This window comes from Clostridium sp. BSD2780061688st1 H5, from assembly GCF_005845155.1.
GTDB lineage: Bacteria > Bacillota > Clostridia > Lachnospirales > Lachnospiraceae > Claveliimonas > Claveliimonas intestinigallinarum.
In genome coordinates this window covers 57672-115342 of record NZ_SPGT01000003.1, presented here as the reverse complement: position 1 = coordinate 115342, position 57671 = coordinate 57672, and the positions used below count along the sequence as shown (strand labels likewise).

Below are 57671 nucleotides of genomic sequence, written 5' to 3'. Positions count from 1 at the left end.
ATAATTTTGGTCTATCAAAAGAATTGGATACTATTGTTTTTATTGGCATTACTATTGGCGGGATTATACTTTTTATGGATTGACCGGCAGAAAGAATATCAGAGTGAGTTGGGAGAAATATCGGTTTATCTGGATGATTTGCTGCAGAAAAAAGATATTTCTTATTATTCTGTTCAGAATGATACTCTTACATCCAAAATCTTTTCGCAGATTCAGAGAGTGCAGAAAATGTATGGAGGAATCACTGCGCTTGTAGAGAGTGAACGTGATGGGATTAAGAAATTATTGGCGGAAATTGCTCATCAATTACGAACACCGTTATCCAATATGGAAACATATCTGACACTGCTTGACGATAACAGAATTGAAGAGTCAGAAAAAGAGACATATATTAAAGCTGTGGAGAAATCAGAGAATAAGCTTCATTTTCTGATTGAAAAATTCATTGTAGCGGCACGATTGGAGAACCAGATCATCCAAATTCACAAATGTGACAGAAATCTGAAAGAAACGGTAGCACAGGCTGTATTTCAGGTACGGAAAAAGGCAGAAGAGAAAAATATCAACATCATTGTACAAGGGGAAGATGCGGATAAAAAAGTAATACATGACAGGAATTGGCTCTGTGAAGCGATATGCAATTTGCTGGACAACAGCATAAAATACTCCCCGGTATCCACCGATATTGTAGTGACGTTGATCTCCAACGAGATGTTTTCGGAAATTCGTATTGAAGACAGCGGAACAGGGATTGAAAAGGGAGAGGAAAATAAAATATTTCAGCTTTACTATCGGGGAAAGAATATTTCTAATGAAGAAGGTTATGGCATGGGTCTGTTTATAACAAGAGAAATTGTGCAGAAGCATGATGGATTTATGAAAGTAAAACGAAAGGACTCTGGCTTAATTATGTCGATTATATTGCCAAAAGCGGGAACTTGAAAATAGTTCCCGCTTTGTTACTAATTTGAGAGATTTATCTGTTATTCTGTGCGTAAAGGAGGTATTACGTGATGAATATTATTATGACGAAGAACTTACGGAAGATATACCGGATGGGGGAAAATAATGTTTATGCCTTGAATGGAGTGGATTTCACTGTAAAAGAAGGTGAGTTTGTTGCCATTGCAGGGGCGTCAGGCAGTGGAAAAACAACATTACTTAATTTACTTGGGGCAATGGATTCGCCCACAGAAGGAGAAATATTTGTGCGAGGAATACCACTGGCGCAGATGTCGCAGAATGAGCAAACAATATTCAGACGTCGTAATATCGGCTTTATTTTTCAGGATTTTAAATTACTTCCTGTTTTGAATGTCTATGACAACATGGTCCTGCCGCTGAAATTAGATGGACGTAAAATAGATCGGGAATTCGCTGAGATGCTTCTAAAGTCACTGGGGTTGCAGAGTAAAAGAGAGCAGACGCCATATACTCTGTCCGGGGGCGAACAACAGCGGGTGGCTATAGCCAGAGCGCTGATTACCCGTCCTGCTGTCGTACTAGCTGATGAACCTACAGGAAATCTTGATTCCCGTACCGGTATGGAGGTAATTGGATTAATGAAAGTACTTGCACAGAAATTTTATCAGACATTAGTGGTTGTCACACATGATGAAGAAGTCGCACAGATGGCAGACCGTATCGTCCGTATAGAAGATGGGGAAATCTGTCAAGAGGGAGAAAACATATGAGTACTCGCAACAATAATCAGTTGGTTATTAAAGAACTGGCACAGGCTTATTATAAAGATAATAAAAGGCAGAACAAAGTTTTGATACTTGCGATCGCTATGTCAGTGCTTCTACTTTATTCTGCTTTTTCCATTGCATATGGTAAAATACGTTCTGATTATCTGATTGATATACGGGGAATGGGAACAGTCGCTACGGTATCATTGGAAAACGGAAGCGAGACACAATATGAGCAGATGAAAAGCCTTCCATATATTATAGATGCCGGGATTAAAAAGACTGTAGGATCAGCCACATTCCAAGATTATTGGGAAGGCCAACTTATTTATCTCGATGATAGCGCATATGAAAAAATGATGATGCCGGCATATACAGATATAATTGGAAGTTATCCTCAAAAAGCCGATGAGATCATGTTATCGGCTTCCAGCCTACAGCAAATGGAGATCAATCATCCGGTAATTGGAATGGAGATTGAGCTTAGAACAATACTGTCAGAAGGAGCAGAAGAAACGAATTTATTTTCATTAAGCGGATATTACACAGATTATGTTGACTTCTCGGTAACGGAGCCAGAAGCATATGTTTCAAAAGCCTTTCTGGATCAACAGGAGATCCCCGTCTTTCCAGCAGATAAGATCATGGCAGTAACAGGTTCCTTACAGGATGAAAGAGGCATTGAAACAAAACTGTATTCAGATCTGACAATGGAATATGCCGCACAGCAGGTATTCGCTGAAAATCCAATGGTAAAACAAAGTGTGGAAGGCGTATTCGGGAGTGTCTCTATTGCAGTTGGATGCGGAATCGTGGTAATCCTCTGTGCTTTCATGCTGATCTTTAATGTAGTGTCTATTACAATGGGGAAAGAAATCCGTCAGTATGGAATGATGAAAGTACTTGGTACGACAGAGCAGCAGTTAAAAAGAATTGTATATTATCAAAACATATGGAATATCCTCAAAGGCATCGGCATAGGGGCTGTGGCGGGTATTGTTATCGTAAAACTATTCCTTCCGACCGTTTTACAGAAATTGTTCATGCAGGGTCTGGGCGAGAGCGATGTTACAGGTTTCTATCCAGTATTTATGGCAGGAGCAGGAGTCCTTATGTTTGTAACGTCATTCTTTGCAACTGGACTTGCACTTCGACAGGTCATAAAATGGAATGCGATTGATTCCATCCGCTATATCGAAACAGGGAATAGAACAAAAAAGAAACAAAATTTAGCAACCAGATTCCTGATATTAGAAATGGCCTGGCGGAATATTACAAGATCCAAAAAGAGATTGATTATTAGTGTGGGATCTCTGCTAATTGGATGTATTACTGCTTTAGGTGCAGAAGTTATTATGACAGGAACAGACATTACGAATCGGATCGAACAAAATCCTGACTTCAGGATTGGAATATTAACCGGGATTTTCCGGTTTCCTGAAATGGTGCCTGATCAGATAAACGATGATACGCCCGTACTTTCAGCGGAAATGCTGGATACGATTTACAAGATGGAAGGAATAAATCAGACTACGATAAAAACTGCTAAAGGCAGTTACGCAGTTATTGACTTCCTTACTGATAGAGCTCTGCAACCCAGAAGACAGTCGCTGGATGATCCGGATAAAGCACTGGCGTTTGCAACACTTCAGATTGTAGATGAGTCATATGTTACTGAACTGGAACGCTACGCTGCGGACAGAGATTTGGTTGTTGATATGGATCGGTTTGCATCAGGGGAAGGGTGTATTTTACTGCATTATAATGAACTGTCTCAGGAGTTGGTAGATCAGACGGAAAAGACATTGGGCGAACCCATAACATTCTACTCGCTTGACGCTTATGGGGATCAGGAGAGCAATACCACGAATTATGAAAAAGGTAGTCTTGCTTGCGCAGGATACATGGATATGACCGAGAAATACTTTCCTGAACTGCAGACTACTTCGTTTGGAAATAACATCAACTATTTCATTATGACGAAAAAAGCGTTTGAAAAACTGGGGCTCCCGGAAAAGACATTTGACATTTCTTTTGACATTGAGGAGGGCGAAGACGATGCAGTGATAAATCAAAAATTAGCACAGCTCGTACAAAAAGAAAATCAAAAAATCGGGGTAATGGATACATTCTATCTAGAGGCAAATTATACATTACTAGAATTGGAACAAAACAGGATTGATACGGCAAACATTATTCTAGGCGGATTATCCTTGGTTATTTTAGTTATTGGAATCATGAATTACGGAAATATGCTGTCTGCGACACTATCGGTCAGAAGAAAAGAGATTGCTGTGATGCAGAGCCTTGGGTTGACAAAAAGTCAACTGTGGAGAATGATTTTCTATGAGGGAATAGGATACTGGGGAATTCTCATATTGGCGACACTATTAATAGGTAGCACAATTATATGGTTTTTAGGGAAAGCAGTAAAGAGTAAATTATTGTATTTTAAGTTTATATACCCATGGCAATCACTTCTTATATTATCAGTGGTTATGCTTATAATATGTTTTATGTTTTCAAGTGTAACCTATTTGAAAAATAGAAACCTTACAGACGAATTAAGAAGAACTGATGACTAAGTGAAAGTGATATAGAAAGCAGTGGTGAATTGAGTCCGAGAGTAATTATTGACTTCCAAGAAAGGGATTATGATAAGATTGAATATTTTGTTCAGCACATTAAAGAAATCCTCGATGCCGATTGCCGTTTAGATAAATCAAGTATTATTAAGTCTTCCGGTATAGAAATCCAAATACTCAAAAGACGGGCAATATTATGTGGCTATGAACTTCAACTTACACCTCACGAATTTGATCTCCTTTGCCTATTGGTTAGCAATCCGGGGCAGGTATTTACAAAATATCAGATATATGATGCTGTTTGGAATGAGGCATCAGAATCCGTTGATAATATAGTTATATGTACTATTTATGGTATTCGGAGAAAAATACGGAATATAACAAATCGTCAGTTTATTCATACAGTGCGTGGTGTGGGATATAAATTTGAAGAATAATATGATAAGGAGCCCTGAGAATATCAGGGCTTCAATTTGCGTAAAACATTTGAAATGAAGATATTATTTTCAAACGTGCGAATAGAAAAAGCCTGTAGGCAATGCTGTCCTAACCGGGCAGACTATGGTATGATAAGGATATCAAGAGCCAAAGGAGCGTGATTTCATGAAAGAGCAGGAGTGTATGACAGAAGATACTCCAGTAACAGAAGATACGCCAGAAAAAGGTCTAATTAAATGGATTAAAGAACATAAGGTGCAGCTTGTATTTGCTGGAGTAAGTGTTACTGCTGTTATTGTGACCATATTAGGTTTGAAAAATAAAGATGCTTTAACAGAAATATGGAAATCACTGCAAAAAGAAATTAAAAAAGGCTCTCTATATAGTGAAAAATGGTTTAAAACCGCCGATTTAGAGGAGCTTGAAGAAGCAAGAGCTAGGATACAGCAGGATTACAGAAATCCGGAATTGGACATGGAGTATAGAGGCGAGTGCTGGGATTTGCTTTCAAAGTTTGACAAGATCATAGGTGAGAGAAAATGGAAGGGAAAAGATTATGGATATCCAGCTCATAGCGAACATGGCTGGTATTTATCTGGTGATGATTAACAGGGCAATATGCGATATAACGAAGGTGAAGTTCTATGTGGATTAATTATACCGCAATGGCTGGTTGGAAACTTGTCAAGGAGTTTGTCGTTAGTGGACTGGAATGGGTAGGCTTTTCAAAAATAAATTCAGGTAAATTATTGTGTATTTCATCTCAAAAATCTACTCTTACTGATTGTGATTCGGGGGAAACTCTCAGGTGCAATTGCGAATATGACGAACAAAGCCTAATCGCTTATTGCGATGAACTACCGGATGAAGAAATCAGTATAGCGGGATATTATGGAGGAAACTTACCTGGTTGTTCTATACAAGGTGATCGGGTTAAAGTGAATAAAGAAGATTCCAAAACAACAGTTATATTTTCTTCGGCTCTAGGTAAAGAACGTGTTATTTTTTATGACTATGGATTTTATACTTGTGGCTTTAGTCATGATGGTAAATATTTTGTATTTGCTCAAGATGCAGGAGTCACTCTGCTAAAGAAAAAGTTTTGAGTGTTTTGACAATTTAGAAATCGTAGGGGAGGATAAACATCAATGGATAAATGGATAGAATTATTGTTTAACGGTGGTGGAATTGCCACAGGAGTAATTGCAGGTATTGTTGCTGCATTTGTTCAATTTTTGATTTCCCATTTGGAGCATATTTTTATAATTAAAACTAAAAAAGCGGAGCAGACTTATGGGTTTATCAAATGGCAGAGGGATGAAATTGGAAAATTGATAAAAGAAGTTAGTGAGATAAGAATCCCTGCGATTACAGAAACAAATGAAGATATCATTGAAAATGCTTATCATCTAATAATTGCAGATTTCGAAAGGGCAAAGCCGTTATTGTATAAAAAAAATGATCCTGTCACAATCAAAGGTTTTTTTAACACCCTTAATAACCGTTATAATCAAATGCAAGATATTAAATTGGGACTTGAAAAAGAATTAAAGCTTGAGGATTCAAAGAGGGTTCTTATAGGTGAGATCAAAGAATGCAAAAAAAGGCTCTTAAACGTGTTACAGGACAAAGAAAAAGAGCTTATGTCAAAAATGATATAGTATAGAGAAATTTCCATTTAGCCGGGAGTTAAATAAAGCGACAAATCTTTATTTGGGAGGAAAAATGACAGGACAGCATAACAAAATAATAAATGCAGCAGCCAGGAAAATACTTGCCCCCGAAGGACTTTTTAGAGTGGGATCTTCCAGAATATGGATTGATGATAATGGGTATTTTGTGGTACCGGTAGAATTTCGATCTGAGGCATACGAAAAGGGTTCTGCTTTGAATGTTGGTATCAGTTTTTTATGGGAAACAAGTCAAGGCGTAAATGAAACATTAGCATATATGTTTGGCAGCTCTGTAGATGAAGTGGGCTATGTATCATATACAGGTGATGATGATATCTTTGCGGAGAAAATGGAACATTTTGCAGAGGTTGCTCTGGAGAAAGTAAGGGAGTACCGTCTGTTTCGTGATATGGATTATGCGAAAGAACAAATGGAAAGTCAGCTTAATAACATACCGAAAGTAAGAAAAGGTTTTTGGGAAGTATATAACTTGGCGATGATCTGCTTTCTAAAAAGAGATTTTGAAGAAGGAAAAGAATACTTTTATCGTTTCCTTCAGATACTCAAGGACTCCTTTTATGCAGGAGAACTGTATATCGAATGGCGTGAAGAATTATATAATCATTGTATTAAACAGCTTTGTCCTGCACTGGAATACGAAGAAACAGCATATAAAATGGTATGCGATATGATTGAACGCAGGCGAAATTTCTTTTCCAGTAAACCTTCATATAAGAAATTAAAGAAAGAGTTTACCTTGTGAGATAACATTAAAAAACATTGTCTAATTGAAAATATAAATTGTCTCTGCAACGATGCATTGCGCTGATTCCTGCGAGAGTTGGTAGATAAACTGCGATGTGTTTGCTATGATTTTTCATAATCTAATAGCAGGAGGAAACACTATGACGCTTGGCGAGAAAATACAAAAACTAAGAAAAGAAAAAGGACTTTCACAAGAAGCACTTGCGGAAAAAGTTACTGTAACAAGGCAAACCATTTCTAAATGGGAATTAGGGCAATCAACACCAGACTTAGATTTTATTGCTCAACTCAGTGATATTTTTAATGTGTCATCTGATTACCTTATTAAAGATGAATTGACAGAGCCTGATGAGTTACCTTATAAAAAGAGGACATACCGTCTATCCAACAAAGCAAAACACATACTTTTAATGGCAGAATCAATTGCGGCGCTGATTGCCGCTTGTGTATGCCTGATCTGCGACTATTTTACTGCTGATAAGCTGTCGTGGTCAATGATTGCTATTGTATCAATTATAGCAGTGTGGTCTGTGACAATTCCATTGTTGACAGCAAAATCAAAAAAAATTCTGAAAACATTATTAATGGTTAGTTTTATACCGATTCCATTTCTAGCAGTCCTTGCATTTCTTTTAGACGAGTTGATTGTTTTTACACTGGGAGCTTGTATCTCACTCATCTCGATTGCTGCTGTTTGGATAATATATAGAATTTTCAGCGTGTATCGTAAACAATTATGGAAGGCTTTTGGCTTTTCTCTGCTGGTCATGATACCAGTTCCGATTGCTATTACATTTATCACTGCCTGTTTCATACCAGAAGCACAATTTGATTTTACTTCTTGCATATTTAACAGTGGAATTACTCTTGCACTGTCACTTATTTGTTTCGGGTTAGATTATTCGTTTCGTAAGAGTAAGGAGGCGCTGTATAAAGAATGAAAACCGTTTTTTTGCATGGTTTAGGTCAAACAACACATGACTGGAAGGACATAATTGATAAAACTTCTTTGTCAGATACGGACTGCCCAGATCTTTTTTCGCTTCAAGAAGGAAGTATTTCTTATTCCGGGATATTAACAGAACTTGAAAAACGATATGCAAATATGACAGAACCTTTTCGGATATGTGGTCTTTCTTTAGGAGCACTTCTTTCTCTTGATTATACAATCCGTCATGGTGACAAAGTAGATTCACTGATTTTAATGGGTGTACAGTATAGAGTTCCAACGCTGCTTATTGACTTCCAGAATCTTATCTTTCGATGTATGCCGAAGAAAACATTTGAAAATATGGGAATGTCAAAGCAAGATACAATCAGACTATGCCATTCTATGCGTTCACTAGATTTTAGCCCTAGATTGGATAAAATTGTTTGTCCAGTGACAATTATTTGTGGGGAGAAGGACGGTGCTAATATAAAAGCAGCCAAACAGTTAAAAAATCTCTTGCCGCAAGCAGAATTGCATATCATTCCCGGTGCAGGACACGAAATTAATAAGTGTAAACCAGAAGCCGTCGCCGCCATAATTAAATCTCTATAAGCTGAAATAAATTTTTCATAGAAAATTATTTTGAACAGTATCCTTCTTTCAATAGAATAGGATGCTGTTCTATTATGCCTGCATATTTTCCCTACTCTTACAGATACTATCACCAAAACGAGGTGATGATATGGCGGTTGCACATAAGGGCAGCATTTCTATGGGGCTGGTGTTAATCCCGGTGGGGTTATATAAAACGACTGTGGATAATGATATCCATTTTAATCAGCTTTGCAAGGACAGCAAGGAGCGGATACAGTACAAGAAATACTGCAGGCACTGTAATAAAGAAGTGACCAGCGACGATATTATCAAGGGCTATGAGTACGAAAAGGGAAAATATGTAGTCATGACCAATGAGGAGCTGGAGAAGATCAAGACGAAAAAGGATAAGACCATCCACATCATTCAATTTGTCCGGATGTCAGAGATCAATATGATCTATTACGAGAAAGATTATTATGCAGTGCCGGAGGCTGGAGCGGAAAAAGCATACGAACTTCTGCGGCAGGCGCTTCTTTCACAGCGGAAGGTGGCTATAGCCAAAACCGTAATAGGAACTAATGAAAAGCTGCTGGTTCTGTATCCGACAAAAGACGGGATTATCGTAAAAACACTTTTCTATCAGGATGAGATTGTAGCTGTACCGAAGAACGTGCCGAAAATGAAGCTGGATGAAAATGAATTGAATATGGCGAAAATGCTGATTGAGAACATGACAAAACCTTTTGAACCGGCGGCATTTCAGGATGAGTACCAGGCAAGACTGCGGGCGGCGATTCATAAGAAGATACAGGGGCAGGAAATTGTTGCAGTAGATACGAACGGACCGTCTAATGTGATTGACTTGATGGAAGCGCTGCAGAAAAGCCTGGAGCTTTCCGGCGGACAGCACCAGATTGGAACCGCCTGATGGATCTGTTTGATACCAGAAGTGCCAGTCCTATGCTGATTGCCCGGCAGGAAGAGGCATTTGACCATCCGGACTGGATCTACGAACTGAAAATGGACGGATTTCGCTGTCTGGCTTACTTGGACAAGAAGGAAGTGGACTTCCGGAACAAACGGAATATGGAGATGACTTTCCGGTTCCCAGAGCTGTCTGAGATATACCGGAATGTATCTGGGAAATGTATCTTGGACGGGGAGATCATGGTGATGAAAAATGGAGTTCCGGATTTTTATGCGTTACAGAAAAGAACCTTATTAACAGACCGCTTCAAAATTGAGCTGGAAGCTGCCCGTTTTCCAGCGTCATTTGTGGCATTTGACTGTATCTATGCTGATGGCAGGGAGCTGGTGTGGGAGACGCTGATGCAGCGGAAGGTCATTTTACAGAGGATGGTAACAGAGAATAACCGGATTGCAGTTTCACGCTATATTGAAGGAAATGGGATTGCGTTGTATCAGGCTGCAGAACAAAGAGAACTGGAAGGCATTGTTGCCAAGAGAAAAGACAGCGCATATCTGATGGGAAAACGGAGTCGGGATTGGATCAAATGTAAACGGATGGCTGATGAGGAATTCGTTGTCACAGGCTACATCCCGAAAGGAAGGCATATTTTTAGCCTTATTTTAGCTAAATACAGGCAAGGCACACTTGTCTATAAAGGGCATGTGACTTCTGGTGTGACAAAAGAAGTTATTTCGTCGCTGATGGCAAACGCAACAAACCCCTTTCATCTTTTGCCCAGTGGGAATGATGGAGCGATATGGGTAAAACCGGATCATGTATGTGTGGTGGAGTATATGCCCAATGCAAGACAGTCTTTGCGTCAGCCAGTGTTTAAAGGGTTCCGGGATGATGTATCTCCGGAAGAGGTTTGTACAATATAATAACAAGAAAATAGCACTCAACTATTGACAGTGCTGATAACATGTGCTATATTATCAATACCAAGAGCGCTGTTGTTAATATATAGCAGCCAAATATGTATTGAACCTTTACAACTGCATAGAGTTCGTAAAGAAATGTGAATTTCTTTCATAGCGTATTCTAGGCATCCAGGTAGGGTGCCTTTTTTGAACAGAAAAAAGGTGCGATGCAGGTATTTGGCAAAAGAATTTTTAGGGAGGTAACTGCATATGGATAACGCAGTTATTAGAGCCCAAGGATATGCTGTGAGCTTAGAACATGAAATAAGGCGGGTCTTCCAATGTGATAGATCCGGCTTTGCAGGAATAGCAGATAGTGATTTTATCAGAAAAAATCCGCTTGCAGCAGTTTTAGCAACCTGTGGGTTCTTATATGCAAAAGCAGATGACGTAGGAAGAAAACAGATTGAAAATTTTATAGTAGATACTAGATTTTACTGGGAAATGTCATTGGATGAACTTTTATCCTTTGAAACAAATATCAAAGATACTGAAAGAGGAACAATAGAGCTCGACTATGAGAATGGTGAAAAGGCTCTGGAAGATATTATGGATAAATTCAGCGAAATATGTGACCGAATTCAATGAACTAGAAAGTTAAGTTATCTTGACGAAAGATATTGAGGACTTGAAATATTCAAGTCCTCAGTGTATAATCTGGGTAGAAAGGTAATCAGATGCAAGATCTGATGCCCTCAGTTATATCTATCAAAAAAGCGATAGCATCTCGAACTTTAGGCGGTTATGGGATGCTATTTCTTTTTGTCGTTATGATGATCTATGTAAGTTAAAGCCGCAAAGATTACAAGCACTAATGTCATTACTTCCATAGCGTTCATTGGCATCACCCTCCTTTGTATCTTAGAGGGCTGACAGAAATCGCATCCGTTTCTCTCCCAGATTATACCAGACAAATATACCATGGCCGGCTTCTATTAGCAATAAGATCGGGGTCTAAGGCGATACCTTATTCTGCCACCTTATTCATAGGGAAATATTGAAATTCTGAGCTTTCTAAGCGGATGCCAGCTACATTTTGCAAAGGTAAAACAAGGTGGCACAGTGAAATGTTGAGTGCTATAATTTTTATAAAAACGGTGTAGATAAAGAGGTTAAAATGACAAGAATAAAATATGGCTATTTGCATTGGACTGATACTGATATATTTATACAGAAGATAGAAAATATTAGTCAAGCGGTTTCACAAGAAAATGTAAACGATTTTTCTATTAATGATGTCCTTGAAATATATAATATACTTCGTTGGATGCAATCTGATAAAATGATATATCAGAAACAAGAAGAATTAAATCAGCTTTCGTTACAATATGAAAAAATATTAGAAAAGTACCTTGGCAGATATATGAATCATATCATTGATGAGAATTTTCAAAACCTATATGATGAAATAGAGTGGGAATATAAAGAAGATTTTTGGACACTATTTGAAAGGTATAAAATATATAAAAAAGTAAGCAGTGGCACATTTAAAAAAGTTATATATAAGTCTAGAGTGCTGATAACGCAGATATTGGAGCATTCCCAGATAGTAAAATTTTATACTGAAGTTTTAAGAGAATGGTTTTTAAACACCCCCGACGCAGCGAAAATACTATTAGATAAATATGAAATTCATCCTTTAAATACGAAACACTCTATCTGCTTACCAGAGCTCTCAGAGGATGATATTAATGAGATATTTATGAATTATATTAATTCACCTTTAGCTCATATCAATTATTTGGAAATTATATATGGTGTACGCAGTAATGCTCAACTGCCAATTAGTGATAAGGTGAAATTGAATGCTGCAAGAAAACGAAAAGAAATTATTACTGACATGGAGAGAGAAAACAAGGGAGTAAAAATAGATCATGAGATTTGTGTATCTTTTCGCGACTGTACAATCCCATTAGAGGAGGAACAGGAGAGACAATGCCAGTATTATATATATGATCGCAAGTGGATTGCCAATAATAAAGATTATCCCACATTACTAAATAATTTTATTTATTTGTTTGGGTTTGCCGATCGTGAGATGCGGATACCGCTCGTAAGTAAGAAATCTGAGATACCAATCTTAATGGAAAAAATAATTATTAGATCTCAAAATGATTATTTAGCTGGAAGTATATTTTATATGAAAATGGCATTGGCGTTACTTCAGGTAAAAGGGTATTATCAGGAGTTGGCAAGGCAAGGTGTATTATTAGAAGATGTCATACAGTGGTTCTTTAACGAGTATCTTAGAGATGAATTTGGTATCTCTGGATTTACGATTAAATTGCCATCGGCAAGTAGTTCATATTTAGAAAAATGTAGGCATATGTTACCAGAAATGGAGTCCGTGTTAAAGCAATTTAAATTATATGTTGAAGATGGTGAGATAGATCATGAATTATTGCAAATGACATCAGGTACAGTGGGGGTATCACAAATCCCCAGTCTACTTAAAAATAAATATATTTATGGTACAGGTTCAGAATTTGAACATATACAATATTTGCTTTTTTCAGATCAATGTTTGTTACACTGGGTTTCCCGGATAAATAAAAACTATAAAAGTTTTTCCGAGTTAATAACACATGAAAATGTTAAAAAGGAAGATTTTAGCGAGGCGTCTTTAGATGATTTGGAATGGCTCGCGAAAAATGGTTGGATTCTGTATGACAAAGATGGATATGTGAAAATAAAAGATTGGTATCTGTTTTCTATTATGTTGGATTTGCATAAAAATGAAGTGATAAATTCCTATTATTATTCCCCAAAGTTTAGGAGATTATTTGACTTACTTTATGATAAAAGAATAATTAAGATGGAAAGCACACTTTTTTCACTTCCAGAGCAGAATTGGATAGACTATTTACTCAATAAATCAAAATATAATAATGGGCTTGATATCCGAAATAAATATATGCATGGTACACAATCAGACAGTAATGATGAAGGAGTACATTATCAATACTATTTTTACATATTGCTATTACTCATCGAGTATATGATAAAAATAAATGATGAGTTTTGCACATTTTTTGATAATAATAATGAATTAAAATAGGAAAGGGGGGCAAAGTTGCCCCCTAGATTGTTATAGATTTTGCCGGATAATCCTTGTAATAATCCCAAGTGCCACATTACGCTCAGAGTCTATGTGAGTAACAACAAAAGAAACATCATCCTTTTTTCCTACAGTCCGGCTGTCATAGCAGGTATGGGCAATGGCATTGACACCGATCTGAAGCCTGACGAATACTGTTCCGTTATGGATATCTTCAACCGTGCCGGCATATTTTCCCTGTACCTTACAAAGTGCCAGATTTGCCTTGCTGGTATCCCCTTCTACACTTTTTACATCTGCCCGGACGGAAATGTGCTCCGGATCTTCTGCTTTTACTTCCTGAATCCGGATAAGGATATGATCCCCGACGTGAAAACGCTCTCTGGCATCACCCAGCCAGTCAAATGATAGATCCTTTGCGGGAATGGATGTCTCCACACCGAATATCTCCGCGCGAACGACCTTTTCCGCAACAGAGATCACCCGGGCCTGCACCACCCGATCCGGATAGACTTTCGGAGTTCCGGATGAATCCTGATCAAAATAGAAGATCTGCCGTTTCTTGAGCATGGCATCTTTCCGGCTTGCGACAATGCTTCGTTCTTTACTGTCCAGACCCTTGATGATGAAGTCAATCTCGCAGCCGAGCATTGTGTTTACGATCTTATTCTGCCGCAGAGACAGCTCCCCATAATTGTGCGTCTCATCTTCAATCAGATTGATCATCATTTCTGTTATGGGGATGACAACACGGAAGTTTTTGTAGTAAACGATCGTGATTGTAGCTCCGCCCTCCAGCTTTTCAATTCCGCCAAGCATCCCGGTCAGTATCCGGCGGGTGCGGTAAGCGTTGGTTATCTCGTGCCATATCAGATCTTCCTTAGATTTTTGTGTTTCAACTGCAGCGTCATTTTCCAGAGTTAAAATATTGTTCATTTCATTTGGCATAGTTTGTATCCTTTCTTTAAGACATAATTGAATTTTTATCTATGGGTGTCAGAAAATCATCCTCTTCAGAAAGCAGGTCATCAAACTCTGTTTCTTGAGAAAAATAGGGTTCCGGCTCCTGCACATTCATATCTTCTGAAGGTACAGGAGGGAAATCCGGGCGCTTCTTTTTCCGGCCGGGGCGCTTAGGCTTTGGTACAGCCGGAGCATAGTCGGATTCTTCCGTCTGCAGCTCCCGCCATTTGGGAATATGACTGGCGGCTTTCCGTTTCACTAGCTTCTTTGATTCGGGATGCCTTGTATAATCATATTTCTTCGCTTTCAGCACTTTCTGCCCTCGCAGGATAATGAGTTCTTCATCCAGAGACAGCCTCAGCACTTCATCCGGAGTCAGTACAGCTCTCTTGCCGATAGACTCCGTGCGGCGATATTCCGGAGTATAATCAGAAACACGCCAGCTATTGAGCTGTTTGGCCTCCGAAGAAACATTGACGGAGGCAATGCCCGTGCGCTCGGATATAAAAGTGGCAGTAATTGGATCTGTACAGCCTAAAAAGACTGTGGAATCGCAATTTCCTAAAATTTCCTGCCATGCATTATACGGATAGCGGTTTTGCATCTGGGGCAGATTTTGGAAGATGCAGCTAATGCTGATACGGCGGCTGCGGATCACAGAGATCTTCGTCTGAAGATCCAGGATTGTTCCGGAAGCCGCGCCCAGTTCATCTGCAAGGATATGGACCGGCACAGGGAGCTGCCCATTTTCACCGTGGATATCCGCAAAGCGTACTAATTTGATGAAAATAAAGGATAAAAAAAGTGAGGACAGGAAATCAAAACTATGATCCTGATCGCTCACAATACAAAAATAAGCGCATTTTTTCTGGCCGGGCAGCGTAAGGTCAATCTCATCATATGAGGTGATCTGCCGGATAATTTTGTTCTGGAAGATCTGGAGTCGTGATCCAAGACCGATGATTACGCCGCTTCGCACGGTTTCGGATGCCTGCTTATAAATACAGTATGGCACCTTTGCCGGATGACTGACCGGAAGGAGGTCAAAAAGAGCATTCAGCTCCTTTTCGGAACTCATGGTCAGAAGTTTGTATACCTGCCCGATATTTTTTGCTTCAGGCGGGTAGCCCTGCTCCACATAAAGGATCAGCGCCTTTAAAAGATTGAGCTCCGCGTTATCCCAGAATCGATCCCCTTTGCCGGTTCCGGTATTTTGGATGACCACATCCGCAAATATCTGGGCCATTGTTTCAGAACCATCAATTTCCATGAGACAGTTCCAACTGTCGGAGTTTTCAGGGCTTACCAGGTTAAAGACTTTTACGATATATCCCTTATTTTCCAGATAGACTGCAAGATCCTCATAAAGTTCTGATTTTGGATCGGTGCATATCAGGCTTTCTCCGCGGGCAACGCATTGAAAGGCTGCATTTCGTACATAGGCGCGGGATTTCATTGATCCGGATGCGCCGTATACCGCAACATTGCGGTTCATTCTGGTTTCTTCCGGAAGACAGACTGCTTTGTTCCCGAGCCTGCCGAGAATCTGTCCTTTCGTATGCTTTACATTGTCAACAAGTTCCAGAACCTGGTGCATCTCCTGCGGTGTCATAAAGCCGGAGGTGCCATAGGTCCCCTTATTGGAATAGCTTAGATTCCGTTCTCGGTCTGATACGCCTCCGTTTCTGTCAAGGCCCATCCGCATAAGCAGGAAAGCCAGCAGAGCAAAGGCTGCCAGACAAATAAAAATCCCATACAGATTGTACGGGAAGTCAGTTAAGGCTGCGAAACATTCTGTCGGAGCGATGGAGGGAAGAAGGGGATTTGTGCCATCCCCTGCAAAATGCCCTTCCCGTTCCCAGAGCTGATAGTTGCGTATAAACTGAGCGACATATCCTCCGGCATAAAGAGTGCAGCCGATAATTGGCAGAAGAAAAATTGATTTCCACCATTTATGGTCCATGTAAAAAACCCCTTTTAAACTTCAGAAGGTCAATACTGGAATACTGCAGGTCTTCCCCCAGGAAAGCCTTCAGCACAGGAAGCTGAAAGTCGAAAGCGATGAGAACACCGCGGCGGCCAAACAGCTTTAAGGCAGTATTGAATTTGTTGATGCGCAGCATGTCAAAATCATACGCAAACAGCACAACATCTTTCTCAGAAGTAAGGGCATCATGCTCAATGGCAAGCTGTCGATCCGGCGGCAGCAAGTCTGATCTGAGCAGTTGATTTAATTTTTTCTGGAGCGGAGGACTGCACAATACTTTTAACAGCAGATCTCCCTCTGGTGTGTTTGGAACATAGTGAAAGTGCTCATAGGAAGTGTCCAATGAGAAGAATGCTTTCTTGTGGCCGCCCGTGCTGGTCAACAGTCGGTACGCCATGTCCATATCCCGGCCCAGCATAATCGCGCGGACCTTTGGAATGCCGGGATAGGGATTCCCGGATAAATACTGTTGCAAAAATGCGTTGACGCGAATTTCCGTCCGATATTCCCATTTCATCAGGGCGTTTCCGGTATTATAGATTGCAAAGACGCATTCTGACGTGAGCACGATTCCCATGCACCGTGAATTACGGATCTTTGTTGTATCATCTCCCAGTCGTTTGATTTCCCTTGCGGAATAAAACAATGGATAGCTTCGCGCATTCCAGATACCAGCTTTATAGCCGGGGAGGAACAGATCTGGCTTCTCATCAGGAAAAACAGGGATTCCCGCATGAAACAATGTAAGATATCCTTCTGCCCTGAGATGGAGCCGGAGACGCCGACTCTTTTCTGACCGGATCTGATTTGTGTCTGCATTACCGGTGAGATACAGGGCGAAGCGCTTTGGAGCTTCCTGTAAGAGATACTCCTTGGAGCGCTTAGTGAGACGGTATCCTCTTAGTTTATCCCGGTAGTGAACCCGCAGCAGTTTTTCCGATTTAAGCTGAGTAATTACTTTTTCAGCATAGGATGAACTGGGAATCAGCCGATATAACTGATCTGCAGGAAACTCTCCGCAAAGTGCCGTCAGCTCCAGAAGATGATAACGTGTTGAGTCTTTTAGAATAAGCATCACTCCTAAAAAAATACCCATCAGACTCCCGACTTGGGTAAATCCGGCGGGCCAATATCAGGCAGCGAAGCAGAAAATTCAGCGGTTATCTGGCGTAATTACCTATGTCGGTAAAAAATCGGCTGAAATCAGGAAAATTCCGACAGGTCAGATATCTGCTCATTCATACTTCGAAGCCATGCGGGAAATACGGATTTCTCCATAATGTTGACAGAAGTATAGTCCTCATTCCCTAATTCCGTTGTATGGTAGGAGTCGCAGTAAAGCCCGCTATCATCCTTTAGAACAAACGGTGAAATAGTATCCAGGATCTGTTTAAATTCCATATTGTCGTAGTCACGGATACGTCTAAGGGGCAGTTTGCGGTCATATACCTGGATAAAGCAAACGACACAGTTTACAAAAACGGGAACCGGATTCTCAGCCAGGTAAGACTTGAGGCTATAATACAAAGGATCGTTGATGTAACCTATGTTTGTGCGCACTTTCCGCTTGGGAAGCAGCCCGGGCAGACGAATTCTCAGGATACTACCGTCCGTATCAAACTGGATTCCCTGGACTTTGGCAGCACGATCCATATATTCCGGCTTCGGAAGGATATCTGTGGCAAAAATAATATTCCGTAGCTGACATGCCAGCCGTTCTGCCCGCAGTGCAGCGTCAGTACTGAGTTCTTCATAATTGGCCGGATATTTTCGGATGTCGGTCATTTTCATTGCGAAAACTGTATTTTTGAGCTTATCCATTCCATTCTCAATCGTCTCTATCCGCTGTAGAAGTTCTGTAGAGTCTATGAGTGATCTCCTCCTTTCTGGTAGTAGCTGACCGTTCCATCTGATGCCACCGTACAGAAAGCAAGTACATGGGGAATATGAAGTTCCCGAGCCTGATCCGGAGTCGAAACAATAATCAGCCGGTTCGCATCGGTCTTCTGTTTGGCGAGAATACGGTTTAAAAGGAATTCTTTCCCTTCTGGAACATAAATGATCTCATATTCCTCTGCATTGGAGAAAAAATTAATCGTAACGGGAAATTCTCCGCTGGTGTGATACACGACTGCCTTCTCAAAGTCCAGCATAACCCAATATGCTGCAATAATCCCAGCATTGGCTTCGTCAGCAGCTTCCGGACGATCTAAAAGCAGATTCTTGTCAGGATCGTAGTAAATGCGCCCCTGTTTCAAAAGATTTTGAATCAGGTGACTTATTGTATCCGGCTTTTTTCGGAAACTGCGGATAACCTGTTCATAGGTCAATGCATGGTATGTGGTGATAATGTGCAGGAGGGAAGCACCTTCCTGGCTGTATATTTCTTCTCTCGTCTTCATTTCTGAATCTCCTTGTTATTCTGTCTGTACGTGCAGATAAACGTAATCAGTACGTGATACTCTGCACGTATTATTCACGTACAAGTCTACGTGTAAGATTGGCAGTTTTCGGGATAGTCAGTGGTTTACAGGTACAAAAAAAGCACCTTCTGAGGGTGCTGACAAAATTTGAAAACTATAAGCATGACTATTGTAGCACTGCCGGATTACCCCATCAATCGCATCTCTGTGCCAATGTACTGCCATTTTGTGACGCTCCCTCTTCCGGGAAAAACTGCTCCAGCAGATGAATGGTTTCTTTGGCAGTAAATCCCCATAAGATTGCACTGAGCGCTTCTATGGCAGCGTGTCGTCTCCGGTAAAAGGTGCGGTAAGAAAGCCTGTCTATATGCGGTGCAAGACGGTCTATGATCTCGTCGGTGTTCCTCAGCTCCTGCGGGGAGAGAAAGGAGTAGTAGAGAATCCAGTAGTATTGCTCCCCGTACTTATGATTGCTCCGCAGCAGATCAACAGCAGAGTCAAGGAGTTTGAGCATTTTGTTGCTCCTCTCGATACTTTTTGCCCGTTCTTCGATATCCGAACCGTTCAAATCCGCCCCTGCAGCATAGATGGAATCCAGGAAATGATCTATGGATGTTCCATAGTCAATCTGGAATTGCGTTTCAAGCTGGTGCACCACCACCTTCAGACTGTACGTGGCGTCGCGATAGTGCTTTAAAAACTGATAGGTATTATGGAATCTTGGATCTTCATTTTGGACGATATGATTTTTCTTTGTTCTAGGCATGAGCAGAGCCTCCTTTCAATGCTACAGCAGGAATTTCGGTGAACAGTGTGGGTGGATCTTCCCGTGGTGTCATGGATAGTTCAAACCGATAGGCCATGTTCCCGTAGGGGCAGATAATCTCAAGACTATAGATACTGTTTAACCCTCCCCTGCTGTCTGATAACCGAGATAATTGGTAACGGGCTTTCCTGCACTGACAGCAGGGAAGCCCCTGTGTTTGCAGTAAATCTGCCACTTTTCCAACGACGTAACGAATCACCGGTTTTGGAACGCTATCGGACTCATCTGAAATGCTGATCTGCTCTGTAATGTCTGGTTCTGAAACGCTATCCGGATCATCCGGCACCTGAATGGGCAGGCTTAAGGCAAGCGCAACCTCTTCTTTGTCAATGAGAACATCACTGATGGAGAACATAGTAGACAGATAGTTGTTCAAGTAGATGATGCTGCCGTGTGAGCCGGTAAAAGGGATTAAGGTCAGCAGATCTAACGAATCCATTTTCTTCAGAATACGGCAGACCGTTGCCCGGGAGCGCCCCCAGCGTTCAGCCAGTTCCGTATAATTTGTTACCGGACTTCCGGTATGGTTCCGAAAATACACCACCGGCCCCAAATCTGATCCCTGCACCTGAACATCGTTGTAGACAGCGTGTATCCAGAGATCCAGCAGGATATCCATTTCCGAGCATTTTCCAATGCTGATCAGTTCATGGACTTTGGTAATCGGAAAGAAATAGAATCCGCTGTCTTTCTGGCAGGGGTAACTGTATCCAAGAATCGTATTCTCTGTTTTCCAGTCCAGGATTGAGAACTTGACCAGCCGATTCTTTCCGAGGATGGAATAGGAAACATAATGTTGTTCTTCCAGAAATTGCAACACTGAGATTACCTGGTGATGGAAGCGGAAACGAAACGCTTCCTGTAATTCTGTAATCGGACAAATCCATTCACCTGCCTGCAGAGTATATGACATACCTTCAAGTCTCCGTCTGGACATTCGGTAATTCGCATATGAGCAGAGAACGATATAATAAAAAAGATAGGAGCCTCCGTTGGTACGGATGTTCCTATCTTCCATAAGATTTCGGATAAATGACCGGTAGATCCGGCAGCGTGGATAATCCACAAGCTGTTTGATTTCTAATTGATATTTCATATGTTTAGTCCTCCAATGGATTAATATGTAATGTAAAATATTAAAAGTTTCAAAACAACGTAGACGAAAGGCAGACTTATAGCTTATAATGAGTGCGTAACGATTGAGGCACAGAAACAGCAGTATAATGGCAGTCTTTGGACATTTGGAATACCTTAGTTGGCACGACTGCTCGGTTTGAATTTAGTGGAATAGGGTGGAAATAAGGTGGACACATTTGAAATTCCCCAGAGTTTTAGCGGGTTCCGAGGATTTTTTTGCTGGTCTGCAACACCTCGATTCACCGGTTCAAATCCGGTCTGCGCCTCTTATAGAGAAGTGAGAGAAATATCAGCCAAGAGCTGGTATTTTTCTTTTTCATATACAAATATTTACTTAAAGGCTCATGCTGCGAAACAAAGAAGAGCTTCTGTGGTACTTCCTTGGCCGGGCCGCGGAGTATCTCTACAGCAGGACGGGAAAAGGCAGAAGGCTTATATTTAAATTATATTTAAATATGTAAGGAACTGGATTAAGGAAAAGCACAGACAAAGCATGCCCCAAAAAACACAGACAAAGCATGCCCCAAAAAACAGGCTTGACTTCCAACGCTATACTATGGTATATTATTGTGGCGATGGAAGCAGGTCTTTTTTTTATGCCTAAATTTAAGGCGCCCGGTTCAAGACCGCCGGGGCAACACGTCAACATTAAGAAAATGAAGCGAGGTGGAAGTTGTGCGTACAAGAATTACATTAGAGTGTACAGAGTGCAAGCATCGTAACTACAACATGACGAAGGATAAGAAAACTCATCCGGAGCGCATGGAAACAAAGAAATACTGCAGATTCTGTAAATCACACACATTGCACAAAGAAACAAAATAGTCGCTGGCAAAAGGAGTGAATGTCGTGAGTAAGGAAAAAACTCAGAAGAAAAGCTGGTTCAAGGGTCTTAGCTCAGAATTCAAAAAGATCATCTGGCCAGACAAGGTGACACTTGCTAAACAGACAGCAGCGGTTGTTTCCGTATCCGTCGTGCTGGGGATCATCATCGCGATCATCGATTTCCTTGCGCAGAACGGAGTAGATTTTTTAGTAGGACTGTAAGACTGTAAGCAAGAAAGGTGATTATATGTCAGAGGCAAAATGGTACGTTGTTCATACCTATTCCGGGTATGAGAACAAAGTGAAGGCCAACATTGACAAGACAGTGGAGAACAGACATCTGGAGGCGCAGATCCTGGAGGTGCGGGTTCCACTGGAGGATGTTGTGGAGACGAAGAACGGGGTGCAGAAGGTAACACAGAAAAAGATGTTCCCCGGCTATGTGCTCATTCACATGATCATGAATGACGACACATGGTATGTGGTCCGCAACACAAGAGGTGTGACAGGGTTTGTGGGACCTGGCTCCAAGCCGGTACCCCTGACAGACGAGGAGATGGCGCCCCTTGGCATCCGGCGCGAGAATTACGTGGTGGATTACGAGGTGGGCGACAGCGTCAAGGTCATCGCCGGTGCATGGGCGGATACAGTGGGTGTTGTGCAGTCCATCAATGCCGCTAAGCAGAGCCTGACCATCAATGTTGAGCTGTTTGGCCGCGAAACGCCAGTAGAAATAAGTTTCGCTGAAGTGAAAAAATTGTAGTCAGTAGTGGGAGGGACGTCCGTCCCGACAATACCACAAGGAGGTAATGAAAATGGCAAAAAAAGTAGAAGGTTATATCAAATTACAGATTCCTGCCGGCAAGGCAACTCCGGCTCCTCCGGTCGGACCTGCACTTGGACAGCACGGAGTTAACATTGTTGAGTTCACAAAGCAGTTCAACGCAAAGACAGCTGACCAGGGAGATCTGATTATCCCTGTAGTAATCACCGTTTACAACGACAGAAGCTTCAGCTTCGTTACAAAGACACCTCCGGCAGCAGTCCTGATCAAGAAGGCCTGCAATCTGAAATCCGGTTCCGGTGTGCCGAACAAACAGAAAGTTGCAAAGATCACAAAGGCTCAGCTTCAGGAGATCGCTGAGACAAAGATGCCTGACCTGAACGCAGCAAGCCTTGAGGCAGCTATGAGCATGATCGCAGGTACATGCAGGAGCATGGGTGTTACAGTAGAAGAGTAAGAGCGATTTGAGTCAACAGGAACAGTAAGTGGGAGGGTTATCCCGACATTACCACAAGGAGGTATTTTTTAAAATGAAAAGAGGAAAGAAATATACAGAAGCTGCAAAAGCTATCGAGAGAGGAACACTCTACGACAAAGAAGAGGCAATTTCTTTAGTAAAGAAGACAGCAGTGGCAAAATTCGATGAGACTATTGAGGCTCACATCAGAACAGGCTGTGACGGACGTCACGCTGATCAGCAGATCCGCGGCGCCGTTGTACTGCCCCACGGAACTGGTAAGAAGGTGCGCATCCTCGTGTTTGCGAAAGACGCAAAGGCTGAGGAGGCAAAGGCAGCAGGCGCTGACTACGTAGGCGGCGATGAGCTGATCCCGAAGATCCAGAACGAGAACTGGTTTGAGTTCGACGTAGTAGTTGCTACACCAGACATGATGGGCGTTGTTGGACGTCTCGGACGTGTACTTGGACCCAAGGGCCTGATGCCGAACCCGAAGGCTGGAACAGTAACCATGGATGTTACAAAGGCAATCCAGGACATCAAAGCTGGTAAGATCGAATACAGACTTGACAAGACAAACATTATCCACGTGCCGATCGGTAAGGCTTCCTTTACCGAGGAGCAGCTTGCAGACAACTTCCAGACGCTTATTGATGCGATCAACAAGGCCAGACCGGCAGCTGTAAAGGGTCAGTTCTTAAAGAGCGTGACACTTACATCTACAATGGGACCTGGCGTGAAGCTTAATCCGGTTAAGCTGGCTTAATCAGAGAGCAGAGATTGACGCATATACACACCCCGGAGACATTGTTTTGAGAACAGTGCCCGGGGTGTTTTTCTGTTGCACTGCCAGAGAGTGTGGTGGCAGGAGCTGTGGCGGTCTGCGCGGCAGTCAGAAGCAGGCGCAGAAAAACCGAGTAATACCCGGTGTAGAGCTATAAAAAACCGGAAAAAGTTGAAAAATACATTGACAAGTATAAACAAGTGTGCTAAATTACAGTAGTAACTGCCGAAGACAGCAGGTGCTGAAAAGCGTAAGTATGAAAACGCCTGCCGAGGAAGAATAGATTTAGTACGTTGTGTATGAATTTCTACCCCTCTGTGTCTTTGGGCGCAGAGGGGATTTTTATTCAGCCATCAATCTGTCGGCGGTGCAAGAACCAAAATCTAACAAGGAGGTGCACCATTCGTGGCAAAAGTTGAGTTAAAACAGCCTATCGTTCAGGCGATTGTTGATGACATCACAGGCGCTGAGTCAGTCGTGCTGGTTGACTACCGCGGATTAACTGTTGCTCAGGACACAGAGCTCCGTAAGCAGTTAAGAGAAGCTGGTATCATCTACAAAGTCTGCAAGAACACAATGATGAAGAGAGCTTTTGAGGGAACAGAGTTCGCTGCTCTGGAAGAGCATCTGGAAGGCCCCAGCGCTATCGCCATCTCTAAGGATGACGCTACAGCTCCGGCAAGGATCCTGTGCAAATTCGCTAAGGATGCAAAGGCTCTTGAGTTAAAGGGCGGTGTTGTCGAAGGAACAGTTTACGACGTTGCTGGACTGACTGAACTGGCTAAGATCCCGTCAAGAGAAGAGCTTCTCTCCAGACTGCTTGGAAGCATGCAGTCACCGATCACAAACTTTGCTCGCGTTATCAAGCAGATCGCAGAGCAGGGTGGAGAGGCCGCTCCTGCAGAGGAGAGCGCAGAGGCTCCGGCTGAGGAAGCTCCCGCAGCAGAGGCAGCAGAGACACCGGCTGAGTAATCAGCGGTTTGAGTCTGACAGGAAAAGCAGACGACTGGCAGCTGCCTGACAGCAGCCAGCAGAGACACCAAACAGGGTTTGGAAGATTAAAAAATCAAAAAGAAATTAATGGAGGACAATGAAATGGCTAAGTTAACAACAGCTGAAATGATCGATGCGATCAAAGAGTTATCAGTATTAGAATTAAACGAGTTAGTTAAAGCATGCGAAGAAGAGTTCGGCGTATCTGCAGCAGCAGGCGTTGTAGTTGCGGCAGCAGCCGGAGACGGAGCTGCAGCAGCAGAGGAGAAGGACGAGTTTGATGTAGAGCTTGTAGCAGCAGGCGCTTCCAAGGTTAAGGTTATCAAGGTTGTTCGTGAGATCACAGGTCTTGGCCTGAAAGAGGCTAAAGAGCTTGTTGACGGCGCACCGAAGGTTGTTAAAGAGGGCGCTTCCAAGGCTGAGGCTGAGGAGATCAAGGCTAAACTCGAGGCTGAGGGCGCAGAGGTTAACCTTAAATAATTCAAGTGTTCAGAGCAAAGCATATAAATTTGAACATGACAAATTGTTTATAAAAAACAGAGAGGACCGCTTGAGGGTTTTACAACAGAAGACCCGCAAGCGGCCTTTTTTCGCGCTTTTGTTGGAAGCGGAAATGCGGCGGGATCGGGAATTGTGTCTGATGGGACACAATTCCCCGGGGGTATATGCACAACGATGCACCGGTTGACTTAATTTCAGACGTAATACTTTTCAAAAGTATTACGTCTGAAATTAAAAAAGTCCTTGACACCCCTCCAGGGCTTGTTGTATTATATAGGGTGCATCATTATGAAAAACTGTGTCATTATCGATGGCACAATGTGCGAGAGTGTAATAAAAACAGGGGGTTTGCTCGGTTAAACCTCACAAAAAATAAACGAGGAGTGAAACGTCATATGGAGAAAAACAGAATTCGTCCTATTAAAAGTGGAAAAAATTCCCGCATGAGCTATTCCAGGCAAAAAGAAGTGCTTCAGATGCCCAACCTGATCGAAGTCCAGAAAGACTCCTATCAGTGGTTCCTTGACGAGGGATTAAAAGAAGTATTTGATGACATTTCTCCGATCACAGACTACAGCGGCAAGCTCAGCCTGGAGTTTGTGGATTTCACCTTGTGCGAGAAAGACGTAAAGTACTCGATCGAGGAGTGTAAGGAGCGCGATGCCACCTATGCGGCCCCGCTGAAGGTGCGCGTAAGGCTTCACAACAAGGAGACAGACGAGATCAATGAGCATGAGATCTTCATGGGAGACCTGCCGCTGATGACAGCGACGGGAACTTTTGTGATCAATGGTGCAGAGCGAGTTATCGTAAGCCAGCTCGTGCGTTCGCCCGGTATCTACTACGGCATCGCGCATGACAAGCTGGGTAAAAGACTGTTTTCCTCCACTGTCATTCCAAACCGGGGAGCATGGCTGGAATATGAGACAGATTCAAATGACGTTTTCTATGTGCGTGTAGACAGAACAAGGAAGGTGCCGATCACTGTGCTGATCCGCGCCCTCGGCATTGGGACCAATCCCGAGATCATTGACCTGTTCGGCGAGGAGCCCAAGATCCTGGCCAGCTTTGAGAAGGATGCTGCTACAAACTACCAGGAAGGTCTTCTCGAGCTGTACAAGAAGATCCGTCCCGGCGAGCCGCTCGCGGTGGACAGCGCGGAGAGCCTGATCACAAGCATGTTCTTTGATCCGAGACGCTACGACCTTGCCAAAGTCGGACGCTATAAATTCAACAAGAAGCTGATGCTGAGAAACCGCATCGCAGGTCACGTGCTGGCCGAGGACGCGGTGAGCCCCATCACCGGAGAGGTGATTGCCGAGGCGGGCACCAAGCTGACAAGAGAGATGGCGGACGACATCCAGAACGCGGCCATTCCCTACGTGTGGATCGACAGGCCGGAGGAGGAGAGAAAGGTAAAAGTCCTCTCCAACATGATGGTGGACTTGCAGTCCATCGTGGACATTGATCCCAAGGAAGTGGGCGTGACAGAGCTGGTATACTATCCTGTGCTGTCCGGGCTTCTGGAGGAGACGGCAGGGGATATCGACGAGCTCAAGAGCGCCATCAAGCGGGATATCCACGACCTGATCCCGAAGCATATTACAAAGGAAGATATTCTTGCTTCCATTAACTATAATATCCATCTGGAGTACGGCCTTGGAAATGACGATGACATCGACCACCTGGGCAACCGTCGTATCCGCGCCGTGGGCGAGCTGCTCCAGAAGCAGTACAGGATCGGTCTGTCCCGTCTGGAGAGAGTGGTTCGAGAGAGGATGACCACACAGGATCTGGAGGGCATTTCACCCCAGTCCCTGATCAATATCAAGCCTGTGACCGCTGCTGTGAAGGAGTTCTTCGGATCCTCCCAGCTGTCCCAGTTCATGGATCAGAACAACCCTCTGGGCGAGCTGACTCACAAGAGACGTCTGTCCGCCCTCGGACCTGGCGGTCTGTCCAGAGACCGTGCCGGATTTGAGGTCCGCGACGTACATTATTCCCACTACGGAAGAATGTGCCCCATCGAGACGCCTGAGGGACCCAACATCGGTCTGATCAACTCCCTCGCATGCTACGCGAGGATCAACCAGTACGGATTTGTTGAGGCTCCGTACAGAAAAATAGATAAATCTGACCCGAAAAATCCGAGAGTCACAGACGAAGTTGTCTACATGACAGCAGATGAAGAGGACAACTATCATGTGGCGCAGGCGAACACGCCTCTGGATGAGGAAGGTCATTTCGTACACAAAAATGTGTCCGGTCGTTACCGGGAGGAGACACAGGAGTATGAGCGCTCCATGTTCGACTACATGGACGTGTCCCCGAAGATGGTGTTCTCCGTGGCGACAGCCCTGATCCCCTTCCTGCAGAACGACGACGCCAACCGTGCGCTGATGGGATCCAACATGCAGCGCCAGGCAGTGCCGCTTCTCATGACCGAGGCCCCTGTGGTTGGTACAGGTATGGAGGAGAAGGCAGCTGTTGACTCCGGCGTGTGCGTGCTGGCAGAGGAGGGCGGCGTTGTAGAGCGCTCCACCTCTAATGAGATCACCATCCGTCAGGATGACGGCATGCTTAAGAAATACAAGCTGACCAAGTTCCAGCGAAGCAACCAGAGCAACTGCTACAACCAGAGACCTATCGTCTTCAAGGGCGACCGGGTGGAGAAGGGTGAAGTCATCGCGGACGGACCTTCCACATCCAACGGCGAGATGGCCCTTGGAAAGAACCCCCTCATCGGCTTCATGACATGGGAGGGCTACAACTACGAGGACGCGGTTCTCTTAAGCGAGAGGCTGGTACAGGACGACGTTTACACATCCATTCATATAGAAGAGTACGAGGCGGAGGCCCGCGACACCAAGCTGGGACCTGAGGAGATCACAAGGGACATCCCCGGCGTGGGTGATGACGCCCTGAAGAACCTGGATGAGAGAGGAATCATCCGCATCGGCGCTGAGGTCCGCGCAGGCGATATCCTTGTCGGAAAAGTAACTCCCAAGGGAGAGACAGAGCTGACAGCGGAGGAGAGACTTCTGCGCGCCATCTTTGGCGAGAAGGCCAGAGAGGTGAGAGACACCTCCCTGAAGGTACCCCACGGCGAGTACGGTATCGTGGTGGATGCCAAAGTGTTTACAAGGGAGAACGGCGACGAGCTGTCACCCGGCGTGAACCAGGCGGTCCGCATCTACATTGCCCAGAAGAGAAAGATCTCCGTGGGTGACAAGATGGCCGGACGTCACGGAAACAAGGGTGTCGTTTCCCGTGTGCTTCCCGTGGAGGATATGCCCTTCCTGCCAAACGGACGTCCTCTGGACATCGTGCTGAACCCGCTGGGCGTGCCTTCCCGTATGAACATCGGACAGGTGCTGGAGATCCATCTGTCGCTGGCTGCCAAGGCCCTGGGCTTCAACATTGCCACACCGGTATTTGACGGAGCTGACGAGAACGATATCATGGACACTCTGGATCTGGCCAACGACTACGTGAACTTGAGCTGGGAAGAGTTTGAGGCAAAACACAAAGAGGAGCTGCTCCCGGAGGTACTCCAGTATCTCTCTGACAACAGAGACCACAGAGAGCTGTGGAAGGGGGTTCCCATCTCCAGAGACGGTAAGGTGCGTCTGCGGGACGGCCGTACCGGCGAGTTCTTCGACAGCCCGGTTACCATCGGGCACATGCACTATCTGAAGCTGCACCACCTGGTAGACGACAAGATCCATGCCCGCTCTACCGGCCCCTACTCACTGGTAACACAGCAGCCTCTGGGAGGAAAAGCCCAGTTCGGCGGACAGCGTTTCGGAGAGATGGAGGTTTGGGCTCTGGAGGCCTACGGTGCATCCTACACACTGCAGGAGATCCTGACAGTGAAATCCGACGATGTGGTGGGGCGTGTGAAGACATACGAGGCCATCATCAAAGGGGAGAACATTCCGGAGCCAGGTATTCCCGAGGCCTTCAAGGTACTGCTCAAGGAGCTGCAGTCACTGGCGCTGGATGTCCGCGTGCTGCAGGGCGGCGAAGAGGTGGAGATCCTGGAGACCGTGGATATGGGAGAGACAGATTTCCGCTCACTGATGAACGAGGACAGAAAATACCACAGTGACGACGAGAACCTGGGAGACCACGGCTACACTGCGCAGGAATTCCAGGGCGAGGAGCTTGTGGACGTGGAAGAGCCTGACAGCGATGCCGAGGACGACGATCTGGGTATCGAGTTTAACGAAATATCAGACGATGAATTTTAGGAAGGGGTGCCAGTATGCCGGAAACAAAAAAGGAACAAACCTATCAGACAATGACCTTTGACGCCATCAAGATCGGGTTGGCGTCACCGGAGAAGATCCTTGAGTGGTCCAGAGGCGAGGTCACAAAGCCGGAGACCATCAACTACAGGACGCTGAAGCCGGAAAAGGACGGCCTGTTCTGTGAGCGCATCTTCGGACCCAGCAAGGACTGGGAGTGTCATTGTGGTAAATATAAAAAGATCCGTTACAAAGGCGTTGTCTGCGACCGCTGCGGCGTCGAAGTGACGAAATCCAGCGTGCGCCGCGAGCGTATGGGCCATATCGCCCTGGCCGCTCCGGTGTCACATATCTGGTACTTTAAGGGGATCCCGAGCCGCATGGGACTGATCCTGGATCTGTCCCCCAGGACTCTGGAGAAGGTGCTCTACTTTGCCTCCTACATCGTGCTGGACAAGGGCGAGACAGACCTGATGTACAAACAGGTGCTGTCTGAGCAGGAGTACCAGGAAGCGAGAGAGAAATGGGGCAGCGCCTTCCGTGTGGGAATGGGTGCTGAGGCCATCAAGGAGCTTCTGGAGACCATCGACCTGGACAAAGAGTACGAGGAGCTGACAGCCGGCCTGGAAGGGGCCAGCGGCCAGAAGAGGGCAAGGATCGTGAAGCGCCTGGAGGTAGTGGAAGCCTTCCGGGAGTCCGGAAACAAGCCGGAGTGGATGATCCTGACAGCCATCCCGGTGATCCCGCCGGATCTCCGTCCTATGGTACAGCTGGACGGCGGACGTTTCGCCACCAGCGACTTAAATGACCTTTACAGAAGGATCATCAACAGAAACAACCGTCTGAAACGCCTGCTCGAGCTGGGCGCGCCGGACATTATCGTTAGAAACGAGAAGAGAATGCTCCAGGAGGCGGTGGACGCCCTTATCGACAACGGAAGAAGGGGCCGTCCGGTCACAGGACCCGGAAACCGCGCCCTGAAGTCACTCTCTGATATGATGAAAGGAAAATCCGGACGTTTCCGTCAGAACCTTCTTGGAAAGCGTGTAGACTACTCCGGACGTTCCGTTATCGTCGTGGGACCTGAGCTGAAGATCTACCAGTGCGGCCTCCCCAAGGAGATGGCCATCGAGCTGTTCAAGCCCTTCGTTATGAAAGAGCTGGTACAGAACGGCACAGCCCACAACATCAAGAACGCAAAGAAGATGGTGGAAAGGCTCCAGCCCGAGGTATGGGATGTGCTGGAGGATGTCATCAAGGAGCACCCGGTCATGCTGAACCGTGCTCCTACGCTGCACAGGCTTGGTATCCAGGCATTTGAACCTATCCTGGTAGAGGGTAAAGCCATCAAGCTTCATCCCCTTGTATGTACCGCCTACAACGCGGACTTCGACGGAGACCAGATGGCTGTCCATCTGCCCCTGTCCGTTGAGGCCCAGGCAGAGTGCCGTTTCCTTCTGCTCTCACCGAACAACCTTCTGAAGCCTTCAGACGGCGGACCGGTGGCCGTTCCCTCACAGGATATGGTCCTCGGTATCTACTATCTGACACAGGAGAGACCGGGAGCGCTGGGAGAGGGCAAGTTCTTCAAGAGCGTAAACGAGGCTATCCTGGCCTACGAGAACCAGGCGCTGACACTCCACTCCAAGATCAGGGTGCGTGTGTCCAGGACTATGCCTGACGGAACCGTGAAGACAGGTACCATCGCCTCCACTCTTGGAAGGATGCTCTTCAACGAGATCATCCCCCAGGACCTTGGCTTTGTAGACCGCGAGGTGGAGGGAAATGAGCTCCTTCCGGAGATCGACTTCCATGTGGGCAAGAAGCAGCTCAAGCAGATCCTGGAGAAGGTCATCAACACCCACGGCGCCACAGCCACCGCAGAGGTGCTGGACAATGTAAAGGCCATCGGCTACAAATACTCCACAAGAGCGGCCATGACCGTGTCTATTTCCGACATGACCGTGCCGCCGCAGAAGCCGGAGATGATCGAGCAGGCGCAGGAGACTGTGGACCGGATCACAAAGAACTTCAAGCGTGGTCTGATCACAGAGGAGGAGCGATACAAAGAAGTCGTAGAAACATGGAAGGCAACTGACGACGCCCTGACAGAGGCGCTGCTTTCCGGTCTGGATAAATACAACAACATCTTCATGATGGCTGACTCAGGAGCCCGTGGTTCTGACAAGCAGATCAAACAGCTTGCCGGCATGCGTGGACTGATGGCAGATACGACAGGACGTACCATCGAGCTGCCTATCAAGTCCAACTTCCGTGAGGGTCTGGACGTACTGGAGTACTTCATGTCAGCCCACGGAGCGCGTAAGGGTCTGTCCGATACAGCTCTTCGAACAGCCGACTCCGGTTACCTGACAAGACGTCTGGTAGACGTCTCCCAGGAGCTCATCATCCGTGAGGTGGACTGCCGCCAGGAGGGTGAGGAGATCCCCGGCATGTACGTCCATGCATTTATGGAGGGCAACGAGGAAATCGAGAGCCTGCAGGAGCGTATCACAGGGCGCTACCTGTGCGAGAGCATCAAAGATAAAGACGGCAATGTGCTCGTGAAGGCCAACCATATGGTGACCCCGAAGAGGGCAGAGCTGATCATGAAGAAGGGCGTGGACGAGAACGGCGAGACGCCCAAGAAGATCAAGATCCGCACCATCCTGACCTGCCGCTGCCACAACGGCGTGTGCGCAAAGTGTTACGGCGCCAACATGGCAACAGGCGAGCCTGTTCAGGTAGGTGAGGCAGTCGGCATCATCGCGGCTCAGTCCATCGGTGAGCCGGGTACACAGCTGACCATGCGTACCTTCCACACCGGCGGTGTGGCCGGAGACGACATCACACAGGGTCTTCCTCGTGTGGAGGAGCTTTTCGAGGCCAGAAAGCCGAAGGGTCTTGCCATCATCACAGAGTTTGCAGGAAAAGCGACGATCAACGATACAAAGAAAAAGCGCGAGGTCATCGTTACCAACGACGAGACAGGCGAGTCCAAGGCCTACCTCATCCCCTACGGATCACGCATCAAGATCCAGGACGGACAGGTGCTGGAGGCCGGCGACGAGCTCACTGAAGGTAGCGTGAACCCCCACGATATCCTGAAGATCAAGGGACTTCGGGCTGTGCAGGATTACATGATCCAGGAGGTACAGCGCGTATACCGTCTCCAGGGTGTTGATATCAACGACAAGCACATTGAGGTTATCGTGCGCCAGATGCTGAAGAAGATCCGCGTGGAAGAGAGCGGAGACACAGGCTATCTGCCGGGCACCATGGTGGATGCGCTGGAGTTCGAGGACAAGAACAAAGAGCTCATGGCAGAGGGCAAGGAGCCGGCCACAGGCGAGCAGATCATGCTGGGTATCACCAAGGCCTCCCTTGCAACAAACTCCTTCCTGTCAGCTGCCTCCTTCCAGGAGACAACCAAGGTGCTGACAGAGGCTGCCATCAAGGGCAAGGTTGACCCGCTGGTAGGTCTGAAGGAGAACGTCATCATTGGTAAGCACATTCCGGCCGGTACAGGTATGAGAAAGTACCGGGATGTCAAGCTCAGCACAGATCTGGCCGTGGAGGAAGAGGACGATGAGATCCTGGCGGATGACATGGTATCCGCCGATGAGCTGCCGGATGCTCAGCTGACAGAGGAGACAGAGGCCTCCGCGTCAGAGGAGCAGGAGACAGAGGCGCTAGATGCTGAGACAGAGGCTGCGGCTGACGAATCAGACATCATCCTTCAGTAGAATGCTTAAACAAAATAAAAAAGCAGACAATCATAAATGCAATGGGGCGGAAGATGCGCAGACATCTTCCGCTCTTTGCCATTTCTCCGCGGATATGTTAAGATAGAACACAGGGAAAAAATCCATATCAGAAAATCAAGAAAAAATCCATAAGGGAGGAAGCGACAATGAGCAGAGAGCAGGCACATGACATTCTGATGAAATACATGAAGGGAGAAAACTACATCACCCACTCCTATGCGGTGGAGGCCATCATGAAAGGGCTGGCTAAGCGGCTGGCTCCAGACCAGGTAGAGTACTGGGGCATCGTGGGACTTCTCCACGACCTGGACGAGGAGCAGTGCGACTGGGAGCACGACATGAGCGTCCACGGTCCCACATCTGTCGAGATACTGAAAAAGGAGGGCATCGACGACCCGGTGCTCTTTGACGCCATCAAGGCACACAATCCGAAATGCGGCATGAAGGCAAAGACCAACCTCCAGTACGCTGTCCTGGCGGCAGACCCCATGAGCGGATTTATCAAGGCTGTAGCCCAGATCTATCCTGACAAAAAGATTGCCAGTGTAAAGCACAAGTCCGTACTGAAGCGCTTTAACGAGGCACGCTTTGCCAAGGGAGCCAACAGGGACTACATGGAGATGATCGAATTTACCGGTCTTTCTCTGGACGATCTGATCGACATTGCCCTGGAGGAGATGGGCGCCATCGCGGATGTGCTGGGGTTGTAATGTAGCATATGATTTTCCGAAAGATGTGACATACGGTGATATCATGTCCGGAAAAGTATGACGTCCGGAAAATGATGCATACTATCAGAAGAAATAACACAAAGGAGATTTGAGTAATGAGATACAACCGCGGATACCACGAGCCCTACAGGAGGGACAGGCTAGTTAACAAAAAAGAGAAAAAGAGAGTGCATTCTGTGGGCATTGCCATTGCCGGAATTCAGTTGATAATCTCGGTCCTTTTCCTTGCCCTTCTCTGGAGGGGCGGGCTGATCCCGGCTGCCTATATAGTGGCCCTGGGACTAGTCCTCCTGGTGTTGGAGGCCGTGACAATGGGCCTTCAGTTTGTAAAAGGCAGGATCCATCTGGCAGGAATCGTCTTGTCCCTGCTGATCAGCGCCGTCCTGGTGTTCGGCGCGGTCTACCTGTACAGGGCAGACCGCCTGCTGGCGGACGTGGGGGGAGCGGACTACAAGACGGACAATATGGTGGTCGTGGTCAAAAAGGATGACCCGGCCCAGCTCCTGGCGGACGCGAGAAATTACCGCTTTGGGACCCAGAGCGCGCTGGATCAGGAAAATACGTCCACAATGGTGGAGGATGTGAAGGACAATATCGGAAGAGAGCCTAATGTGACGGAGTATGGATCAGTTTTGGAGATGGCCCAGGCCCTTCTGGACGGAAATGTCAACGCGCTGATCTACAACCAGGCCTTTGACGCGGTAATCGGGGAGAGCATCGAGGACTACTCAGACCAGGTGAGGGTGCTCTACCAGTACGGCATCAACACCCCCATTGAAAATGAGGAGGCGGATGTGAGGGAGCCCTTTAACATTTACATCAGCGGCATTGATGTGTCCGGCGACATCTCCACAAACAGTCGGAGCGATGTGAACATCATCATGACTGTCAACCCGGAGACAAAGAAGATCCTTCTCACCACAACTCCCAGGGACTACTACCTCCAGCTGCCGGGCGTCTCGGGGGAGGCCCGGGACAAGCTGACCCACGCGGGCATTTATGGGGTGGACGTCTCCATGGCTACCCTGGAGAGCCTCTACGGGATAGACATCACCTACTATGCCAGGGTGAATTTTACCTCCCTCATCACCATCGTGGACGCCCTGGGAGGCATAGACGTGCAGTCAGAGTACGCCTTTGAGGCGAGGGGGTACCAGTTTGTCCAGGGGAGTAACCACCTGAACGGAGAGCAGGCCCTTGCCTTCTCCAGAGAGCGCTACAGCTTTGAGGACGGGGACAACCAGAGGGGCAGGAACCAGGAGGCAGTGCTGACAGCCATTCTCCAGAAGGCCATGTCGCCGGCTATCTTGCGGAATGCGGATCAGATCCTGGCGGGTGTGAGCCAGTCCGTGCAGACCAACATGACCCGGGAGGAGATGGCGGAGTTTATTCGTATGCAGATCGCAGACCCCTCCGGCTGGAGCATTGAGTCCGCCGCGGTCACAGGTACCGGGGACACACAGAGCTGTTTCTCATCGGGCAGTCAGCTCCTCTATGTCATGCAGCCGGATATGGCCTCAGTCAGCGCTATCGCGGAAAAAATGCAGCAGGTGCTGGCAGGACAGTAGGATCGGAGAACATATGAAGAAAAATATATGGACGCTGGCAGTGCTCCTGTGGATGTGCCTTACCTTTTGGTTCTCTGCAAAGACAGCCGATGAGTCTGCACACATGAGTCGGTCCGTGGGATATCTGGCGGGCGAGCTGTTTGTAGAGGACTTCCGGGAGTGGACGCCGCAGCAGCAGGACGCCTTTGCGGAGCGGATAGACCATTTTGTGCGAAAGAGCGCCCACGCCACGGAGTACGCAGTGCTGGGAATCCTCTTTGGAGGCATGTACGCCTCCTGGGGACTGTGGGGAAGAAAACATTTTCTCCTGGCAGCAGGCAGCGGAATTCTCTACGCGGCCACGGACGAGTTCCATCAGCTCTTTGTCCCGGGACGCAGCGGCCAGCTGTCGGATGTGCTGCTGGACAGCTGCGGAGTTCTGGCGGGGGCAGTTCTTTACATAGGTGCTGTGTGGCTTGTCAGGAGATGGAAAATCAGAAGGAAAAAAGAAAATATAATTTAACGGAAGGGCAGACTACCCTTCGGATGCCGTGTCTATGGACGCGGCATTTTTTTGCCCGCAATTCTCAGGAAAAATCTTACATTTTGTTTTTATGTTTTTTACAAAAATACTGTTGACATCATAGTGTATTCGTATATAATATATTGTTAGTTCCCGAATTGTTAGTAACCGAACAACATAATATTTAATTAGGTAAGGATGGAGTCATGGGGGAAGATGCAGGAAAGTGGATCAACCGTGTTTCCCATCAACTGAAGAGACAGATGTCCTGCGAGGATCAGCAGCCCGGACAGGACGATCTCACCAACATGCAGAAACACATTCTGCATTTTATTTTGCTTGAAACCATGCACAGGGATCTTTTCCAGAGAGATCTGGAAAAGGAGTTCAAGGTCCGCAGGTCCACGGCTACGGGAACCCTTCAGCTTCTGGAAAAAAAGGGCTATCTCTACCGGGAGCCGGTGAAGAAGGATGCCAGACTGAAGAGGATCGTGCCCACGGAGAAGGCCCTGAAGCTGCGGGGAAAGCTGCTGGCAAATATCCGCAGGAGAGAGGCGCAGATCAGAAAAGGCATTTCGGAGGAAGACATGAAGGTGTTTGTGCGCGTGCTGAAGCAGATATCCTCCAATCTGACCTGCGGAGAAAAGCAGAAAGAAACGGAACTAAGTATGGAAAGAAAGGGAGAGTCAGATGAATAGGAAACTACTGAAATCTGTGCGGGAGTACAAGAAGCAGGCGTTCCTGGCACCTGTTCTGGTGACGCTGGAGGTGCTGCTGGAAGTGCTGATCCCGCTTCTGATGGCAAACATCATTGACATCGGAATTATGGAAGGAGACATGGATTACATTATAAAGATGGGCATCGTCCTTGTCATCATGGCTATGCTGTCGCTGGCCTTTGGCGCCAAGGCGGGGCAGGTGGCTGCCGTCGCGGCTGCCGGATATGCCAAGAACCTGCGGCATGACATCTTTTATAAGATCCAGGAATTTTCATTTGGAAATATTGATCATTTTTCAACGTCCAGCCTTGTGACCAGGCTGACGACAGATATCACCAACGTGCAGATGGCATTCATGTTCACTATCCGTATGCTGGCAAGAGCGCCTATCATGGTGGTGCTGTCCTGGATCATGACCGCCACCATCAGCCTGAAGATCGCGTTCCTCATGCTGGTCACAATCCCTATCCTGGGCGGCGTTCTGATGCTGATCGCCAAAAAGGCACATCCGCATTTCATCCAGGTGTTCGACGAGTACGATGTGCTGAACAATACTGTGCAGGAGAACGTGAACGCGGCCAGGGTGGTGAAGGCCTACGTCCGTGAGGACCACGAGAATGGCAAATTCCACAAGATATCACAGAAGGTATTTGAGCTGTTTACCAAGGCGGAGATGCTGGTGGCCTGGAACTCACCGGTCATGAACTTTGTCATGTACACGGTGGTTCTCCTCATCGTCCTCATCGGCGGAAAGGATATTGTCCTCGGGACTATGATGACTGGCGAGCTGACAAGTATCATGGTATACGCCATGCAGATCCTCATGTCCCTCATGATGGTATCCTTTGTCTTTGTCATGATCATGATCGCCGAGGCGTCCTCTGACCGTATCAAGGAGGTGCTGGAGGAAGTGCCGGAGATGGTGGACGGGGAGGATGCCCTGACAGAGGTGGCAAACGGAGATATCGACTTTGAACACGTAGATTTCAGCTACGCAGGCGAGGACGGCAACCTGTCCCTGAAGGATGTGAACCTTCATATTAAGAGCGGACAGATCGTGGGCATCATCGGCGGAACCGGAAGCGCCAAGTCCACGCTGGTGCAGCTCATCCCCCGTCTCTACGACGTAACCCGGGGCTGTGTGAAGGTGGGCGGCCAGGATGTGCGCAAGTATAATCTGGAGAAGCTCCGTGACCAGGTGTCCATGGTGCTCCAGAAAAATGTCCTCTTTACAGGAAGTATTTACGAAAATATCCGCTGGGGCGATGAGAAGGCCTCCAATGAAGAGGTGAGAAGAGTGTGCCGTCTGGCCCAGGCGGACGGATTTATCAGCGAGTTCCCGGCAGGCTACAACACCATGATCGTGGAGGGCGGAAACAACGTGTCCGGCGGACAGAAGCAGAGACTGTGTATCGCCAGAGCCCTCCTCAAGAAGCCCAAGATCCTGATCCTGGACGATTCCACAAGCGCTGTGGACACAAGGACAGACGCCCTGATCCGCAAGGCCTTCCGGGAGGAGATCCCGGACACGACGAAGATCATTATCGCCCAGAGGATTTCCTCCGTGGAGGATGCGGATGTGATCATCGTTATGGACAACGGTCAGATCAACGGCATCGGAACATCCGAGGAGCTTCTGAAGACAAACGAAATTTACCGCGAGGTATACGAATCACAGGTGAAAGGAGGAACGGAAAATGAGTAACAGCGCAAACACCAACGCGGGCAGCGGCGCCGGAAACGGAAGAGGCGGTAAGCCCACAGTTACAAAGAATACACTGAAGACAGCAAAGAGACTCCTGGGCTATGTGACGAGCACCTACAAGGTTCAGTTTGTGCTGGTGCTGTTCTGCATTTTGATCAGCTCCATTGCCAGCATCTCAGTCTCCTTGTCTCTGCGCTATCTGCTGGATGACTTTATCATCCCGCTGATCGGCCACAAGGATCCGGATTTCTCTGAGCTCTATATGGCCCTCACTGTGCTGGCCTGCATTTTTGCACTGGGCGTGGTGGCTACCTTCCTCTACACGAGGACGATGGTGGTCATTGGACAGGGCGTGCTCAAGAGAGTCAGGGATGAGATGTTTGAGCATATGCAGACTCTGCCGATCCGCTATTTTGACCAGAATACAAACGGCTCGATCATGAGCCTTTACACGAACGACACGGACACTCTGAGGCAGATGATCAACCAGTCTATCCCTCAGGTGCTCATGTCAGCGCTGATGCTCATTGTCACCTTTATCGCCATGCTGGTGCTGAGCCCCATTCTGACGCTGCTGGCCATTGTGGTCATCCTTCTGATGATCGCCGTGTCCCGCTTCATCGGCGGCAACAGCGGCAAATATTTTGTCCGGCAGCAGCTGGACCTGGCAAACATCACCGGCTTTGTGGAGGAGCGGATGAACGGCCAGAGAGTGGTCAAGGTGTTCAACCACGAAAGGAAATCCGAGGAGGAGTTTGACGCACTGAACGAGAAGCTCTTCGAGAGCGCGTCAAACGCCCACACCTTTGCCAGTATCATGGGCCCCATCATCGGAAACATCGGCAATCTCCAGTTCGTGCTGACGGCAGTTCTGGGCGGCTTCCTCTCCGTCATGGGCATCGGCAACATCACCCTGGGCGTCATGGCTTCTTACCTGCAGTTCACAAAGAGCTTTACCCAGCCCTTCATGCAGGTGGCCCAGCAGTTCAACTCCATCATCATGGCTCTGGCAGGAGCGGAGCGTATCTTCAACATGATGGATGAGGCACCGGAGGTGGACGAAGGCTACGTGACCCTGGTCAATGCCAGAAAGAAGGCGGACGGCACTATTGAGGAGTGCAGGGAGCGCACCGGCATGTGGGCGTGGAAGCATCCCCACCAGGCGGACGGCACTGTCACCTACACGGAGCTGAAGGGAGACGTGCGGTTCTTTGATATGTCCTTTGGCTACGAGCCGGACCATATGGTGCTCCATGACCTGACCCTCTACGCGAAGCCGGGACAGAAGCTGGCCTTTGTGGGATCCACAGGAGCCGGAAAGACCACCATCACCAACCTAATCAACCGGTTCTACGACGTGCAGGACGGCAAGATCCGTTACGACGGCATCAACATCAACAAGATCAAAAAGGCGGACCTGCGCCACTCCCTCGGCATTGTGCTCCAGGATACCCACCTGTTCACAGGCACCATCATGGACAACATCCGTTATGGAAAGCTGGACGCCACAGATGAGGAAGTATATAACGCGGCGAAGCTGGCCCATGCGGACGGATTTATCCGCATGCTGCCTCACGGCTATGACACCATGCTCACCAGCGACGGGGAGGAGCTTTCCCAGGGACAGCGGCAGCTCCTTGCCATTGCCCGGGCAGCCGTGGCTGACCCGCCGGTGCTGATCCTGGATGAGGCGACCTCCAGCATCGACACAAGAACTGAGAGTATCGTGCAGAAGGGTATGGATAACCTGATGAAGGGGCGCACCGTGTTTGTCATTGCCCACAGGCTCTCCACCATCCGCAACAGCGATGCTATCATGGTGCTGGAGCACGGCCGCATCATCGAGCGGGGTACCCACGAGGACCTGCTGGCCCAGAAGGGTACTTACTATCAGCTGTATACAGGGAAGCTGGAGCTGTCGTAGGGAAAGAGAAATTTTATAAAAAGAAAAAGCTTATGGAAACTGCCAGAAATATGTGCTACTATATATGCAAAGTATTATATTTCTGGCAGTTTTTTTCTTTTGCGGCGTCTGCCGTGTCTGTAAGTCTGATAAGAAGATCTAAAAGAAACTACCATGCTGTTCAGCGACAAGAAGGAGCTGCTGGGACTCTATAATGCGGTAAGCGGGAAACAGTATAAGGATCCCGGGGCGCTGAACGTCAACACGCTGGAGAACGCGATCTATATGGCCATCAAGAATGACCTGTCCTTTGTGATCGACTCCCGGCTCTCCCTGTACGAGCACCAGTCCACCTACAGCCCCAAGCTTCCGCTGCGGATGCTTCTGTATCTGGCAGATCTGTATGCGGATCTGACGAAAAACGAAAATCTGTACGGAAGAAAAAAGATGATGCTGAACATCAACGCAGGCCATAATCCGGAGCTTATGAGGGCGTGCAAGACCCTGGCAGATTATGCCCAGTATACGGCCCGCATAAGAAGGTATGCCGCGGAGATGCCCATAGAAGAGGCGGTAGGGCGAACGATCACGGAATGTATCCGGGAGGGGATCCTTGAGGATTTTTTGAGGAAATATCGAGCGGAGGCAAAGAGGATGAGTGTATATGAGTATGATCAGGCAAGACATATAAGGCAGGAGAGAGAAGAGGCCTGGGAAGAGGGAAGACAAGAAGGTAGAGAGGAGGGAATACAGAAGGAAAGGCAGGAAGAAAAGCGGGCTATAGCTCTCAATCTTGTGAAAATGGGCATGACAGCGGAACAGATTGCTCAGGCAGTGGAAGAAGAGCCTGCTGTGGTCGAGGAGTGGCTGAGGGTATGACGGTAAGCTCAGAAAAGCTGCCGGGAGCAGTCTGGCGGCGAGCAGCAGTCCTGGAAAGGGGTGAATGGTATGAAAATCGCACAGATACAGTCACACGTGTACAGTGACAAAATGAAGAACCTGGAACAGCTGGACAGACAGATGGAGGAGCTGGCCTGGCGGAAGCCGGACCTGGTCATGCTGGGGGAAATGTTTTGCTGTCCCTATGAGACAAAGCTGTTCCCCGTCTACGCGGAGCCGGAGGGCGGCCCTGTCTGGAGGGAGCTGAGCCGACTGGCCAAGGGATACGGCGTCTGCCTGGCGGCCGGGTCTGTGCCGGAGCGGGACGGAGAAGGCAGAGTCTACAACACAGCCTATGTGTTTGACCGGGCGGGCAGACAGATCGGAAAGCACCGGAAGGTCCACATGTTTGACATCCAGGTGGAGGGAGGACAGCATTTTAAAGAGTCGGAGACGCTGACGCCGGGGGATAAGTGCACGGTATTTGACACAGAGTTCGGGAAGGTGGGGCTGTGCATCTGCTTTGACTTCCGGTTTCCGGAGCTTGCAAGGAAAATGGTCCTCGATGGAGCAAGGCTGATCCTTGTGCCGGCGGCCTTCAATATGACCACAGGTCTGGCGCACTGGGAGCTGATGTTCCGGAGCCGGGCGGTGGACAACCAGTGCTTTGTGGCCGGAACCTCCTGTGCCCGGGACCGGGAGGCGGGCTACGTGGCCTGGGGGCATACACTCCTCGTCTCCCCCTGGGGCGATGTGATAGAGGAGATGGATGAGCGGGAGGGTGTGATGGTCCATGACATTGACCTCTCCTATGCGGACAAGGTGCGCGCAGAGCTGCCCCTTCTGTCCGCCAGGCGGGAGGAAGTATACCGCTGAACAGGGTAGATGACATCAAACAGGAGTCAGTGAACGGGAGCAGTGAGCAGATAGTAACGGACAGATGACGAGGGAGCCTGAGAGAGGGCTCCCTTTTTCTCCGTGTAGAAATAAATTTCATTATTTGATTAAAAATGAAAATTAACTTACATTTTACGGTGCCGTGATCTTATATTTAACCTACTCTTGATATGATACACAGCGTAGAAGATGAGAAACAGTGATCATCAAAAAGAACGTTATCAGGAGGTAAGAAAAAATGGCAAAGCGAGAGAATGCGACGCAGTCACAGAAGCTTATGGTGTTTGTGCTCACAATGTCCCTTTACGGACTGGCAACTTTATTTACAGAACTCATCCCATCTATCCAGGTGGGCATCGTGGAATTTTCAGTGGAGTATTTCCTGTTCATCCCCCTGGTGCTGGCCATGCTGTTTGATCCTATGTCAGCAGCCCTTGGCGCAGCTACCGGCGAGCTTGTCTTCAGCGAGATCATGCTGGGACAGTTCGGAGGACTGGGAGAGCTGGAGAAATTCATCACAGTGACCATCGGTGTGTACATTGCGGGGAGAATGGTGAGAGACCCCAGAAACCGGAAAATGGTGGGAATCGCAGCTATCAGCGGCGTTATCATCCAGCAGGTGCTGGGCATGATCGTGGACATCCTGAAGGTACAGTTTGCGGTACAGGATTTTGAGGCGGTTCCGGGACTTCCACAGAGCGTGTTCGCCACAGAGGGATTTGCCTGCCTCAATGACGTGGTCTTCTCGGGCATCCTGTTCTGCATGCTTCCGACGCTGTTCCTTGTGCCCAGGCTTTACGGGAAGATCGAGCCTCTGATCGGCATGAGGCCCAGGACAAAGGAGACGGCCCTGGGCGCAGTAAACGCGAAGGTAGTCCTCGGTTCGCTGGTGGCATTTGCCGTGGCTGTCTGTGCGGAGATGCTGGCAGAGAGCGGCATGTCCCTCATCGACTGGGAGGCGGACTGGGCCGGAAGCGGTACAGCTCTGGCTGCCGGGATGATCGTGGCTGCTGTGGTGGCTGTCATCGTGCTGGCTGTTATGAAGAAGAGGGCAGAGTCCTCCAATGCGGCGCAGGGAGTGTAGGGACATGAATGTCATTGAGATCAAAGATCTGAAATTTTCTTATCCGGGGGCCAAGGTCCCTGTTTTGAAAGGTGTGGATCTGGAGATAGAGAAGGGCGATTTTGTGGCCATCATCGGAAATAACGGCTGCGGAAAGTCCACACTCTGCAAGGTCATGAACGGCCTGATTCCCCATTTTATCACAGGCGATTTTGAAGGGAGCGTGCGTGCGGCCGGCGTGGAGACGAGAGAGTCGGATATCGGGACCCTGGCCCGGAAGGTGGGCTATGTGTACCAGGATTTTGAAAATCAGATCGTCCGTCCCACCGTGCTGGATGACGCCTCCTATGCCTGCATGAACTACGCGATGAAGGACTACAGGGAGAGAGGCATAGAGGCCCTGGAAAAGTGCGGACTCTCCGGCAGGGAACAGGACTATATCTGGCAGCTCTCCGGCGGTCAGACCCATCTCCTGGCTCTGGCGGGTGCCCTGTCCTTAAGCCCTGAGGTGCTGATCCTGGATGAGCCCATCGCCCAGCTGGACCCGCACCATGCGGATACCATCTATGAGATATTAAAAGAGCTGAATGAGCAGCACGGCAAGACCATTATTGTGATCGAGCATCACACAGAATATATCGGGAACTACTGCAGGCACGCAGTGCTCATGAAGGATGGGAAAATTAAGTGGAAACTGCCCGTCGGGGAGGCCCTCCAGAGAGTGGAGGAGCTGGAGGAGAGCGATATTTTTCCGCCCCAGGTGACCCGGGCTGCCTACAGGCTGAGAACAGAGGGCCGGCTGGCAGAGGGAGGAAAGCTGCCTTCCACTGTGGAAGAGGGCAGGAAGACATTTGCCGATTTCATTTATACCGGCAGAAAAGAGAACTGTGGGGAGCCTTCCCCCGCCGGAGAGAAGGAGGAGACTGTTTCCTGTGAAAATGTGTCTGTCTCCTACCGCTCGGTGAAGGGGGAGCCGAAGCAGATCTTCAGCGGCCTTGACCTGAAACTGTACAAGGGCGAGAAGATCGCCCTCATCGGTTCCAACGGCGCGGGCAAATCCACTCTGATGAAGCTGATGGTGGGGCTCTTAAAGCCCTCGGATGGAAAGGTCATGCTGAAGGGACAGAGCGTGGGAGACACCAGGCCGGAGAAGCTCTCCCGGTATGTCTCCTTAGTCTACCAGAACCCGGAGGACATGTTTATCAAGGACTCCATAGAGGCGGACATAGCCTACGCCATGAAGGTGAGAAATGAGGAGGGCTGGCAGGAGCGGACCGAAGAACTCCTTCGACGGTTCCGCCTGACAGAGCTGAAGGACAGGGACGGGCGTCTCCTCTCAGGGGGCCAGATGCGCCGGGCCAGCCTTGCCATCGGCGTGGCGCTGCAGCCGGAGATCCTGCTCCTGGACGAGCCCACGGCCAATCTGGACATTGCGACGAGAAAAGAGATCATGAGGACGCTCAGAGACATGAAGGAGATCACGGACACGGTCATGATCGCCACCCACGATATGCAGCTTGTCTGCGAGTGGGCGGAGCGGATCATCGTCCTTAGCGGCGGCAGAGTCCTTGCGGACGGCGCCAGGGACGAGGTCTTCGGGAACCGGGACGTGGGGGAACAGGTGGGCATCCGACCGCCGGAAATCTTCCAGATGGGGAAGGCGCTGGACGAGAGGGCCTTCTGCTACACCATTGATGAGTTTGTGCATGGATTTGAAAGGGTGAAGTAAAATGCAAAGTATAAAGAAGAAACTGTCGGAAAACATACTGGACAAGCTGTCCATGGATTTCCTCAGGAACCAGGTGCTGAAAAATGCCTACGGCAATGACGATACATTTATCGCAAAGAGAGACCCCAGGATCCTCCTTGTGTGGTATGTGTTCTTTGCCCTGACGCCCTGGTTTGTGGACGACCTGCCCTTTCTGCTGGGCTGCTTCGTCCTTGTGGCAGTTACCACAGTCATGGCAAAGGTGGCGCCCCTGGTGCTGGTCCTGTTCTGTCTGGGAGTATTTTCCCAGACTGGCTATCTCTTTGTAGTGTCCCTCATCTTTGGGGGAAACGCACAGACCGTGGTGCCCCTTCTGGTGCTGACGCTGAAGGTGGCCAGCGTGTCCCTGGCGTCCATCACCGTGTTCTCAGGGCTGGATCCGGACCGGCTCTCCAACGGCCTGATGTGGTTCGGGTGCCCGGAGAAATTGTCCTTTTCCATCTCCTACGCATACCGGATGCTGCCCATGCTGATGGAGGAATTCCAGAATGTGCTCCTGTCCTACCGCCTGCGGGGAAACGCGCCGGAGCATGACACCCTTGCGGGAAAGGTGCGGTATCTGATCTACCAGATACAAGTGATCATCCACTCCTTTTACCCCCTTATGCTGAACACGGCAAAGCGCTCCCGGACTACGGTGGAGGCGCTGGAGATCAAGGGCTACCGGTATGCGGCGGTGAATAAAGAGGTGAAGAAAATGAAGCTGGCCACCCTGAAGGTCACCTACGATGACCTGCTGTTCCTGGCAGTGTCATTTCTCTGGATGGCTGTCGTCATCTTTGCGGGTACCCTCGTATAGGCCTGTATGGACCTGCATGAATGAAAGCGGAAGAAAGAAGGAAGAAAGATGTATATAGATTTTCACACCCACGGGAAACTGGCAAAAAAGCTGCCGTTTTCCACTGTTTACACAGACTGGCTCTTTGGGGAGGCCCGCAGGGCAGGGCTTGACGCCCTCTGCCTCACCGAACATTTTAACACGCTGCAGTTTGACGAGCTCTACGGCTACCTGATGTCTGTCTGTGACCGGCAGGGGGACACCCTGGTGACCGGGGACGGGCTCCGCATCTTCGCGGGCATGGAGACGGACATTGCGGAGGGCGGACATGTCCTGTCCATTGGAAAGCCGGAGGATATCCTGGAGCTGAACCGGCGGCTGGAGCCCTACAAGGAGAAGGGGCGCTTCCTTCCCTTTGCAAAGCTGCGGGATCTCTTTGACGAGTACCCGGTGATCGTGGGGGCAGGGCACCCCTTCCGGGAGGGAGGGCATATACCGGAGCTCCCTGCTGAGCAGCTTCGTCGCTTTGACTTCCTGGACCTTAACGGGAAGGACATTGCCCAGGACGAGGAGGGCACCAGGAGGAAGACAGGAGCCCTGGCGGGGGAGCTGGGCATTCCCATGGTGGGCGGAAGCGACACTCACCAGGCGGTGCAGTACGGCTGTATCCGAACAGGATTTGAAAAAGAAGTCCGGACGGTGTATGATCTCTATGAGGAGATGAAGGCGGGCAGGTACGAGATCAGCGTCTCGGACTACGCGGCCTTCCAGGTGAGGACGGCAGGGCTGCTGAAGAAGGCCCTGAAGGAGATACACGCCATCGGCGGCAACTATGTGTCTGTGCTGGTGGATGAGCCCTGCGCGGTGTAAGACCGGCAGGCTGTATGAGGCAGAAAACGGAGGGAAGACAGATGGAATTCCACAGAGAGGCCCTGGAGATCGTGCTGGCAGCGGGAAGAGAGCTGACCGGCCGCAGGGGTGCGGAGCATATAAAAGAAAAAGGGCACACCGACTATGTGACGGAGGTGGATGTGCGGGTGCAGCAGTTCATTTTCCGGGAGCTCTCCAGGATAGACCCGGGCGCCCAGTTCCTGGGGGAGGAGAAGGATAACAGCGGCGTGGACATGAACGGCCGGGTGTGGATCCTGGACCCGGTGGACGGCACCACTAATTTCATCCACGATTTCCAGCACAGTGTCGTCTCCCTGGCCTGCTCGGAGCGGGGAAGGATCACCTCCGGCATTGTCTATGACCCCTACAGAAGGGAATGCTTTGAGGCACAGGAGGGGCGGGGTGCCTTTCTCAATAAGAAGCCTGTCTCTGTGAGCAAAGCGGCGGAGCTCTCCCAGTGCCTGATCGCTGTAGGCACCTCCCCGGGGCACAGGGAGAGGACGGACGAGAGCTTTCGGAAAATGCGTGCTGTGTATGACCGGTGCCAGGATATCCGGCGGGTGGGCTCCGCGGCGCTGGAGCTGTGCTACGTGGCCTGCGGCAGGCTGGACGGGTTCTTTGAGGAGAGGCTGAAGCTCTGGGACTACGGGGCGGCGGGCCTGATCCTCCGGGAGGCAGGCGGCTGGATACAGGCTGATGAGCGGCAGGTGGCAGCAGGCACGCCCGGCATCCGGGAGGAGCTCCTGGGGCTTGTCGGGGATGAGACGGATAAAAAGCTGTACAGCAGTGACAGGGAAGGGATGTAATATGGGATCTTCAGCGCAGGAAGCGGAAGGAAAATATACGAAATCAGACCGGAGGATCATGGATTTTGTGGAGGACTACACAGATGAGTTCCTCTTTATGAGCATCGGGCAGCTGGCGGGCCGGCTGGGCATGTCCGAGGCCACGGTGTCCAGGTGCGCCAGACATCTGGGATACCGGGATTTCAAGGAGATGAAAAATGACCTGATCCAGAAAAAAGCCGGCAAGGGCGCAGCCGGAAAGCTGGCAGGCACCCTGATGAAGGACCAGGGCTTTGACGTGGAGAACTGGTTTGACTTCCAGCGGGAGTGCCTCGCGAGGACGAGGGAGCAGCTGGACATGGGGCAGTTCCAGGAGGCGGTGCAGCGCATTGGCAGCGCCCGGAATATCTATATCCATGCCAAGAACGCCTCCCTGGCGGCGGCCAGGCTCCTCTTTTTCCGGCTGAGGCGCCTTGGCTTCCAGGCATCCCTCATTCCCTCCGGCGGTTCCGAGGTCCTGGAGGGGATCGCCCATGCGGGAGAGGGGGATCTGATCATCCTTTTCAGCTTCTCCAAAGTGTCGGAGGAAGGGCGGATGATCCTGGATTACGCGCGGGAGACGGGTTGCCGCACGCTGGCTTTTACCAGCAGGCTTTATGCTCCCCAGGAGCAGAGAGCGGATGTGAACCTGTATGTATACCGGGGGGAGAAGGAGGAGTTCCACACCATGTCCTCCGCGGTGGCGGTCATAGACGCCCTTGTGCTGGCCCTTTCGGACAGCATGCAGCCCAAGGCTGCGGAGAAACTGATGCGGCTGCAGAAGCTGAAGAAAAAGTATGGCAGGAGGTTGTACGGAAAAGAAGACGGAAAATCCGGGCAGGAGTAGTCCTGCCCCTTTTCTTTTTGTGCGCAGATATGCTATACTTTATATTTAGCTGCTGTGCCGTATCTGCCTGCCAGGCCTGCGGCGGACAGCGGCGAAACAGACGAGGTGAGAAAGACATGCAGATCGTAGATAAATACATTGATCACGTAAGGGGGGAGGCCATCCGGCGCCCGGAGAAGAGCTGGGACAAGATCCTCCTCGGCTTTAAGGCCAACAAGTGGAGGATGAAGCTCCTCCCCAACAAAAATATATCCGAGGGCTACCACCGGCTGGAGACCATGATGATGAGCCTGGTATCGGACTCGCTGTGCAGAGAGGGAAGCTACGTGTGGGGCAATATCTTCGCCCCCTGCGAGCTGATGCAGTGCTTCGGCCTGAACACCCTGTCCATCGAGTGTCTCTCCTGCTATATGAGCGGATATCATCTGGAGGACTATTTTATCGACTACGCCCAGAACATGGGCATCGCCCCCACGCTGTGCTCCTACCACAAGACCTTTGTGGGGGGCGTGGAGAGCGGCGTGGTGCAAAGGCCCGAGTACGCGGTGACCACCTCCCTCTCCTGCGACGGCAACCTGAATACCTTCCGCTATCTGGAGAAGAAGGCAAAGGTGCCCTTTACCTTTTTGGACGTACCCTACGCCGCTGATGAGGAGTCTGTACAATACCTGGCGGACCAGCTGCGGGAATTTGCCCGGGAGCTGGAGTCCCGGACTGGCCGCAGGTTTGACGAGGAGGAACTGAAAGACATCCTGCGCACGGAGAACGAGACGAGGAAAGAACTAAAGCGTTTCTTTGGCTATCAGAAGATTTATTATTATCCGGGAGAGCTGATCAGCCATCTCTACATGATGATGGGCATGCATCTGCTCATCGGCACGAAGGAGTTCCTGGAGTTGCTGCGATTCATGAACGAGGAGATACAAAAAGGGCCGGTGTTCCAGGGGAAAAAGATCCTGTGGATCCACCTCCTGCCCTTTTACCAGGAGAGCCTGAAGGAGTATTTCAACAGCAGTCAGGAGTATCAGATCATTGCCAGCGACATCATCCTGGACTACATGGATGAGCTGGATACGGAACACCCCTTTGAGGCCCTCGCGGGCAAGATCATCAGGAACCTGTACAACGGCTCCTACGCCCACAAGGCGGAGATGATCGGGCAGCTGGCGGACGAGCTCCAACCGGACGCGGTCATCCACTTCTGTCACTGGGGCTGCAAGCAGGCGTCAGGCGGGAGCATCCTTCTGAAGGAGAAGATGCAGGAGAAGGGGATCCCCATGCTGATCCTTGACGGGGACGGCATAGACAAGCGGAACAGTCACGACGGCCAGATCAAGACAAGGCTGGAGGCGTTTCTGGAGATGATCGGGACAGGAGGAAGAGAGGCATGCTAGGATATATCTGTAAATACGCGCCTATAGAGGTGTTCCGGTCTATGGGCGTGGAGATGAAGCGGATTGAGCCGGAGGTGACGAATTTCACCCAGGCGGACATGAAGATGCACCCCAATATATGCAGCTTCGCCAAGGGCGTGCTGGAGGATGTGCTGGCGGGGGACTACGAGGGCGTCATCCTGACCACCTGCTGCGACAGCATCCGCAGGCTCTACGATGTGCTGACAGAGGAGCTGCCGGACAAATTTATCTACATCCTGGACACCCCCAGGATCACAAAGGACGCCGGGGTCACGCTCTATGAGAAGCGGATATGGAAGATGATCCGGGCGTACGAGGCATTTTCGGGGAAACATTTTGAGGAGGAGAAGCTGGCGGAGCTTTTAAAGACCAGACAGAAAGAGCAGGCCATCTCTCTGAAAGAGCATGCGCTCAATATCGGTATCGTGGGGGCCAGGGCCAATGAAAATATCGCCCGTATCCTGGAGGAGAAGGGGGCGAATGTGGCCTTTGATATCACCTGCACAGGCCTTCGGAGAAAATACCTCCTGGAGCCGGACCAGGTGATGACCGGCTACACAAGAGGGCTTTTAAGCCAGTTCCCCTGCATGCGCATGGAGGCGGCAGCGGGAAGGGATGAGCTGATCGAGAAATATGCCCGGAGCGTGGACGGCATTATCTACCATACTGTCCAGTTCTGCGACAACTACTCCTACGAGTACGCCTGGCTGAAAAAGGTGCTGGACGCGCCCATGCTCCAGCTTGAGACAGACTACACAAAACAGAGCTACGGCCAGGTGCTGACAAGGATCGAGGCTTTTCTGGAGTCGCTGGATTCCGGAAAGGAAAAGAGGCGTCCGGCCCCCAAAGGAGAGAAGAAAGACATGTATGTAATGGGAATAGACAGCGGTTCCACGTCCACCAACGCGGTGATCATGGACGGGGAGAGAAACATTGTGGCGTCATCGGTGGTGCGCACAGGCGCCAAGTCAGGCGAGAGCGCCCAGAGGATTTTGGGCGAGATCCTGGAGAAGGCAGGGCTTAAAAGGGAGGACATCTCCTGGATCGTGTCCACGGGATACGGCCGGGTCAGCATTGATTTCGCTGATGAGAATGTGACCGAGATCAGCTGTCACGGCCGGGGCGCCCACTATTTCAACCCCAGCGTGCGCACTATCCTGGACATCGGCGGCCAGGACAGCAAGGCCATCCATTTGAACGAGGCCGGGGAGGTGACGGACTTTGTCATGAACGACAAGTGCGCTGCCGGCACCGGGCGTTTCCTGGAGATGATCGCCCGCACACTGGAGATCGATGTGGACGAGCTGGGACCTGAGGCCCTCCGGTCCACGGAGGACATCGAGATCACCAGCATGTGCTCTGTGTTTGCCGAGTCAGAGGTCATCTCCCTCATCGCCAACAACAAGGAGAAGGCGGACATCGCGAACGGCGTCTGCCGCGCCATCGCCGGCAAGGCCTACTCCCTCCTGAAGCGGGTGGGCATGGAGGAGACCTTCATGATGACTGGCGGCGTGGCCAAGAACCCGGGCGTGGTTCGGGCGGTGGAGGAAAAGATCCAGTCCAGGCTTTATATCTGCCCGGAGCCGGAGATCGTGGGTGCCGCCGGAGCGGCCCTCTACGCCCTGGACAAAATGCAGGAATAGTCTGAAATAATCCGAAATCAGATAGAAGCTTTCCTCTTCGTTCCGAGGATATGGTATAATAACCACAGTGTATCAAAAAAGGAATGAGGAGGAAAAGGAATGGAAGGAAGAAAAATCATACAGGTGGAGGACAAAGTTCCCTTTAAGCTACTGGTACCCTTAAGCATCCAGCACATGTTCGCCATGTTCGGCGCCTCTGTGCTGGTGCCCTTCATGTTTGGCATCAGCCCGGCCATTGTGCTGTTCATGAACGGAGTGGGTACCCTTTTATTTATTGCCATCACAAAGGGGAAGGCGCCGGCCTATCTGGGCTCCAGCTTTGCCTTTCTGGCTCCCGGCGGCATTATCATCGACCAGATGGGATATGAGTATGCTCTGGGCGGCTTTGTGGTGGTTGGATTTTGCGGATGCATCCTGGCTTTTATCATCTACAGGTTCGGGTGCGACTGGATCGACATCGTGCTGCCCCCGGCGGCCATGGGGCCTGTGGTGGCTCTCATCGGACTGGAGCTGTCAAGCTCCGCCGCCAGCAACGCAGGCCTTCTGGACGAGCAGATCGATCCGAAAAATATCATTGTCTTTGCGGTTACCCTGGGCGTAGCTGTCTTTGGGAATATCCTGTTCAGAGGGTTTCTGTCTGTGATCCCCATTCTGATCGCGGTGATCGCCGGGTACGTGGCGGCCATCCTGTGCGGCATCGTGGATTTCGCCCCGGTGGCAGAGGCGTCTGTCTTTGCCCTGCCCCATTTCATGCTGCCCAGGTTCAGCGTGGAGGCCATCGTCACCATCCTGCCGGTACTCCTTGTCATCACGTCGGAGCACATCGGGCACCAGGTGGTTACCAGCAAGATCGTGGGCAGGGATCTGCTCAGGGATCCGGGACTTCACCGCTCCCTTTTGGGAGATAATCTGTCCACTATGATCTCCGGCCTGATCGGCTCTGTGCCCACCACCACCTACGGGGAGAACATCGGCGTCATGGCAGTGACCAAAGTGTACAGCGTGCGGGTCATCGCGGGAGCTGCCGTGCTGTCTATCATCTGCTCTTTTGTGGGCAAGCTGTCCATGCTGATCCAGACCATACCGGGGCCTGTTATAGGGGGAATTTCCTTCCTTCTGTACGGCATGATCGGGGCATCCGGCATCCGCATCCTGGTGGACTCCAGAGTGGATTATGGACGCTCCAGGAACCTGACCCTGACCAGCGTGGTCTTTGTCACAGGCTTTTCCGGCATTGCGGTAAATATCGGCAATATTCAGCTCACCGGCATGGTGCTGGCCTGCATCATCGGCATGGCCCTGAGCCTTGTGTTCTACATCCTGGACCGGCTGAAGCTGACCAATGACCAGGAGTAGACAGGAAAACAGTGTAATGACAGATAAAGGAGGTTTCTGCGATATGGCAAAACAGACAAAAATGGTGATCGACAAGGATTTTAGGATCGGAGAAGTGGACAAGCGGATCTACGGCTCCTTTGTGGAACATTTGGGCAGAGCGGTCTACGACGGTCTGTATCAGCCAGGCAGTCCGCTGTCTGATGACGACGGTTTCCGCAGGGATGTCATTGACCTGGTGCGGGAACTGGATGTCCCCATTATCCGCTATCCGGGAGGAAATTTTGTCTCCAGTTTTGTCTGGGAGGACAGTGTGGGGCCTGTGGAACAAAGGCCCAGCCGTCTGGAACTGGCATGGCGCAGCCTGGAGCCCAATGAAGTGGGCATTAACGAGTTCGCGAAATGGGCGAAGAAGGTGAATTCTGATGTCATGATGGCAGTCAACCTGGGAACCAGGGGAATTGCCGACGCCTGCAATCTTCTGGAGTACTGCAACCATCCGGGCGGGACAAAGTACAGTGATCTGCGCATTGCCCACGGAGTGAAGGAACCCCACAATATCAAGGTGTGGTGCCTTGGCAATGAGATGGACGGGGACTGGCAGGTGGGTCATAAGACTATGGGCGAGTACGCCCGCCTGGCGGAGGAGACAGCCAAGGCTATGAAGCTGATCGATCCCGGTATTGAGCTCGTCTCCTGCGGAAGCTCTTCCCGGGAGATGGACACATTTCCTGAGTGGGAGGCCGTTACTCTGGAGCGAACATACGATTATGTGGACTACGTGTCTCTCCACCAGTATTATGGAAATGAAGCCGGCGACACGGCAGACTTTCTGGCAAAATCTGATGATATGGACGAGTTTATCCGTACAGTCATTGCTACATGCGATTATGTGAAGGCAAAGAAGAGGGGAAGGAAAAATATCAACCTGAGTTTTGACGAATGGAATGTATGGTTCCACTCAAAGGAAGAGCAGATGGACATCACAGAGAACAGGCCATGGCAGACAGCGCCCTCCCTGCTGGAGGATATCTACACATTTGAGGACGCCCTTCTTGTGGGGCTGATGCTGATCACTCTGCTGAAACATGCGGACAGGGTAAAGATGGCCTGCCTGGCGCAGCTTGTCAATGTGATCGCTCCGATCATGACAGAGAAGGGCGGAGGACCGGCGTGGAAGCAGACCATCTTTTACCCCTTTATGCACGCTTCCCGATATGGCCGCGGCATTGTGCTGCAGCCTGTCATCAGCACCGGAGTGCACGACACGGCACAGCATGAAAATGTGACGGATGTGGAGAGCGTTGCCGTCTACAATGAGGAAAAGGATGAGGTGACCATTTTTGCGGTAAACCGCAACATAGAGGAAGATGTGGAGCTGGTCGCAGACGTGCGGGGGCTGGAGGGCTATCACCTGACAGAGCACATTGTACTTGAGAACAGTGATATGAAACTGTGCAACGGGCCGGGGAGCGAGAGGGTATGTCCCCGGAAAGTACAGCGGTCTTCTCTGGACGGGGGCATCATGACCAGTGTGCTGCACAGAGCATCCTGGAATGTGATACGGCTGGGAGGAAAGAACACGATATGATAAAAATATTTCTGGTTGAAGATGAAGTGATCATCCGTGATGGTATCAAGAACAGTATAGACTGGAAAAAAGAAGGCTATGAATTTGTGGGAGAGGCCGGGGACGGGGAGCTTGCCTACCCTCTTATCCTTAAGGAAAAGCCGGATATCCTGCTGACAGACATCAAGATGCCCTTTATGGATGGGCTGGAACTCAGCGCAGCGGTAAAAAAAGAACTCCCGGATATCAAGATCATTGTCCTCAGCGGATACAACGATTTTGAGTTTGCTAAGAAGGGGATTGAGATCGGCATCACCAACTATCTGCTGAAGCCGATTTCCTCGGGGGAGCTCCTGAAGGCAGTGGGAGAAGTGGCGGTAAAGATAGAAAAGGAGAGAGAAGAAAGAGAACTCCTGAATAAATACGAAGAAGATCTCCAGGGAAATATCGTATATGAGAAACAGAAATTCCTTACAAAGATACTGACGGAGAACATGTCCATGACCAATATACTGGATGAGGGAAGGAAGCTGGGAATGGACCTGAGCGCCGGTATGTATGATTTTATACTTTTCAAGCTGGTCAATTACGGTGTCCCGGAATTGCAGGAACAGCTCGTGTCCGCCTACATGGAAGTCAGATCCTGCATGGAGAAGCTGAAAGGAGTATACTGTTTTCAGAGAGATGTAAAGGGGCTGGCCTTTCTTCTTATGGCCGAGGATGAGCAGGCATTGGGAGAATTGGTGGAAAAGTGCAAGACGGAGCTGGATAATGCTCTGGAGAGCTTCCCTGAAGTAGAGTACTTCGGAGGGATTGGCACCGGCGTGTCCAGACTCAGAGAACTGAGGGCTTCCTTCCGTGAGGCGGAGAGAGCCTTTGCCGGGAGATTTGTGTCTGAGACGAATCAGATCATTACATGGGAGGAGCTTCACGGGAGGAACAGCGACGAACCGGAAGTGAAAGGGCTGGGCTCCATGCAGGAGAACAGAAAGCTGATCGGCAAGTTCCTCCGCAATGGGACCCTGGAGGAGGCGGAGAGTTTTGTGCGGACATACTTTGAGGAGATCCTGGGGGAGAATGTCCGGTCCATGATGATGAGACAGTATGTCATGATGGATATTTATATCAGCGTTGCCTCCTTCGGACAGGAGATCGGGATCAAAGAGGAAGACCTTGAGAGCGAGTGCGGAGACGTCAGGGAGGCTTCCGGCCATATACATTCTGTCGAAGAGATGCTCTCTTACATCGACAAGCTGATCAGCGGCATACTGAAGCTCAGGGACGAGACATCGGGAAACAGGTACAAAGATATTATCGAAGCCGCGGAGAGCTACATGCGCAGCCATTACATGTCAGATGAGATCTCCCTAGGCAGCGTGGCGTCAAGTGTGGGCATGAGTTCCAGTTACTTCAGTTCCATATTCAGTCAGGAGACAGGAAGAACATTTGTGGAGTATCTGACAGATATACGGATGGATAAGGCGAAAGAGCTGCTCATGTGTTCCAATAAAAAGACGTCGGAGATAGGTTTTGACGTGGGTTACAAGGACTCCCACTATTTCAGTTTTATTTTCAAAAAGACACAGGGATGCTCGCCAAAAGAATACCGGGCAAGAAAAGGAGAACTGTAGGATGGCCGAAGGTAAGAAAAAAAAGGTAGGAGGCTTCTCTCTGCGTTCCAGGATCTTTCTGATCGCTCTGTCCTGTTTTCTGCCGCTGACTGCGCTCATCGGATTTCTTCTGTACACTCAGTATGCTACCGTACGGGCATTTGACCAGGTGGCGACCAGCGTGAATTATGCCAGCAGATATGTGACAGAGTTCAAGGAGCGGATGGATTACAGTATCTATTATGCGATCATCTGGGATAAACCCATCAGTGAGCTGAGAGAGGGCATCTATTCTGTGGGGGGAGTGGAACTTGTCTATCCCTATGATTATATAGAGGAGATGCGGGCAGCGTGCGCAGAGATGTCGGATATTGCCACGGTGAACAGTAATCAGTATCTTCCCAGGAGGATAGACAACACGCTGAATTCTCTGGAAAAGATCATAGAGGAAATTGAGGATAATATGAGAGCGGGCGGCCATTATGATGAAAATGAGGAGCTGCTGGACGACGTCAGGAACCTGACCGATCTGATCCAGGAGAACATCCAGAATTATATCAATGACGAGAATGCCAGCTTTACTGCTATAAAAGAAGAGATGATGAGAAATACCAATCAGACGCTTCGGAGCAGTATCCTGATCGTGGCAGTGGTAGCTGTCCTCACCACGGTTATCTCCAACGTTACACAGAGGGGGGTCGTGCAGCCGGTAAGAAAGCTGTGCGAGGCATCAAAACTTGTGGCTAAGGGTGATTTTACGGTCAGAAGCGATGTGGAAAGCAGGGACGAGATAGCGATGCTGGCGGACAATTTCAACGATATGACCGTGGAGATCGGGCGCCTGGTGGAGCGGATCAAGGAGGAGCAGGAAAACATAAGGATCATGGAGTCCAAGCTGCTTCAGGCCCAGATCAATCCCCATTTCCTTTATAACACGCTGGACACCATCGTGTGGCTGGCAGAGGCCGGAAGAGACGAGGAGGTGGTCAAGATGACCAGCTACCTTTCTGAGTTTTTCCGGACTACGCTGAGCAAGGGGAAGGACTATATCACACTGGAAGAGGAGAAGAGGCACGTGGAGAGCTATCTGCAGATCCAGCAGTTCCGGTACCAGGATATCATGGATTACCGGATAGAGATGGATGAGGAGATACTGGATTATATTGTGCCTAAGCTGACGCTGCAGCCTCTTGTGGAGAATGCCCTCTATCACGGCATCAAGAAGAAGAGGGGCGGCGGAACGATCCTGATCAGAGGGAAGATGGAAGGAAACAAGATCCTTTTGAAGGTCATAGACAATGGAAAGGGAATGACGGAACGGGAGCTGGCGCAGCTGCGCAGATATATCGCCGGCTGCGAGGATGGCGGAAAACAAAGTTTCGGTCTGGGAAATGTGAATCAGAGGATCCACCGGTACTACGGGGAAGAGTACGGTATTTTCTTTGAGAGTGAAGAAAATAAGGGCACAGAGGCGGTGGTGATCATACCGGCAAAAAAATCTGAACAAAAATCGTAAAAAAACATACAATTGTTCATACAAAGTTCATAATTTCATAAGAAAAAATACAAAGTAAGGAGGATATTCTGTATTCTTCTTTCTTTTTTACTGATATGATATACATACAAATTAAGGGGACGGACAAAACCCCGCGAGAAAAAAGGAGGAACAAAAGTATGAAAAAGCGTGTAGTGAGCATT

The 57671-nt window shown here is 49.0% G+C and carries 51 protein-coding genes and 1 other annotated feature (2 of these 52 cut by a window edge); of the genes, 44 read left to right on the top strand and 7 right to left on the bottom strand.

Annotated features, from left to right (window positions below):
• From FGQ86_RS03150 to FGQ86_RS03085, 14 genes are all read left to right on the top strand, one after another.
• Window positions 1-942, top strand: the 3' portion of a protein-coding gene (locus FGQ86_RS03150) for a HAMP domain-containing sensor histidine kinase (RefSeq protein WP_138302965.1). Its footprint begins 54 nt before the window's first position; 942 of the gene's 996 nt are visible here — the last part of the coding sequence; the start codon falls outside the window, past its left edge; it ends in the stop codon at window positions 940-942.
• Between the two features lie 71 nt (window positions 943-1013).
• A complete protein-coding gene (locus FGQ86_RS03145) occupies window positions 1014-1694 on the top strand; it encodes an ABC transporter ATP-binding protein (protein WP_138302964.1) in 681 nt (226 codons plus the stop codon).
• On the top strand, window positions 1691-4276 hold the full coding sequence (locus FGQ86_RS03140) for an FtsX-like permease family protein (RefSeq protein WP_138302963.1): 2586 nt from the start codon (window positions 1691-1693) through the stop codon (window positions 4274-4276). Before FGQ86_RS03145 ends, FGQ86_RS03140 begins: the two co-directional genes overlap by 4 nt.
• A gap of 29 nt (window positions 4277-4305) precedes the next feature.
• Entirely contained in the window at window positions 4306-4713 is a 408-nt protein-coding gene (locus tag FGQ86_RS03135; RefSeq protein ID WP_171031500.1) for a winged helix-turn-helix domain-containing protein, read from the top strand.
• Window positions 4714-4879: 166 nt separating this feature from the next.
• Window positions 4880-5323, top strand: coding sequence for a hypothetical protein (locus FGQ86_RS03130; RefSeq protein ID WP_138302961.1), 444 nt, complete (start codon window positions 4880-4882; stop codon window positions 5321-5323).
• A 35-nt stretch (window positions 5324-5358) separates the two neighbouring features.
• The gene (locus FGQ86_RS03125; RefSeq protein ID WP_138302960.1) at window positions 5359-5820 is read left to right on the top strand and encodes a hypothetical protein; all 462 of its coding nucleotides are present in this window, start codon (window positions 5359-5361) and stop codon (window positions 5818-5820) included.
• 42 nt (window positions 5821-5862) lie between these two features.
• Window positions 5863-6375 (top strand): hypothetical protein, encoded by a 513-nt coding sequence (locus FGQ86_RS03120; RefSeq protein WP_138302959.1) that lies wholly within the window; start codon window positions 5863-5865, stop codon window positions 6373-6375.
• A gap of 64 nt (window positions 6376-6439) precedes the next feature.
• The gene (locus FGQ86_RS03115; RefSeq protein ID WP_138302958.1) at window positions 6440-7150 is read left to right on the top strand and encodes a hypothetical protein; all 711 of its coding nucleotides are present in this window, start codon (window positions 6440-6442) and stop codon (window positions 7148-7150) included.
• 142 nt (window positions 7151-7292) lie between these two features.
• Complete coding sequence (locus FGQ86_RS03110; protein WP_138302957.1) at window positions 7293-8093, top strand: helix-turn-helix domain-containing protein; 801 nt, start codon at window positions 7293-7295, stop codon at window positions 8091-8093.
• Window positions 8090-8695 (top strand): alpha/beta fold hydrolase, encoded by a 606-nt coding sequence (locus tag FGQ86_RS03105; RefSeq protein WP_138302956.1) that lies wholly within the window; start codon window positions 8090-8092, stop codon window positions 8693-8695. Before FGQ86_RS03110 ends, FGQ86_RS03105 begins: the two co-directional genes overlap by 4 nt.
• Window positions 8696-8825: 130 nt before the next feature.
• On the top strand, window positions 8826-9608 hold the full coding sequence (locus tag FGQ86_RS03100; protein ID WP_138302955.1) for a Ku protein: 783 nt from the start codon (window positions 8826-8828) through the stop codon (window positions 9606-9608).
• Between the two features lie 32 nt (window positions 9609-9640).
• Entirely contained in the window at window positions 9641-10531 is an 891-nt protein-coding gene (locus tag FGQ86_RS03095) for an RNA ligase family protein (RefSeq protein ID WP_243127138.1), read from the top strand.
• 249 nt (window positions 10532-10780) lie between these two features.
• On the top strand, window positions 10781-11158 hold the full coding sequence (locus FGQ86_RS03090) for a hypothetical protein (protein WP_138302953.1): 378 nt from the start codon (window positions 10781-10783) through the stop codon (window positions 11156-11158).
• A 529-nt stretch (window positions 11159-11687) separates the two neighbouring features.
• On the top strand, window positions 11688-13628 hold the full coding sequence (locus FGQ86_RS03085; protein ID WP_138302952.1) for a hypothetical protein: 1941 nt from the start codon (window positions 11688-11690) through the stop codon (window positions 13626-13628).
• A gap of 30 nt (window positions 13629-13658) precedes the next feature.
• Here the strand turns inward: FGQ86_RS03085 and FGQ86_RS03080 are convergent, their stop codons facing one another.
• The 7 genes from FGQ86_RS03080 to FGQ86_RS03050 form a co-directional block, all read right to left on the bottom strand.
• Window positions 13659-14576, bottom strand: a complete 918-nt coding sequence (locus FGQ86_RS03080; protein ID WP_138302951.1) for an RNA-binding protein — start codon at window positions 14574-14576, stop codon at window positions 13659-13661.
• A 16-nt stretch (window positions 14577-14592) separates the two neighbouring features.
• On the bottom strand, window positions 14593-16554 hold the full coding sequence (locus tag FGQ86_RS03075; RefSeq protein ID WP_138302950.1) for a VirD4-like conjugal transfer protein, CD1115 family: 1962 nt from the start codon (window positions 16552-16554) through the stop codon (window positions 14593-14595).
• On the bottom strand, window positions 16544-17674 hold the full coding sequence (locus FGQ86_RS03070; RefSeq protein WP_243127136.1) for a hypothetical protein: 1131 nt from the start codon (window positions 17672-17674) through the stop codon (window positions 16544-16546). The genes FGQ86_RS03075 and FGQ86_RS03070 overlap by 11 nt, the downstream gene beginning before the upstream one ends.
• Before the next feature lie 107 nt (window positions 17675-17781).
• Window positions 17782-18447 carry a DUF6100 family protein gene (locus FGQ86_RS03065; RefSeq protein ID WP_138302949.1) on the bottom strand — a complete coding sequence of 222 codons (666 nt, stop codon included), beginning with the start codon at window positions 18445-18447 and terminating at the stop codon, window positions 17782-17784.
• On the bottom strand, window positions 18444-18980 hold the full coding sequence (locus FGQ86_RS03060; RefSeq protein ID WP_138302948.1) for a DUF5697 family protein: 537 nt from the start codon (window positions 18978-18980) through the stop codon (window positions 18444-18446). Before FGQ86_RS03060 ends, FGQ86_RS03065 begins: the two co-directional genes overlap by 4 nt.
• A 214-nt stretch (window positions 18981-19194) precedes the next feature.
• The gene (locus FGQ86_RS03055; RefSeq protein ID WP_138302947.1) at window positions 19195-19767 is read right to left on the bottom strand and encodes a hypothetical protein; all 573 of its coding nucleotides are present in this window, start codon (window positions 19765-19767) and stop codon (window positions 19195-19197) included.
• The gene (locus FGQ86_RS03050) at window positions 19760-20923 is read right to left on the bottom strand and encodes a MarR family transcriptional regulator (RefSeq protein WP_171031499.1); all 1164 of its coding nucleotides are present in this window, start codon (window positions 20921-20923) and stop codon (window positions 19760-19762) included. Before FGQ86_RS03050 ends, FGQ86_RS03055 begins: the two co-directional genes overlap by 8 nt.
• Window positions 20924-21639: 716 nt before the next feature.
• Here FGQ86_RS03050 and rpmG point away from each other — a divergent pair.
• The 30 genes from rpmG to FGQ86_RS02900 form a co-directional block, all read left to right on the top strand.
• Window positions 21640-21789 (top strand): 50S ribosomal protein L33, encoded by a 150-nt coding sequence (gene rpmG, locus FGQ86_RS03045; RefSeq protein WP_074017771.1) that lies wholly within the window; start codon window positions 21640-21642, stop codon window positions 21787-21789.
• A 24-nt stretch (window positions 21790-21813) separates the two neighbouring features.
• A complete protein-coding gene (gene secE / locus FGQ86_RS03040; protein ID WP_033127140.1) occupies window positions 21814-22011 on the top strand; it encodes a preprotein translocase subunit SecE in 198 nt (65 codons plus the stop codon).
• Between the two features lie 25 nt (window positions 22012-22036).
• Window positions 22037-22552, top strand: a complete 516-nt coding sequence (gene nusG / locus FGQ86_RS03035) for a transcription termination/antitermination protein NusG (RefSeq protein ID WP_033127139.1) — start codon at window positions 22037-22039, stop codon at window positions 22550-22552.
• Between the two features lie 52 nt (window positions 22553-22604).
• Window positions 22605-23030 carry a 50S ribosomal protein L11 gene (gene rplK, locus FGQ86_RS03030; protein WP_033127138.1) on the top strand — a complete coding sequence of 142 codons (426 nt, stop codon included), beginning with the start codon at window positions 22605-22607 and terminating at the stop codon, window positions 23028-23030.
• 73 nt (window positions 23031-23103) lie between these two features.
• The gene (gene rplA / locus FGQ86_RS03025) at window positions 23104-23796 is read left to right on the top strand and encodes a 50S ribosomal protein L1 (protein ID WP_033127137.1); all 693 of its coding nucleotides are present in this window, start codon (window positions 23104-23106) and stop codon (window positions 23794-23796) included.
• Window positions 23797-24021: 225 nt separating this feature from the next.
• Window positions 24022-24167 (top strand) — a sequence feature (ribosomal protein L10 leader region).
• 52 nt (window positions 24168-24219) lie between these two features.
• The gene (gene rplJ, locus FGQ86_RS03020; protein WP_033127136.1) at window positions 24220-24786 is read left to right on the top strand and encodes a 50S ribosomal protein L10; all 567 of its coding nucleotides are present in this window, start codon (window positions 24220-24222) and stop codon (window positions 24784-24786) included.
• A gap of 123 nt (window positions 24787-24909) precedes the next feature.
• On the top strand, window positions 24910-25287 hold the full coding sequence (gene rplL / locus FGQ86_RS03015) for a 50S ribosomal protein L7/L12 (RefSeq protein WP_033127135.1): 378 nt from the start codon (window positions 24910-24912) through the stop codon (window positions 25285-25287).
• Between the two features lie 416 nt (window positions 25288-25703).
• Window positions 25704-29561: a DNA-directed RNA polymerase subunit beta gene (locus FGQ86_RS03010; RefSeq protein ID WP_138302946.1), complete on the top strand. Its 3858-nt coding sequence runs from the start codon at window positions 25704-25706 to the stop codon at window positions 29559-29561.
• A 14-nt stretch (window positions 29562-29575) separates the two neighbouring features.
• Window positions 29576-33304 carry a DNA-directed RNA polymerase subunit beta' gene (gene rpoC / locus FGQ86_RS03005; RefSeq protein ID WP_138302945.1) on the top strand — a complete coding sequence of 1243 codons (3729 nt, stop codon included), beginning with the start codon at window positions 29576-29578 and terminating at the stop codon, window positions 33302-33304.
• Window positions 33305-33471: 167 nt separating this feature from the next.
• Window positions 33472-34035, top strand: a complete 564-nt coding sequence (locus FGQ86_RS03000) for an HD domain-containing protein (protein WP_138302944.1) — start codon at window positions 33472-33474, stop codon at window positions 34033-34035.
• A gap of 116 nt (window positions 34036-34151) precedes the next feature.
• Window positions 34152-35624, top strand: a complete 1473-nt coding sequence (locus FGQ86_RS02995) for an LCP family protein (protein ID WP_138302943.1) — start codon at window positions 34152-34154, stop codon at window positions 35622-35624.
• 13 nt (window positions 35625-35637) lie between these two features.
• Window positions 35638-36126 carry a VanZ family protein gene (locus FGQ86_RS02990; RefSeq protein WP_033127131.1) on the top strand — a complete coding sequence of 163 codons (489 nt, stop codon included), beginning with the start codon at window positions 35638-35640 and terminating at the stop codon, window positions 36124-36126.
• Window positions 36127-36332: 206 nt separating this feature from the next.
• A complete protein-coding gene (locus tag FGQ86_RS02985) occupies window positions 36333-36824 on the top strand; it encodes a MarR family transcriptional regulator (RefSeq protein ID WP_033127130.1) in 492 nt (163 codons plus the stop codon).
• Window positions 36817-38550 carry an ABC transporter ATP-binding protein gene (locus FGQ86_RS02980; RefSeq protein ID WP_033127129.1) on the top strand — a complete coding sequence of 578 codons (1734 nt, stop codon included), beginning with the start codon at window positions 36817-36819 and terminating at the stop codon, window positions 38548-38550. The genes FGQ86_RS02985 and FGQ86_RS02980 overlap by 8 nt, the downstream gene beginning before the upstream one ends.
• Window positions 38543-40474, top strand: a complete 1932-nt coding sequence (locus FGQ86_RS02975) for an ABC transporter ATP-binding protein (RefSeq protein WP_052084210.1) — start codon at window positions 38543-38545, stop codon at window positions 40472-40474. Before FGQ86_RS02980 ends, FGQ86_RS02975 begins: the two co-directional genes overlap by 8 nt.
• 153 nt (window positions 40475-40627) lie before the next feature.
• Window positions 40628-41332 carry a hypothetical protein gene (locus tag FGQ86_RS02970; RefSeq protein ID WP_138302942.1) on the top strand — a complete coding sequence of 235 codons (705 nt, stop codon included), beginning with the start codon at window positions 40628-40630 and terminating at the stop codon, window positions 41330-41332.
• 69 nt (window positions 41333-41401) lie between these two features.
• Entirely contained in the window at window positions 41402-42208 is an 807-nt protein-coding gene (locus FGQ86_RS02965; protein ID WP_207742244.1) for a carbon-nitrogen hydrolase family protein, read from the top strand.
• A 259-nt stretch (window positions 42209-42467) separates the two neighbouring features.
• The gene (locus tag FGQ86_RS02960; RefSeq protein WP_138302940.1) at window positions 42468-43313 is read left to right on the top strand and encodes a cell division protein FtsQ; all 846 of its coding nucleotides are present in this window, start codon (window positions 42468-42470) and stop codon (window positions 43311-43313) included.
• Window positions 43314-43317: 4 nt separating this feature from the next.
• Window positions 43318-45021, top strand: coding sequence for an energy-coupling factor transporter ATPase (locus tag FGQ86_RS02955; RefSeq protein ID WP_138302939.1), 1704 nt, complete (start codon window positions 43318-43320; stop codon window positions 45019-45021).
• A 1-nt stretch (window position 45022) separates the two neighbouring features.
• On the top strand, window positions 45023-45859 hold the full coding sequence (locus FGQ86_RS02950; RefSeq protein WP_138302938.1) for an energy-coupling factor transporter transmembrane component T: 837 nt from the start codon (window positions 45023-45025) through the stop codon (window positions 45857-45859).
• A 48-nt stretch (window positions 45860-45907) separates the two neighbouring features.
• Window positions 45908-46708 (top strand): PHP-associated domain-containing protein, encoded by an 801-nt coding sequence (locus FGQ86_RS02945; protein WP_138302937.1) that lies wholly within the window; start codon window positions 45908-45910, stop codon window positions 46706-46708.
• A 41-nt stretch (window positions 46709-46749) separates the two neighbouring features.
• On the top strand, window positions 46750-47535 hold the full coding sequence (locus FGQ86_RS02940; RefSeq protein ID WP_138302936.1) for an inositol monophosphatase family protein: 786 nt from the start codon (window positions 46750-46752) through the stop codon (window positions 47533-47535).
• A gap of 1 nt (window position 47536) precedes the next feature.
• Window positions 47537-48400, top strand: a complete 864-nt coding sequence (locus FGQ86_RS02935; protein ID WP_171031498.1) for a MurR/RpiR family transcriptional regulator — start codon at window positions 47537-47539, stop codon at window positions 48398-48400.
• A gap of 116 nt (window positions 48401-48516) precedes the next feature.
• Window positions 48517-49794, top strand: a complete 1278-nt coding sequence (locus FGQ86_RS02930; protein ID WP_138302934.1) for a 2-hydroxyacyl-CoA dehydratase family protein — start codon at window positions 48517-48519, stop codon at window positions 49792-49794.
• The gene (locus FGQ86_RS02925; protein ID WP_138302933.1) at window positions 49788-51458 is read left to right on the top strand and encodes an acyl-CoA dehydratase activase; all 1671 of its coding nucleotides are present in this window, start codon (window positions 49788-49790) and stop codon (window positions 51456-51458) included. The genes FGQ86_RS02930 and FGQ86_RS02925 overlap by 7 nt, the downstream gene beginning before the upstream one ends.
• A gap of 99 nt (window positions 51459-51557) precedes the next feature.
• On the top strand, window positions 51558-52814 hold the full coding sequence (gene uraA, locus FGQ86_RS02920; RefSeq protein WP_138302932.1) for a uracil permease: 1257 nt from the start codon (window positions 51558-51560) through the stop codon (window positions 52812-52814).
• Between the two features lie 43 nt (window positions 52815-52857).
• Window positions 52858-54384 carry an alpha-N-arabinofuranosidase gene (locus FGQ86_RS02915; protein WP_138302931.1) on the top strand — a complete coding sequence of 509 codons (1527 nt, stop codon included), beginning with the start codon at window positions 52858-52860 and terminating at the stop codon, window positions 54382-54384.
• Entirely contained in the window at window positions 54381-55994 is a 1614-nt protein-coding gene (locus tag FGQ86_RS02910; protein WP_138302930.1) for a response regulator, read from the top strand. The genes FGQ86_RS02915 and FGQ86_RS02910 overlap by 4 nt, the downstream gene beginning before the upstream one ends.
• Before the next feature lies 1 nt (window position 55995).
• Window positions 55996-57489, top strand: coding sequence for a histidine kinase (locus tag FGQ86_RS02905; protein ID WP_033125990.1), 1494 nt, complete (start codon window positions 55996-55998; stop codon window positions 57487-57489).
• A gap of 158 nt (window positions 57490-57647) precedes the next feature.
• On the top strand, window positions 57648-57671 hold the 5' portion of the coding sequence (locus tag FGQ86_RS02900) for an ABC transporter substrate-binding protein (RefSeq protein ID WP_033125991.1). It continues 1068 nt past the right edge of the window; only the first 24 of its 1092 coding nucleotides appear in the window; the start codon lies at window positions 57648-57650; its stop codon lies beyond the right edge, outside the window.

Excerpts from the sequence above, each read along its gene's own strand:
- FGQ86_RS03075 (WP_138302950.1), bottom strand. The coding sequence starts at position 16,554 with ATGGACCATAAATGGTGGAAATCAATTTTTCTTCTGCCAATTATCGGC.
- FGQ86_RS02955 (WP_138302939.1), top strand. The coding sequence starts at position 43,318 with ATGAATGTCATTGAGATCAAAGATCTGAAATTTTCTTATCCGGGGGCC.
- FGQ86_RS03100 (WP_138302955.1), top strand. The coding sequence starts at position 8,826 with ATGGCGGTTGCACATAAGGGCAGCATTTCTATGGGGCTGGTGTTAATC.
- FGQ86_RS03140 (WP_138302963.1), top strand. The coding sequence starts at position 1,691 with ATGAGTACTCGCAACAATAATCAGTTGGTTATTAAAGAACTGGCACAG.
- FGQ86_RS03145 (WP_138302964.1), top strand. The coding sequence starts at position 1,014 with ATGAATATTATTATGACGAAGAACTTACGGAAGATATACCGGATGGGG.
- FGQ86_RS03120 (WP_138302959.1), top strand. The coding sequence starts at position 5,863 with ATGGATAAATGGATAGAATTATTGTTTAACGGTGGTGGAATTGCCACA.
- FGQ86_RS03050 (WP_171031499.1), bottom strand. The coding sequence starts at position 20,923 with ATGAAATATCAATTAGAAATCAAACAGCTTGTGGATTATCCACGCTGC.
- FGQ86_RS02940 (WP_138302936.1), top strand. The coding sequence starts at position 46,750 with ATGGAATTCCACAGAGAGGCCCTGGAGATCGTGCTGGCAGCGGGAAGA.
- FGQ86_RS02910 (WP_138302930.1), top strand. The coding sequence starts at position 54,381 with ATGATAAAAATATTTCTGGTTGAAGATGAAGTGATCATCCGTGATGGT.
- rplK (WP_033127138.1), top strand. The coding sequence starts at position 22,605 with ATGGCAAAAAAAGTAGAAGGTTATATCAAATTACAGATTCCTGCCGGC.
- FGQ86_RS03110 (WP_138302957.1), top strand. The coding sequence starts at position 7,293 with ATGACGCTTGGCGAGAAAATACAAAAACTAAGAAAAGAAAAAGGACTT.
- uraA (WP_138302932.1), top strand. The coding sequence starts at position 51,558 with ATGGAAGGAAGAAAAATCATACAGGTGGAGGACAAAGTTCCCTTTAAG.
- rpoC (WP_138302945.1), top strand. The coding sequence starts at position 29,576 with ATGCCGGAAACAAAAAAGGAACAAACCTATCAGACAATGACCTTTGAC.
- FGQ86_RS02915 (WP_138302931.1), top strand. The coding sequence starts at position 52,858 with ATGGCAAAACAGACAAAAATGGTGATCGACAAGGATTTTAGGATCGGA.
- rplA (WP_033127137.1), top strand. The coding sequence starts at position 23,104 with ATGAAAAGAGGAAAGAAATATACAGAAGCTGCAAAAGCTATCGAGAGA.
- FGQ86_RS03060 (WP_138302948.1), bottom strand. The coding sequence starts at position 18,980 with ATGAAGACGAGAGAAGAAATATACAGCCAGGAAGGTGCTTCCCTCCTG.
- FGQ86_RS02945 (WP_138302937.1), top strand. The coding sequence starts at position 45,908 with ATGTATATAGATTTTCACACCCACGGGAAACTGGCAAAAAAGCTGCCG.
- FGQ86_RS03115 (WP_138302958.1), top strand. The coding sequence starts at position 6,440 with ATGACAGGACAGCATAACAAAATAATAAATGCAGCAGCCAGGAAAATA.
- FGQ86_RS02980 (WP_033127129.1), top strand. The coding sequence starts at position 36,817 with ATGAATAGGAAACTACTGAAATCTGTGCGGGAGTACAAGAAGCAGGCG.
- FGQ86_RS03070 (WP_243127136.1), bottom strand. The coding sequence starts at position 17,674 with ATGGGTATTTTTTTAGGAGTGATGCTTATTCTAAAAGACTCAACACGT.
- FGQ86_RS02985 (WP_033127130.1), top strand. The coding sequence starts at position 36,333 with ATGGGGGAAGATGCAGGAAAGTGGATCAACCGTGTTTCCCATCAACTG.
- FGQ86_RS02975 (WP_052084210.1), top strand. The coding sequence starts at position 38,543 with ATGAGTAACAGCGCAAACACCAACGCGGGCAGCGGCGCCGGAAACGGA.
- rplL (WP_033127135.1), top strand. The coding sequence starts at position 24,910 with ATGGCTAAGTTAACAACAGCTGAAATGATCGATGCGATCAAAGAGTTA.
- FGQ86_RS03055 (WP_138302947.1), bottom strand. The coding sequence starts at position 19,767 with ATGCCTAGAACAAAGAAAAATCATATCGTCCAAAATGAAGATCCAAGA.
- FGQ86_RS03000 (WP_138302944.1), top strand. The coding sequence starts at position 33,472 with ATGAGCAGAGAGCAGGCACATGACATTCTGATGAAATACATGAAGGGA.
- FGQ86_RS03105 (WP_138302956.1), top strand. The coding sequence starts at position 8,090 with ATGAAAACCGTTTTTTTGCATGGTTTAGGTCAAACAACACATGACTGG.
- FGQ86_RS03085 (WP_138302952.1), top strand. The coding sequence starts at position 11,688 with ATGACAAGAATAAAATATGGCTATTTGCATTGGACTGATACTGATATA.
- FGQ86_RS02950 (WP_138302938.1), top strand. The coding sequence starts at position 45,023 with ATGCAAAGTATAAAGAAGAAACTGTCGGAAAACATACTGGACAAGCTG.
- FGQ86_RS03095 (WP_243127138.1), top strand. The coding sequence starts at position 9,641 with ATGCTGATTGCCCGGCAGGAAGAGGCATTTGACCATCCGGACTGGATC.
- FGQ86_RS03130 (WP_138302961.1), top strand. The coding sequence starts at position 4,880 with ATGAAAGAGCAGGAGTGTATGACAGAAGATACTCCAGTAACAGAAGAT.
- FGQ86_RS02935 (WP_171031498.1), top strand. The coding sequence starts at position 47,537 with ATGGGATCTTCAGCGCAGGAAGCGGAAGGAAAATATACGAAATCAGAC.
- FGQ86_RS02970 (WP_138302942.1), top strand. The coding sequence starts at position 40,628 with ATGCTGTTCAGCGACAAGAAGGAGCTGCTGGGACTCTATAATGCGGTA.
- FGQ86_RS02960 (WP_138302940.1), top strand. The coding sequence starts at position 42,468 with ATGGCAAAGCGAGAGAATGCGACGCAGTCACAGAAGCTTATGGTGTTT.
- FGQ86_RS03010 (WP_138302946.1), top strand. The coding sequence starts at position 25,704 with ATGGAGAAAAACAGAATTCGTCCTATTAAAAGTGGAAAAAATTCCCGC.
- FGQ86_RS02995 (WP_138302943.1), top strand. The coding sequence starts at position 34,152 with ATGAGATACAACCGCGGATACCACGAGCCCTACAGGAGGGACAGGCTA.
- FGQ86_RS02925 (WP_138302933.1), top strand. The coding sequence starts at position 49,788 with ATGCTAGGATATATCTGTAAATACGCGCCTATAGAGGTGTTCCGGTCT.
- FGQ86_RS02965 (WP_207742244.1), top strand. The coding sequence starts at position 41,402 with ATGAAAATCGCACAGATACAGTCACACGTGTACAGTGACAAAATGAAG.
- FGQ86_RS02930 (WP_138302934.1), top strand. The coding sequence starts at position 48,517 with ATGCAGATCGTAGATAAATACATTGATCACGTAAGGGGGGAGGCCATC.
- FGQ86_RS02905 (WP_033125990.1), top strand. The coding sequence starts at position 55,996 with ATGGCCGAAGGTAAGAAAAAAAAGGTAGGAGGCTTCTCTCTGCGTTCC.
- FGQ86_RS03080 (WP_138302951.1), bottom strand. The coding sequence starts at position 14,576 with ATGCCAAATGAAATGAACAATATTTTAACTCTGGAAAATGACGCTGCA.
- FGQ86_RS03125 (WP_138302960.1), top strand. The coding sequence starts at position 5,359 with ATGTGGATTAATTATACCGCAATGGCTGGTTGGAAACTTGTCAAGGAG.
- FGQ86_RS02990 (WP_033127131.1), top strand. The coding sequence starts at position 35,638 with ATGAAGAAAAATATATGGACGCTGGCAGTGCTCCTGTGGATGTGCCTT.
- nusG (WP_033127139.1), top strand. The coding sequence starts at position 22,037 with ATGTCAGAGGCAAAATGGTACGTTGTTCATACCTATTCCGGGTATGAG.
- FGQ86_RS03090 (WP_138302953.1), top strand. The coding sequence starts at position 10,781 with ATGGATAACGCAGTTATTAGAGCCCAAGGATATGCTGTGAGCTTAGAA.